Here is a 55,941-nt window from a genome sequence, read left to right on the forward strand (position 1 = left end):
CGTCCTGCTGATCGTCGCCAGTCCGTCGGGGGCCGGGAAGACGTCTCTGTGCCGCCGTCTGATGGCCGATCACAAGGGGCTGGAACTGTCGGTCTCCATGACCACGCGGGGCATTCGTCCGGGCGAGGTCGACGGTCGCGACTACAACTTCGTCAGCCAGGAGGAATTCCAGCGTCTGATCGACGCGGACGCCTTCCTGGAATGGGCCGACGTGCACGGCAACCGTTACGGCTCGCCCGCCGCGCCGGTGAACCGCGCCCTGGCCGAGGGTCGCGACGTCCTGTTCGATATCGACTGGCAGGGCGCCCGCGACGTGGCCGAGAAATGCCCCGGCGACGCCGTGCGCGTCTTCGTCCTGCCGCCGAGCCTGGAAGAACTGCGCCGCCGCCTGGTGACGCGCTCGCAGGACGCTGACGACGTGATCGAACGCCGCGTCGCCAACGCCAAGGGCGAGATCGAACACTGCGACGAGTTCGACTACGTCCTGGTCAACGAGGATTTCGACAGCAGCTATGCGGAGCTGGCGCACATCTATCACGCTGAGCGCAGCTGCCGGACGCGCAACCTTTGGGTCGAGGGCTACAAGGACGCCTTGCTGAAGGAAGTGGTCTGACCTGATCGCTTCACCCTCTCCCAATGGGAGAGGGCTTGAGCCTCGGAGAGCCGAAGGCGATCCGCCAAGGCGAAAGGGTGAGGGTTTCCCGGCGTTCGTCGGCGTAAGCCGAAGGTTCGTCCGCCAAAGCCGCCCGCCCAAACCATATGGGCGCTTAAGCTCCCACCTAAAATCGAGCGCCACGGCTACCGCCGACTGACAAGTCCGACCCTCACCCTTTCGCGCAACCAATCGCCGTCGGCTCTTGGGCGCTCAAGCCCTCTCCCATTGGGAGAGGGGCAGGAAACGGCGATTAGCGGAAGACCACGCGCACGCCCGGCTTGACGCGGGACGCCAGCTGTTCGGCGTCCCAGTTGGTCAGGCGCACGCAGCCGCTGGAGAAGGTCTTGCCGACCTTGGACGGGTCAGGCGTGCCGTGGATGCCGTAGGTGTCGCGCGACAGGTCGATCCAGACTGACCCCACCGGATTGTTCGGCCCAGCCGGCACGATGACCTTGCGGTCGCCCCTGTCATAGCTGACCCGGTCTGGATCGTAGGTATAGTTGGGCTCGGGCGCGACGCCGACGACGGTCAGATCGCCCGACGGCGCGGGGCGGGCTGAACTGCCGATGGTGGCGGGATAGAAGGCCAGCAGCCGGTCATTGGCGTCATAGGCGCGAACCGAGCGTTCGGTCTTGTCCACCACGATGCGGGCGACGTCGGCGGTCAGGTCGGTCTGGACCACGGCGGCCACGATGATGGTCTGGCCCGCCTTGCCGAAATCGACGCCGGGATTGAGGGCGCGCAGCAGGCCCTCGGTCATGTGGAACTTCTCAGCGAAGGCTTCCAGGGGCGTGGCGTAGCCGACCGTGGTCAGCTTGGACATGGCCTGAAGGTCCGACGGGACCTGACCGATAAAGGGGCCGGCGAGGTCGGCGGCGGTGATCGTGTAGTCGGCCATGACCTTCCCGGTGTCGCCCGCCGTCAGGCGACGGAAGACCTCGGCGTCGAGAACGCCGTCCTCGGGCAGGTTTGCGGCCTTCTCGAAGGCGGCGATGGCCTGACGCGTGTTGTCGCCGCCCAGGCCGTCGATAACGCCGGGCGAGAAGTTGGCGCGGTCCAGCAGAATCTGGGCGCGAGCGATGGCTGGATCGGGCGCGGAGGGCGCCGCTTGGCCGTTTGCGACCGGAGGCGGGGCGGCGGCGAACACCGCCGTCTCAATCGCGTCGCGAGTCAATGCCGGAGCCTGTGCCGAGGCAGACGGCTGTTTGGGCTTTGGCGTCTCGGCGGGTGATCCGCAGGCGGTCAGAAAGACCAGGGCGAAGGGCAGGGCGGCGGAAGCAACGAGACGCGATTTCGACATGAAGGCTCCGAATGTTTCGGGACCTGTCGAACGCCCCTAGGCGCTGAGACGTTCCTCGGCCGCCGCCGTTCGTGCCGCGAAGAAGGGCTTGATGCGGGCCAGGGCGTCTTCGACCTGGGGCGTCGAGACGGCGAAGCTGAAGCGGATGAAGCGGTGACCGTTGACCGGGTCGAAGTCGACGCCGGGGGCGGTGGCCACGCCGGTTTCGCGCAACAGGGCCTCGCAGAAGCCGATGCTGTCGTCGGTCAGGTGGCCGATGTCGGCGTAGATGTAGAAGGCGCCGTCCGGCGGGGCGATGGAGCGCAGACCCATGGCCGGAAGGGCGTCCAGCATCAGGGCGCGGTTGGCGCGATAGACGTCGATATTGGCCTCCAGCTCCGTCTCGCAGTCCATGGCGATCAGGCCGGCGTGCTGGCTGAGGGTGGCTGGGGTCAGGAACATGTTGCCGACGCGGGCGCGGGCTTGGGGCACCTCGGCCTCGGGCAGCAGCAGCCAACCCAGACGCCAGCCGGCCATGCTCCAGTATTTGGAGAAGCTGTTGACGATCAGGGCGTTGGGCTCGAACTGCAGCATGGACGGCGTCGGGCCGGTGTAAGACAGGCCGTGGTAGATCTCGTCCGAGATGACCGAGATGTTCCGCTCGCGGCAGACCTCGGCGATGGCCTTCAGTTCGGCCTCGGGGATGATGGTGCCGGTCGGGTTGGCGGGGCTGGCGATAATGACGCCTGCCGGGGCCGGATCGAGGGCGCGCAGGGCCTCGGCGGTCAGTTGGAAGCGCACCTCGGGGCCGCAGTCGATCTCCACCGGCTCCATGTGCAGGGCCTTCAGGGTGTTGCGGTAGGCGACATAGCCGGGGCGGGCGATGGCCACGCGGTCGCCGGGCTGGAACCGCATCATCAGCGCCAGCACCAGGGCGGGCGAGGCGCCGGCGGTCATGACGATCCGCTCGGGATCGACGGCCACGCCGTAGCGGTCATCGTAAAGCTTGGCGATGCGAGCGCGCAGGGCTGGGCTTTCCCAGTAGCCGCCGGGTTCCGAGTCCAGAATGCGGTGCGCCTCGGCGATGGCGGCGTCGGGCGCGCCGGTCGAGGGCTGACCGAACTCCATGTGGATGATGGAGCGGCCCTGGGCCTTCAGTTCATGGGCCAGGCGGCTGACGCTGATGGCGCGGAAGGGGTCGATTTCAACGGTCATGGCAGGCTTTACTTCAGGGCGTCGGCCAGGCGGAGGAAGCCGGCGATGTCGATGACTTCGGCGCGGGCGTCGGGTTCGATGCCGGCGGCTTCGCACAGATCGCCGCCGCCGAGCTGTTTCAGGCTGGAGCGCAGCATCTTGCGGCGCTGGCCGAAGGCGGCGGCGGTGACGCGTTCCAGCTTCTTCAGCCGTTCGGGCGAGGGGCGGTCGGCCAGAGGGACCACATGGACGACCGCCGAGGCCACCTTGGGCGGCGGGGTGAAGGCGGCGGCGGGCAGGTGCATGACGATGCGGGCCTCGGCCACAGCCTGGGTGATGACGGCCAGCCGGCCATAGGCGTCGTCGCCGGGGGCGGCCACGATGCGCTCGGCCACTTCCTTCTGGAACATCAGGGTCAGGGCGCAGGGCTGCCACGGGCCGGTCAGCCACTTGATCAGCAGGGGCGTGCCGACGTTGTAGGGCAGGTTCGACACCAGATGGGTCGGACCCTCGACCAGTTGGTCCTCGCGCACGTTCAGGGCGTCGCCCTCGACGATGGTCAGGCGGCCGGAGCCGTCGTCCAGTTCGCTGAGCAGTGGGATGAAGCGGGGGTCCTTCTCGACCAGCACCACCTTGCCCGCGTCGCTTTCCAGGATGGCGCGGGTCAGGCCGCCGGGGCCGGGGCCGACCTCGATCACGGCGCGGCCGTCGAACGGACCGGCGTAGCGGACGATCTTGCGCGTTACATTGAGGTCCAGCAGGAAGTGCTGGCCGAAGCTCTTCTTGGCCAGCAGGCCGTGGGCGTCGAGCGTTTCGCGAAGGGAGGGAAGGTCCGTCATACGGAGGCCTTAGCGCGTGGCGCGCGCCGCCGCCATCTCTGAAGCCAGGCGCACGGCGGCGATGAAGCTGTCGGCGCGCGCGATCCCCTTGCCGGCGATGTCGAAGCCGGTGCCGTGGTCGGGCGAGGTGCGGACGATGGGCAGGCCGAGGGTGGCGTTGACCCCGCCCCAGAAATCCAGGGTCTTGACCGGGATCAGGGCCTGATCGTGATAGAGGCAGACGGTCGCGTCATAGCGGGCGCGAGCCTCATCGTGGAACAGGGTGTCGGCGGGCAAGGGATCAGTGATGTTCAGCCCCTCGGCGCGCAGGGCGGCGGCGGCAGGGCGCAGGACCTCGATTTCCTGCAGGCCGATCGAGCCGCCTTCGCCCGCGTGGGGGTTGAGGGCGGCCATGGCCAGGCGCGGGGCGGCAATGCCGAAATCGCGCTTCATCGATTCGTGGACGACGCGGGCGACGCGCATGACGCGTTCGGCGGTCACAAGCTCAGGCAGTTGGTCGATGGCGACGTGGATGGTCACCAGACAGGCGCGCAGGTCCTTGGCCGTCAGCATCATGACCGGGCCGCGCGTGCCGGAAAATGGCATGTCGGCGGTCAGTTCGGCGATGAACTCGGTGTGGCCGGGGAAGCGGAAGCCCGAGGCGTACATGGGCGCCTTGGCGATGGGGGCCGTGACGACGCCGGAGCCTTCGCCCGAGATGACCAGGTCGACGGCGCGCTCGATCCAGTCGGCTACAGCGGGGGCGTTGCGCGGGTCGGGCTGGCCCGGCGTCACCGGCGCGGGGGCCGGTTGGTGCAGGACGGGGATGGCGCGGCCGAAGACGGCGGCGGCCTCGGACGGGCTGAATATCTGCTGCACTGGCGCGCCCTGGGCCGCCAGCACGTCGGCGTCGCCGATGACGGCGAAGGGCGTGACGGGGGCGAGCGGGCCGGGCGGCGTGGCCAGAATCGGCCACGCCTTGGTGATAATCTCCGGCCCCACGCCGGCGGGGTCGCCCATCGTGACGACGAGCGGACGCCCGCTCATCACTGCTTGATTTCGATCAGGGCGTCGGCCCGCAGGTCGCGCAGATAGCGACGGCCCAGCATGGCGAAGTTCTGATTTTGCAGACGGGCTTCGACCTGTTGCGCTGAGGGGGCCTCGGGTCCGCCCAGGCGACGACCGCAGACGGCCAGGATGTGGACGCCCAGCGGGGTGCGGACGACGCTGCTGACCGTGCCGACTTCGGCCGAACGGGCGACCTGCTGGAACTGCGGCAGCAGGTTGGCGACGTCGCTTTCGCCCAGGTCGGCGCCCAGCATGCCCTGTTCGGCGCGGGCGCGCTCGATGATGTTGTCGCAGGTCGTGCCGCTGCGGAGCGCTTCGAGACGTTGAGACGCCGCCGCGACTTCGGCTTCGCTCGCCGTCTCCGGCAGTTCGATCATGACCTGCTTCATCTGGACCAGGCTGGTGGCCGCGCCTGAACGCTTGTCGCGCATATAGAGGATGTAGACGCCGCCATCGACGGGGATGGGGTTGGACAGCTGGCCGACCTCGAGCGAGGCCATCGCCTGCTCCAGGGCCGGTTGGACCGTGCCCTGAACCACCCAGCCGGCGTCGCCGCCGCGGGCGGCCGAAGGCGCGGCCGAGAACTGGCGGGCGACGGCCATGAAGGGCGCGCCCTGAACCATCTGTTGCACCAGCTGGCGGGCGCCGTTGACGGCTTCCTGCATGCCGCCGACGCGGTTGGCCTCGATGTAGATTTCGCCGACCAGATACTGGGGCTTGGTCGCGGACTCGGTCAGTTGGCGCATGGCCTGCTCGACCTGGGTGCGCGTGACCTTGGCGCGGTCGCGGAAACGCCCGCCGACCAGGTCGCGCCAGCCGATTTCGGTGCGCAGCTGCTCGCGGAAGGGCTGGGGACGGATGCCGCCCTGTTCCAGGAAGGCCATATAGCTTTCCGGGGTGGCGCCGGCTTCGCGGGCCATGCCGGCGATTTCCTGATCGACTTCGGCGTCGGAAATCTTCAGCTGTTCGAACTTGGCGATCTCGGCGGCCTGAAGGTGCTGCTCGATCAGGTCGTTCAACGCCTGCTGCTGGATGGCGCCGATGTTTTCTTCGGTGGGTTGAACCTGGGTCATGGCCATCAGCACCAGCATCCGCTGACGCAGGTCGTAGCCGGTGATGATCCGGTCATTGACGGTGGCGATGATGCCGTCGGACAGGCGGAACTGGGGGGCGGGAGCGGCGCGCTGAGGCGCTTCTTCCGCCGCAGGATTCAGCGTTCCGGCAGCGGGCGCAGGCTGCGCCGGAGCCGTCTGGGCCGCAGACTGTCCGATAGTCGTGCCGGCCATAAGGGCGGCCATGGCCACGCCCGTCGTATAACGCATCAAACGCATCGTCAGTCCTGATTCCCTAAAGCGGTCTCGACCCGGTCCCAGCAGCGTCATTAAACGTTCCGGGCCATGTAGGGCGCACGCCCCTGCACGCCATGCTTACCGCATATCATTTCGATCATAACCTGAACCTCCGAAAGTGGCGAGGTTAAGTCGGACATAGACGCCCTCGGATGGCCCGGTCGGGCGCACGCGGGTGTTATCACGCCGCCAGCCGAGTTCGAATCGGAAACAATCGTCGTCGAACAGCAGGCCGACTTCGGACCGCGTGACGATGTCGCGCTCCAGGTCAGCGATGCCGTTGACCGCCACGCCCCAGTTGCCGCGAATGAACTGCTGGCCGGAAAGCTGAACGAATTCATAGTTGCGGTTGAGCGGGCCGCTGACCGGATTGGAGCGGTCGATGATGTAGCTCAGGCTGGCGGCGTTGCGGCGACTCCAGCGTCCGTCAATGGTCGTTTCCGCACGGCGGATCTCGCCGTTCCCATCGACCGTGGCGTGGAACCAGCCGCGCATACGATCGGAAGGCGCGAAGGTCGCCTGAACCACCCAATCCGTCGTGCGCGAGGCGACGCCGGACGGGTCATAGAGCCGAGCGGGATCATCCGGGATCGGCGTCAGGAATTCGCGCTGGTCGTCGGCGCGCATGCTGCGTCCGACAAAGAGGCTGGCCGATCGCTTGTCGTCCCAGCGCAGGGTGGCGCGGGCGCCGGCGGTGAAGCGCAGCCCGCCTTCCATCAGGTCGTAGCCGGGGAAACGATCCATGCGGAACAGGGAGGTTTCGTCCAGTTCCAGCGTCTGGCTGTCTTCGTTGGGAATGCGCGGGTCCAGATCGGCGTCGGTCGAGGCCGACAACTGGGCCATGGGCTCCAGCACCAGGTCTGACGAGGCGCTGAGGCGACGGTACAGCGGATAGCTGACATCCACCCCGGCGCTGGCGCGGCCACGCGACAGGACGTCGGAGGTCTTGCCCAGCATCGGCGGCAGGTCGTCCACAGAATAGACATCCAGCCGGCCGTCGACGAACGGCTCCCAGCGCAGACCCATGGGCGTGATGATCGTCCGCCGCCAGTCGACCTGGCCTGTGAGGCGGCGGCTGTCGACGCCCGGCAGCGCGTCGGTCGGTGCGGGCGGGATCAACTCGGGGCGCAGGGTGGGGAAGCCGACATAGGCGTCGCGGGTCAAGGCCACGGCCGAGCCGCGCAGACGCAGGCGTCCGCCGAACACAGGGCCTTCCGGCTCCCACCGGGCGTCCACGATGGGCGCGACCAGGGGCAGGGTGCTCTCGCGCTCGAAGATCTTGAAGCCGTTCGGGTCGCGGAAGTCCGTCGCCGAATAGCGCGGGTCCAGCCGCAGGCTCTGGATCGAGAAGGCGGCGACCGAGAGATAGGACCGTTCGGTCTGACGCTCGGCGTAGACCTGGCTGATCAGGCGACGTCGGTCGCCGTAGTAGAGGCCGTTGTCCTGATAGGTCGAACTGACGTCATAGCGGTCGAACAGGGTCTTGTCGGACACGCGCTCGGCGGTGAAGCCGTAGCGCCACGGGCCGTCGGGATCGAACTTGCCGTGGGCCAGCAGATAGCTGCGGCTGGTGCGGTCGCCGAAGCGGACGTTGCTTTCCGTATCGCCGTCCCCGTCCAGGTCGAAGTCGCCGAAGTTGCGGCCATAGGTGTAACCGCCGCGCGCGACGATGGTCCCGTTCGCGAAGCGTCGACGCCATTGCAGGTTCAGCAAGGGCGCGACCTTGGTGTTGATCTGCGGGCTGAACAGCCAGTCCTCGGACGGCGAGACCACCAGTAGGTAGGGGATTTCGACCGAGCCGCCTCGGCCCTCGTCCCAATCCACACGCGGGATCAGGAAGCCGGAGGCGCGATCGACGCTGGGGTCGGGGTGGGCGAAGGCCGGTAGATAGAAGACGGGCACGCCGCCGACGCGGAAGACCGCGTTGCGATACAGGATGGCGCGCAGGTTTTCGTCCTGAACCGCCTTGTCCGCCTGGATCGAAATGGTCGGCTGCTTGGGACCGTCGACGTCGCAGATCGGGCAGGGGGTGAAGATGACCCGGTTCAGCTCGCTGACGTTTTCCGAGCGGCGCACGGCGGTGGCGGCCATCAGGCTGGCGCCATTGGTCAGGCGCAGGGCCAGATCGGTGGCGACGCCAGCCTTGAAGGCCGCATCCAGTTCGACGCGGCTGGCGTGCAGGACCGAGCCGTCGGGGGCGACAACCTCGGCCTGGCCCGAGGCGGTGGCGACGCCGCTTTTCAGGTCATAGGTGACTTCTTCGGCGCGAATGCTGTGGTCGCGGGTCCGGGCGAAGACGCGATCATCCGGCGTGCCGCTGGCGGTCACGACATCGCCTTCGCGCGCGGCGGCGTCGGCGTTCACGTAAAGCCCGCCTGGCGTCAGGCCGTCGGCGCCGGGCGTATTCGGAGCGGGTTGGGGGCTGGCGGCGGGGGCCTCAACCGGAGAGGCGGCGGCGACCTGGGCCATCGTCGGCAAGGCCGGCAGGCACGCGATCAGCGCCGCGCCGGCCAGGAGCCGGACGCGCAGGGCTCCCTCACGGGGAATGCGGCGATCACTCATGCGGAATCCACTCAATTGCCGGGCGACCGGAAGCCGTCCGATTAGCCGTCTTCGGTATAGAACAGCAAGGTAAAGGCGGCGAGCGCCGTCAACACAGGCGGCAGCCAGGCCGCCAGGAAGGGCGGCACGACCTCGGCCGAGCCCATGGCCGAGGAGAACTGGTTCACGAAGAAGAAGGCGAAGCCCAGCACCACGGCCGCAACCGTCATCTTGGCGAGATCGCCCAGACGCATGAGGCGCAACGAGAAGGCCGCCGCCAGAATCGACATGGCGGCGAACATCAGCGGCGTGGCCAGCAGCTGTTGCAGACGCAGACGGTAGGCCGTCGAGGCGAAGCCGGCGTCCTCGATTCGCTGGATCTGGTTCGGCAGAGACCAGAAGGGCGTCGACTGCGGGCGGGCGAAGCGTTGGAAGGCTTCTTCGTCGGCCAGGTTCGAGGGCAGGTCCAGCGTGGCGTAGCGCACCGCGCGTTGGCCCGTCTGGGCGCCTGTGGCGTCAGTCAGGCGCCAGCGTCCGGCGGTCAGCGAGGCCGTGGTCGCGTCGATCCGCTCGGTGAAGGTGCGGCGACCGTCCGGGGTGGTGGTGTAGATGAAGAAGCTGGCGTCCAGCAGGCGACCGCTGGCGGGGTCTTGCTGGGCGCCGCGAATGATCATCTGCCGATTGGCGTCGCCTTCGCGCAGCCAGACGGCCTGCTGCGCGTCCGTGCCGGGGGTGGAGCCGGAAATCCGCCCGCGCTCAAGCTGCCACAAGCCGTCGCCCGCGGCGGCCATCGGGCCGAAGACGGTGACGGTCAGCACGCCCAGCACCAGGGCGGCGGCCGCTGCGGGCAGGACGAAGCGCCAGGCCGATATGCCCGCCGCCCGCATGGCGATCAGCTCGCTGCGCCGGTTCAGCCCGACAAAGGCCGCCAGCGTCCCGAACAGTAAGACGAAGGGCAGAAGCTGAACGATCACGCTGGGCGATTTCAGCAGCACCAGGCCGAAGATGCGGGCGCCGGACAGCTCGCCGGACGAGTTCAGCCCGCGCGACACCTCGACGAAGTCGATCAGCATCACCAGGGCGGAGATGATGGCCAGGGCGACGGCCAGGGCGCGGAACTGCTGGACCAGAACATAGCGTTCGATGCGGCCGAGACGGAGCCTCATGCGAACCTCGCCTTGAAATGTTCATAGGGCGCCCAGGCGCGCCGCCGATGCGGCTTCAGCGCGCGGAACAGCAGGCGCAGGGCCACGAAGCAGGTGGCCAGCGGCACCAGGTATTGCAGCAGATTCAGCGCACCGTTCCAGGCGCTGGCCGCGACCAGGCCGTAGCCCACGACGCGCACCACCAGGAAGACGCCCGCAGCCTTGGCGATGCGGCCGCTATATCCTGTGCGGCTGAAAGATCCGCCGAGGATGGCGGTCAGGGCCAGGGCCATGGCCGCCAGGGCGTAAAGCGGCGAGGCCAGCCGCGAATGGGCCTCGGCCAATAGTTCGCCGCGCGTCCCGGCGCTTTCCAGCAGGGCGGGCGTGGGGTTGAACAGTTCGGTCAGCCATAGGTCGGACGGCTTGAAGCGGATGCGCTCGGTCGTCTTGGTATAGGGCGACAGGTCGAAGACCTGCTGGTCGAAGGACAGCTGGTTCAGCACGTCGCGCGACGAATAGCGCTGCATCGAGCCATTCTGCATGGTCAGGACCGGCACCCCGTCGATGCGGCCGAAGCGGGCGGTTTCGGCGTCCCAGGTCGTCACCGTCTTGCCGTTGTCGAGATAGACGAACAGGTTCTTGAGCAGACCGTTCTGTTCAATCTGCTGCACATAGACGGTCAGACCGCCTGGCCCCTGGACGAAGCGGCCTTCCTCGACCAGCAGGGCGGCGAGGTCGGTGCGGATGGCGAAGGCCTGACGGCGCGCCTCGCGTTGCGCCCAGGGCTGGACGAAGACATTGGTGATCAGGGCGACCACGGCGACGATGACGGCGATCTGAACCGCAGGTCGGATCAGCGACCAGCGGCTGACGCCCGCAGCATAGGCGGCGGTCAGTTCCTGCTCGCGCTGCAGCCGCGTCAAGGCGATCAGGGCGCCGACGAACAGGCCGATGGGCAGGATGACGGCGATCAGTTGCGGCAGGGTCAGCAGGGTCAGCTTGGCCATGACCCAGATGCTCTGGCCGCGCTCGACGATGACCTCGAGCTGATCGAGGCTCTGGCTCAGCAGGCCGATTCCGGCCAACGCCGCGCAGGCCGCCACGACAGGCAGGCCGATCTGGCGGAAAAGGTAGCCTTGAATCAGCGTCATGATCGGGAAAAAGCGTTTCGGGGGGCGAGCGAGTTGCAGCCGCGAGCGATGCGGGCCATGTAATACACATCCGGACGCAGCGGCGAAACTGCTGGTGCGTCCATGTCCGATTCAAGCACGACCGGGGCACAAAACCTCGGCCTGGAGTAGATTTCATGAAAATCGAGTTCGTCGCTTCCCCCAGCGCCGCCGAAATCCTTGCCGTCCTAGTCCATGACGGCCGTGCGCTGGCCGGGACGGGCTCGGCCCTCGACGCCGCCGCGTCGGGCGCTCTGACCAAGGCGATGACGAACAGCCGCTTCACCGGCGGCGCCAACAGCAGCCTGATGGTTGCGGCCCCGGCGGGCGTGGACGCCAACTCGGTGCTGCTGGTCGGCGCAGGCGCGGCGGACAAGTTTGACGATCTGGCGGTCGAGACCGCCGCCGCCGCCGCCTATCACGCCGCTAAGCTGTCGGGCGCCGAAGTCCTGACCATCGACGCCGCCCACCTGTCGGCCGAGCAGGCCGCGCGCGCCGGTTTCGCCGTGCGCCTGGCCGCCTATCGCTTCGCCAAATATCTGACCAAGCAGAAGGCCGACAAGATTCCGTCGGTGACGACCGTCCGCGTCGCGACGTCTGACGTGGCCGCCGCTGAGGCCGCCTTCGGCCCGCTCTCGGCGGTTGCCGACGCTGTTCTGTTCTCGCGCGATCTGGTCGCCGAGCCCGCCAACGTTCTCTATCCGGCCGAGTTCGCGCGCCGCGTGAAGGAACTGGAGCGCCTGGGTCTGGAAGTCGAGATCCTGGGCGAAGCCGAGATGGAAAAGCTGGGCATGAACACCCTGCTGGCCGTCGGCGTTGGGTCGGAGCGTGAAAGCCAGCTGGCCGTCATCAAGTGGAACGGCGGCAAGGAAGGCGAGGCCCCCATCGCCTTCGTCGGCAAGGGCGTCTGCTTCGACACTGGCGGCATTTCGCTGAAGCCGGCTGACGGCATGGAAGAAATGAAGTGGGACATGGGCGGCGCCGCCGCCGTGGCCGGTCTGATGCACGCCCTGGCGGGGCGCAAGGCCAAGGTCAACGTGGTCGGCGTTCTCGGCCTGGTCGAGAACATGCCTGACGGCAAGGCTCAGCGTCCGGGCGACGTGGTCGTGTCGATGTCGGGCCAGACGGTCGAGGTGCTGAACACCGACGCCGAGGGCCGCCTCGTTCTGGCGGACGCGCTCTGGTACACACAGGAGCGTTTCAAGCCGAAATTCATGATCGACCTGGCCACCCTGACGGGCGCCATCATCATCTCGCTGGGTCTGGAATACGCCGGCGTCTTCTCGAACGACGACGACGTGGCCAACGGCATCCTGGACGCCGGTCCCAAGGTCGGAGAGAACGTCTGGCGCCTGCCGATCCCGGCGGCCTATGAGCGTCATATCGACAGCCCGATCGCCGATGTGAAGAACATGGGCAACGGCCGCGCCGGGGGTTCGATCACCGCCGCACTGTTCCTGCAACGCTTCACCAACGGCACGCCGTGGGCGCACATCGACATCGCCTCGACCGCCTGGGTCAAGGACAGCCGCAACCCGACCGTGCCGGACGGCGCCGTGGGCTATGGCGTGCGTCTGCTGGACCGCATGGTCGCCGACAAATACGAAGCCTGATCCGACGCATTCAGAGGGTAGGACCGGGTGTCTGACGCCAAGCCGGAAATCTGGTTCTACCACCTGGAGCGCTCGACGCTGGATCAGGTGCTGCCGGGCCTGCTGGAGAAGACCCTCCAGCGGGGCTGGCGCGCCGTGGTGCGCGGGGCGGCGTCTCACCGCCTCGACGAGATCGACGAACAGCTGTGGACCTACCGCCCCGACAGCTTCCTGCCCCATGGCCTGGCGTCGGAGGCTCACGCGGCCCGGCAACCGATCCTTCTGTCCGAATCGGGCGAGAACCTGAATGCTGCTCAGGCGCTGTTCATCGTCGATGAGTCAGAGCTGGGGGCTACGGAAGGGTACGAGCGGTGCTTCATCATTTTCGACGGTCGGAACGAACAGGCCTTGCAGCAGGCGCGCGAGCGCTGGCGCACGCTGAAGGCGGCCAAGGCCAATCTGGCCTATTGGAAACAGACGGACGAAGGGCGCTGGGAAAAGGCGGCCTGATCGTTCTGGGGCTGCTGGCCATCGCCGGCTGCTCGTCCTCGTCGCCGTCCACGCGCCCCTCGGCCCCGGCCATTGTTGAACAGGCGCGCCAGAGCCAGCCGGTCGGCACGCGCATGCCTCAGAACGACGCCGACGTCTGCAAGGCGGGCGAGCTTCAGTGGCTGGTCGGGAAACCTAGAAGCGAGATCCCCGTTCCGGTGGATGTGGTGAACCGTCGCGTGGTGTGCAGCACCTGTCCTGTCACTGAAGACTATTCGCCTTATCGATTGAATATTTTCTATAATCAGCAAACCGGCATCGTCGAGCGCGTGAGCTGCGGCTAGGCCGAAACGGAGAGACGCCATGAAGACGATTCTGATGCTGACGGCATTTGCCGGCGCCGTGGCGCTCTCGGCCTGTGCGCCGAGCATGACCGCCCCCGGAGGCGAGCCGACGCCCGTCATGTGCAAGGCCGGCGACTATCAGGAGTATGTCGGGCGCAATCGCTCGACCATCCCCGAGGCCCCGGCGGGCCGCATCTTCCGCGTTCTGTGCAGCAGCTGCGCCGCGACCATGGATTATCGCGATAACCGCGTGACTTTCACCTACGACGACACGACCAATGTCGTGACGCGCGTTTCGTGCGGATGAGGGCGTTTCTGATCCTGGGGGCGGCGTTCGTCGCCCTTGGAGCCTGCGCCCCGGTGAAGACGACCGAGCCGGTTGATCTGGCCCAGCGCTGCGATCCAGCGGCGGGCCAGTCGCTGATCGGCAGTCATGTGGGGGCGGTGGATTTCGCTTCCAACGCCAATGTTCGGATCATTTGCACGACCTGCCCGGCGACGACGGACTATCAGGCCGAGCGAACCAATATCCGCTTCAACGAGAAGACCGGGATCATCGAAAAGGTCGACTGCGGCTAAGGCTGTCTGCGACGTTCCGAAAATGCCAGAGCGGGGCGGGTCTAGCGGCCCGTCCCGCTTTCGCGTTCAAGGCCGTAGAGGGAGTCGGCGATGTCCTCGACCTTCTGGCGCACCACGGTCTCGGCGTCACGCAGACCCCGATTGTAGAACAGTCTGCCTATGTCGCGTTCGATGAACTCGACCAGCATTTCAGTGGGCAGTTGGCCCGCCTCGATGTCCATTTCCTCGCGCAGATAGGTCCGCAGGCGGCTGGCGGCCTCCTGCATTTCGTCGCGGGTCAGGGTCGAGGGCCGGGCCTTCTTGCTCATCAGGACACGGCGGCCAGGGCTTCCTCGGCCTCGACCCAGGCGGCCTCGGCGGCGTCCAGATCGGTCTGGGTCTTGGCGCGGGCGCGCGTCAGGCCTTCCAGCGCCTTCGGGTTCGACACGGCGGCGTTGGCCAGGTCGTCGTCGATGCGGGCGATCTCGGCGGTCAGGGCGGCCATCCGCTCTTCGGCCTTCTTCACTGCATGACGCAGGGTCGAGGGCGAAGGGCCTGATTTCTTGTCGTTTTTCTTCTTGCCGCCTTGAGCGGGGGCCGCGGCTGCGGCCTCCTGCTTGATCTGGCTGGGCTTGACGGCGGCGGCCTTGGCGCGGTCGAGGACGAACTTCTGATAGTCGTCCATGTCGCCGTCATAGGGCTTCACCGTGCCGTCGGCGGCCAGCCACAGGCGGTCGGCGACCATCTCCATCAGAGAGCGGTCGTGGGTGATCAGGATGACGGCGCCGTTATACTCGTTCAGCGCGTCCAGCAGGGCGCGGCGGCTGTCGATGTCCAGGTGGTTGGTCGGTTCGTCGAGGATCAGGACGTGGGGCGCGTCCATCGCCACCATGTTCAGCAGCAGACGGGCGCGCTCGCCGCCCGACAGGCTCTCGACCGTGGTCTCCTGCTTTTCGTAGCCCAGGCCGAACTGGGCCAGCTTGGAGCGGCGGCTGCTTTCATTGGCGTCCGGCATGGCCCGGCGGATGATTTCCAGCGGGGTGTCGGTCGGGTCCATGGCCTCGATCTGATGCTGATGGAACCAGCCCACCCGCATCTTCTTGTCGCGGTGCAGTTCGCCCTCGGAGACGTTCAGGGCGCCGGCGATCATCTTGGCGAAGGTCGACTTGCCGGCGCCGTTGACGCCCAGCAGGCCGATGCGGTCGTCCAGGTCCATGCGCAGGTTCAGATTGCGCAGGATCGGCTTGCCGGTCTCATAGCCGACGTTGGCGCGTTCCAGACGGATCAGCGGCGGCGCCAGGGGGCGCGGCGGCGAGGGCAGGGTGAAGGGGGCGACGCGTTCCTCGATGGTGGTCGAGACCGGCTCCATCTTGGCCAGGCGCTTCATCCGCGACTGGGCCTGGGCGGCCTTGGAGGCCTTGGCCTTGAAGCGGTCCACGAAGGCTTGCAGGTGGGCGCGCTCGGCGTCCTGCTTGGCCTTGGCCGACAGTTGCAGACGGGCCTTCTCGGCGCGCGCCTTTTCGAACATGTCGTAACCGCCGGTGTAGAGCTCCAGCTTGCGGTTCGCCAAGTGCAGGGTGTGTGTGCAGCTGTTGTTCAGCAGTTCCCGGTCGTGGCTGATGATCAGGGCCGTGTGCGGGTATTTCTGCAGGCGGCTTTCCAGCCACAGGGCACCTTCCAGGTCGAGGTAGTTGGTCGGTTCGTCGAGCAGCAGCATGTCGGGCTCGGAGAACAGGGCGGCGGCCAGGGCCACGCGCATCCGCCAGCCGCCCGAGAACTCGGACATGGGACGCTGCTGGTCCTCCTGGCTGAAGCCCAGACCGGCCAGGATTTCACTGGCGCGAGCGGGGGCCGAGTCGGCGTCGATGTCGATCAGGCGCGCCCAGATCTCGCCCATTTCCTCGGGCGGGGCGGTTTCCAGCCGGGTCAGCAGGGTGTGGCGCTCGACGTCGGCTTCCAGAATCGTGTCCAGCACGCTGTCGGGCGTGGCGGGGTGTTCCTGATCCACCGAGCCGACGCGGGCGGTCTTGGGCAGGCTGACCTCGTCGCCGTTGGCGGCCAGTTCGCCCAGAATCAGCTTGAACAGGGTCGACTTGCCGATGCCGTTGCGACCCACCAGGCCGACTTTTGCGCCAGGCGGAAGGCTGACAGAGGCGTCGTCGAGGAACTGGCGGCCCCAGGCGTTGAACGTCAGGTTGGTGATCTGGAGCATGGAAAACGACTGACGTTGAGGTGGCGGTTGGAAAGCGGGGAGGGCGCCGCTATAAGCCCGCGACCCTCAAACTACCAAACCGCAAAGAGTCTTCCCATGACCGAACGCACTTTCTCGATCATCAAACCCGACGCCACGCGCCGCAACCTGACCGGCGCGATCAACGCCGTCATCGAAGGTGCAGGCCTGCGCATCGTCGCTCAGCGCCGCATCAAGCTGACCGAAGAACAAGCCAAGAAATTCTACGAAGTGCACGCCGAGCGTCCCTTCTACGGCGAACTGGTTTCGCAGATGATCGCTGAGCCGGTCGTCGTGCAGGTGCTGGAAGGCGACAACGCCGTCGCCAAGTACCGCGAAGTCATGGGCGCCACCAACCCGAACGACGCCGCCGAAGGCACGATCCGCAAGCTGTTCGCCTTGTCGATCGGCGAGAACTCGGTCCACGGTTCGGACTCGCTGGAAAACGCAGGCATTGAAATCGCGCAGTTCTTCACGGACGCCGATATCGTTGGCTAAATTGTTTAGCGGGCCGCCCCTGGCGGCCTAGCTCTGCAATAAAGCGGCCCGCCTCCGGAACCGGAGGCGGGCCGTTTCGTTTTCACGGTCCTGTTACCTGTTCAGCCATCAAGGAAGACCGCCATGAAGACGATCCTCAAACTGGCTCCGGTTATCGGCCTCGTGGGCCTGCTGGCCGCTTGCGGTACGACTACGGAACAACGCGCCGCCACGGGCGCCATCGGCGGCGCGGTCGCCGGTCAGGCCATCGGCGGCAATACTGGCGCGACGGTCGCCGGCGCCGCCATTGGCGCGATTGGCGGTGCTGTGACCACGCCGAAGAAGCCGAACTGACCTTATCCGGGCGTCCCCGGATACAAGAACGGCGTCAGCTGCGAAGCTGACGCCGTTTTCGTGTCCCAAAGGACCGAGCCGCTTACCAGATGCGGGCGCGGCTTTCCGGGGCGATGTACTGCGCCTGGTCGGGCGTGACGCCGAAGGCGGCGTACCAGGCGTCGATGTTGCGCGGCGGGGTCGAGGCGCGGGCGGCGCCCGGCGAGTGCGGGTCGGTCGTCAGTTGCTCCTTCAGCGCCGCCTCACGCGACTTCTCGCGCCAGACCTGAGCCCAGCCGAGGAAGACGCGCTGTTCGCCGGTCAGGCCGTCGATGACGGGCGCCGGCTGGCCGTTCAGGCTGCGGTGATAGGCGTCGAGCGCCATCAGCAGACCGCCCAGGTCGGCGATGTTCTCGCCCATGGTCAGGTCGCCGTTGATGGGCGTGCCGGGAATGGGTTCCTGAGCGTCGTAGATGGCCCCCAGGACCTTGGCGCGTTCCTCGAAGCGGGCGGCGTCTTCCGGCGTCCACCAGTCGCGCAGGACGCCGTTGGCGTCCGACTTGCGGCCCTGGTCGTCGAAGCCGTGAGTGATCTCGTGGCCGATTACGGCGCCGATGCCGCCGTAGTTGACCGCCGGGTCGGCCTTCGGGTCGAAGAAGGGCGGTTGCAGGATGGCGGCCGGGAAGACGATCTCGTTGCGCGGCGGGTTGTAGTAGGCGTTCACCGTCTGAGGCGTCATGCCCCATTCCAGCGGATCGACCGGCTGGCCGATCTTGCTGCGCTTCCAGGCCCAGTCGAAGGCCGAGGAGCGTTCGACGTTGCCATAGAGGTCGCCGGCCGACAGCTCCAGGCCGTCATAGCTGCGCCACTTCTCGGGATAGCCGATCTTGACGCCGAACTTGGACATCTTAAGCAGGGCCTGCTCGCGCGTCGGCTCGCTCATCCAGTCCAGCTTCTTCAGGCGCTCGGTCATGGCGGCGCTGAGGTTGGCGACCAGGGCTTCCATCTGGGTCTTGGATGAGGCGGGGAAGTGCAGGCGCACGTATTCCTGGCCCAGAACCTCGCCCAGCTGGCCATCGACGAGGGCGACGCCGCGGTTCCAACGCGGACGGTTTTCGGGCTGACCGCGCAGGGTCTTGCCGCGGAACTCGAAGCGGGATTCGACAAAGGCGTCGGATAGATAGGGGCCGGCCTGATCGACGATCTGGAAGGCTTCCCACGCCTTCAGCGTGTCCAGCGAGGTCTCGGCAAAGACCTGGGCTATGCCGGGGAAGGCCGTGTTTTCCATCAGGACGATGGTTTTCACGTCGCCGATCTGGGCGCCTTGCAGGAAGGCGGTCCAGTCAAAGCCGGGGGCCAGCCGTGCCAGGTCGGCGGTCGGGGCCGGGTTGTAGATCTTGTCGATCTGGCGGCGCTCGACCGTGGTCCAGTGCTTTTCGGCCACCTTGGTCTCGAAGGCCAGGATGTCGGCGGCGGCCTGGGCCGGGTTGGACCAGCCGGCGGCCGTCAGGGCGCGCGTGATATAGGCGACAAAGGCTTCACGCTGAGGCGCGAAGTCGGCCTTCAGGTAGTAGTCGCGGTCAGGCAGGCCGAGGCCGCCCTGGCCCATATAGGCCGAGTTAAGGTTGGGGTTCTGCAGGTCCTCGAACACATCGACGCCGAACAGGGAGCCGCCGAAACCGGCGTGGCTCTCGCCCATCAGGCGGGCCATGCCGCTGTGGTCGGCGACGGCGCGGACGGCGGCCAGGTCAGCGGCGAGCGGCTGGGCGCCCAGCTGGTTGACGCGGGCCTCGTCCATGAAGCTGGCGTAGAGGGCGCCGACCTTTTGCGCATTGGCGTTGGTCGGGTTGGCGGCGCTGGTCTCGATGATGGACTTCAGCTGGCTCTGGGCGTTTTCGTACAGGACGTCGAACGGGCCGAAGCGGGCCTTGTCCGAAGGGATCTCGGTATCCCGCAGATAGGTTCCGTTGGCGTATGCGTTGAAGTCGTCGCCCGGCTTCACGGTCAGGTCGCGACCGTTCAGGTCAAAGCCCCAGGGATGGATCTGCGGCGCGTCAGCGGCGGCGGCCGGCGCGGCGTGGCCGGCGTGGGCTTTCTGGGCGGAAGCGGCTTGGGCGGAGAGCGCGAAGGCGAGCGCCAGGCCGGCGGCGCCCATCAGGCGGGTCTTGGACATCGGGTCTTCCCATGTGGAAACAGGCGAGCGGTCGCCGACCATGTCAGGTTTGGCCGGGCCGATCTTGACGGGGAAACTGCTCCCGCCTGCGACCGGCTGTCGCATTAAAAATCGTTAAGGTTGGGCTTGGCCCTGACGGGCGACGAATGCGGCCAGCGTCTGCGGATACAGGGCGTGCTCCGCCGCCTTGACCCGTTCAGCCAGGGTTTCGGCGTCATCGCCGGGCAGGATAGCCACGCGGGCCTGACCAAGGGCCGGGCCCTCATCGACGCCTTCAGTGACGACGTGGACGGTGCAGCCCGCCTCAGCGTCGCCCGCCTCGATGGCGCGGGCGTGGGTGTTCAGGCCGGGATAGAGGGGCAGCAGCGAGGGGTGGATGTTGACCATGCGCCCCGCCCATTTCTGCACCAGCCAGGGCGTCAGCAGGCGCATGTAGCCGGCCAGGGCGATGACCTCGACGTTTCGTTCGACCAGCAGGGCGTCGATGACGCGCTCATGCGCCTCGCGGTCCTTGCCGAACGGCTTGTGCTTGACGGTCAGGGCCTCGACGCCTGCGGCGCGGGCCTTTTCCAGTCCCGCCACGTCGGCGACGTTGGAAATGACCACCACGACCTCATAGGGGGCGTCCGCCGCCTGACCCGCCGCGATCAGCGAGGCCATGTTGGTGCCTGAGCCGGAGATCAGCACGGCCACGCGGGTCTTGGGTTTGGCGGTTTCAGTCGGCATGGAGCGGCTCTGGCGAGACAAGAGCGAACGGCCCCGGCGTACGACCGGGGCCAGATCGTATCACGCGGCTTCCAGTTGTCCGCAGATGAAGGCTTCTTCGCCCGCGTTCAGCAGGGCGGCCAGGACCGGCTCGGCGTTTTCGGGCGAGACGATCAGGATGAAGCCGACGCCGCAGTTGAAGGTGCGGCGCAGTTCGTGGTCGGAAATGCCGCCGACCTGACCCAGCCATTCAAAGACCGGGGGCAGGGCCCAGGCATTCCAGTCGAAGGCGGCTTGCAGGCCCTCGGCGATGCAGCGCGGCGGGTTTTCGATCAGGCCGCCGCCCGTGATGTGGGCCGCGCCCTTGACCAGACCGGCCTTCATCAGCGGCAGGACCGGCTTCACATAGATGCGGGTCGGCTCCATCAGGGCCTGGGCCAGGGTGCGGTCCTTGGCGAAGGGGGCGTCGTCGCCCCAGGCCAGACCGGACTTCTCGACCACCTTGCGGATCAGCGAATAGCCGTTCGAGTGCGGACCGGACGAAGCCAGGCCGATGATGATGTCGCCGGCCTTCTGCTGGTCCAGATAGGGCAGGACCTGGCCGCGCTCGACCGCGCCGACCGAGAAGCCGGCCAGGTCGTAGTCGCCGCCCGAATACATGCCCGGCATTTCGGCCGTCTCGCCGCCGACCAGGGCGCTGCCCGACTGGCGGCAGCCCTCGGCGATCCCGGCGACGACGCGGCGCGCGGCGTCCACGTCCAGCTTGCCCGTGGCGTAGTAGTCCAGGAACATCAGCGGCTCGGCGCCTTGCGCCAGCAGGTCGTTGACGCACATGGCGACCAGATCGACGCCCACGCCGTCATGACGGCCGGTCTCGATGGCGATTTTCAGCTTGGTGCCGACGCCGTCCGTGGTGGTGACGATCAGCGGGTCTTCAAAACCGGCGGCCTTCAGGTCGAACAGGGCGCCGAATCCGCCCAGCGAAGCTTCGGCGCCGGGGCGGCGAGTCGACTTGGCTAGGGGTTTGATCGCGTCGACCAACATTTCTCCGGCGTCGATATCCACGCCTGCATCGGCGTAGGTGAGGCCGTTTTTCAGGGCTTCGGGGGTGTCGCTCATCGGTCACGGCTCGATATCGGGGGCGAAAATCTGTCGCGGCGCTCTTGCCACAACGGCGTCGCGCGGGGCTATAGCATCGGAATGACGCCAATCACCACCAATGACGCGCTAATCGAGTTCTGTGAACGGCTGGCCAAGGCCCCGTTCGTCACGGTCGACACCGAGTTCATGCGCGAAACGACCTACTGGCCCAAGCTTTGCCTGATCCAGGCCGCTTCGCCGACGGACGCCGCGATCATCGACCCCTTGGCCGAGGATCTGGACCTGGAGCCCTTCCTCGCCCTGCTGCGCGACGAATCGATCCTCAAGGTCTTCCACGCCGCCCGCCAGGACGTGGAGATCTTCAACCGCCTGGGCGCGATGCCCAAGCCGATGTTCGACACCCAGGTCGCCGCCATGGCCGCCGGCTTCGGCGATCAAGTCAGCTATGAACAGCTGGTCCGTCAGATGCTGCGCCAGGAACTGGACAAGGGCAGCCGCTTCACCGACTGGGCGCGCCGCCCGCTGTCGGAGGCGCAGCTGGTCTATGCCCTTGGCGATGTGACCCATCTGGCCGCCCTCTATCCCAAGCTGCGCGACCGGCTGCAAAAAGAAGGTCGTCTGGATTGGGTCATGTCCGAAATGGGCGCCCTGACCGATCCGGCCCTCTATGACACCACGCCCGAGAATGCGTGGAAGCGACTGAAGCCCAAGAAGTTCAGCGCCAAGTATCTGTCCGCCTTTGTCGCCACGGCTGTCTGGCGCGAGCGCGCGGCGCAGGAACGCGACCAGCCACGCGGCCGCATCCTGAAGGATGAGGGCATCGATGAGATCGCGACCCAGGCCCCGACCGATCCCGAGGCCTTCAACCGTCTGCGTTCGGTGCCGAAGGGCTTTGGCGGTTCGCGTCTGGGCATCGAACTGGCAGCCGAACTGAAACGTGTTCTGGCCGACCCGGAAGCTCATGCGCCCAAGCTGGAACGTCCGGCCCACAGCCAGCCGGCGCCGCCCTCGGTGGTCGAACTGCTGAAGGTGCTGCTTAAGGCCAAGAGCGACAACGCCGGCGTGGCCACCAAGCTGATCGCCAACGTCGCCGATCTGGAGAAGATCGCCAACGACGACAACGCGGACGTGGAGGCCATGAAGGGCTGGCGTCGCCAGCTGTTCGGCGAAGACGCGCTGAAGCTCAAGAAGGGCGAGATCGCCCTGGTGCTGAACGGCTCGCGGGTCGAAGTCGTCGAAATCGAAGGCTGAGTTTCGGAACCAGCGAAGAAGAGGCCGGCGGAAACGCCGGCCTCTTTCGTTTGGACGTCAGTGCGGCGTCGCTTCTTGCATTTTCAGGCCCAGTCCCATGGCCTCGGCCAGGGCCTTGGCGCGGCGGCGGGTCTGCTCGCCAAGCAGCATGTCGGCGTAGCCGTCGGCCGCCGTGATGCGCAGCGCGCCTTTCTCGACCGTGGCGGCGGCGTTGGCCAGTAGCTGCGGCGAGCGGCCCGACAGATCGCAGGCCAGACGCATGGCCAGGCCCAGGGCGCGGGCGCGCTTCTGGCCCGTTTCCGACAGCAGGCGATCGATAGCGCCCGGCGAGGGCGTCTTGGCCTCGCCGCCATAGCGGGCGTTCATGGCCACGGCCAGGAAGGCGCGTTCGGCGTGGGTCTGACCCGGAATGGGCGAGCGCAGCACCTGATTAAAGACCAGATCGACCCGATGGTCAGGGTGCAGGCGCGCGCCGAGGTCGGCCAGGCGGCAGACCGACGAGGTCAGAACCGCGTCGCGTTCCTCGCCAAAGGCCTCGGGCATGGCCGAGACGACGGGTTGCAACCAGCCATCCAGAGCGCGCGGCAAGGCCGGGTCCACGCCTTGCCGGCCGCCCCAGGCGGAGCAACCGGCCAACAGGGGATCGACCGCCGCCATCTCGGGCGACAGACCGGCGTAGAGCAGACCCTCGCGCACGCCCCAGGCCGAGAAGGTCACGGACTTCAGCCCGAGCGCGTCGATCAACCCGTCCAGCACCAGAGCGGCGTAGGGCAGGGTCTCGGCGCGACGCTTGGACACCCCCGGCAGTTTTTCTAGCGACGCCTTGGACTGACGCGCCACCAGACGGGTCAGATCGCGCACGTCGGCGGCGGTCATGGCGTATTCGTGGACGATCCGCAGCGGATGCTCGGTCATGGCCATGTGCATCTGGGCCAGGCTGCGCCAGGCCCCGCCGACGGCGTGCAGGTCGGTCGTGACATAGGCGTCGGCGACCGGGGCCAGGCGCCTGGCGATGCGGGCGCGCAGACGCTCGACATCGAACCCCTTGGGGTCGGCCAGAGAGAACGGCCCCAGCGGCAGGGTCACGCCCTTGTCCAGTGGACGGTTGCGGCCGCCGTTGCCGATACGGGTCAGTTCCAGACTGGCGCCGCCCATGTCGGCGGCCACGCCGCTTGAACCGGGCGCGCCGGCCAGGACGCCGAGCGCGGAATAGCGGGCTTCTTCCTCGCCGCTGAGGACGCGGACCTGCAGACCTGTCTCGGCGGCCACGCGGGCGCAGAACTCGGGTCCGTCCTCGGCCTCGCGCACGGCGGCGGTGGCGGCGATGATGGTCTGATCCGGCTGGACCCCCTCAATCACGGCGGCGAAGCGGCGCAGCGCCGTCATGGCCGAGGCCACGCCGGGGACGGACAGGCGTCGGGTGGCGGCCAGATCACGGCCCAGGCCGGCCAGGACCTTTTCGTTGAACATGGTCCAGACCGCCCGCCCTTCCAGCCGGTAGAGCACCAGACGGACCGAGTTGGAGCCGATGTCGATGACCGCGATCTGACGCGACGGGTATTCGGCCTCGACGCCCATCAGCGCTGCTTCCGGGGCTTGAGACCCGAATAGGACAGGGCGCCGGGCAGGGTCTTCACCTTGCGGCCGCGTCCCGAAAGGCTGGGATTGGTCATGAAATACTTGTGGGCCGAGAAGGGACGTTCAGGACCGGAGGGCGTGACGCGACGATAGGTTCCGTCAGCCTCCAGCACCCAGCTCTGGGCGTCGTCCTTCAGGTTGGCGACCATGATCTGATCCAGCACCTGATCGTGGACGGTCGCGTTCAGGATCGGCGTCATCAGTTCGACCCGGCGATCCAGGTTGCGCGGCATCCAGTCGGCGGACGAGATGTAGAGGCGGGCCTTGTTGCTGGGCAGGTCGTGGCCGTTGGCGAAGGCGATGATGCGGCTGTGCTCCAGGAAGCGGCCGACGATGGACTTGACCCGGATATTCTCGGACAGGCCCGGCACGCCGGGGCGCAGGCAGCAGATGCCCCGGATGACCAGTTCGATCCGCACGCCCTGTTGGCTGGCCCGGTAAAGGGCGTCGATAATCTCGGGATCGACCAGGGCGTTCATCTTGGCCCAGATGGCGGCGGGCTTGCCCTTGGCGGCGGCGGACATCTCCTTGCCGATCATCTCGATCAGGCTGGTCTTCATGTTCAGCGGCGAGACGACCAGGGCCTCCAACTCGTCGGGTGCGGCATAGCCGGTGATGTAGTTGAACACCCGCGTGGCGTCGCGGCCCAGCACGGGCTCGCAGGTGAACAGGCTGAGGTCGGTGTAAATCTTGGCCGTCGTCGGGTGATAGTTGCCGGTGCCGAAGTGACAGTAGGTGCGCAAGGCCTCGCCCTCGCGTCGCACCACCACGCTCAGCTTGGCGTGGGTCTTCCACTCCACGAAGCCGAAGACGACGTGGACGCCGGCCCGTTCCATCTGCCGCGCCCAGCGCAGGTTGGCCTCTTCGTCGAAGCGCGCCTTCAGCTCGATCAGGGCGGTGACGTTCTTGCCGTTCTCGGCCGCCTCGATCAGGGCGGCGACGATGGGGCTGTCCTTGGAGGTGCGGTACAGGGTCTGCTTGATGGCGATGACGTTGGGATCGCGCGCGGCCTGTCGCAGGAACTGGACCACCACGTCGAAGCTTTCGAACGGGTGGTGGATCAGCATGTCCTTTTCGCGCACCGCCGCGAAGATGTCGCCGCCGTTGTCGCGGACCCGCTCGGGATAGCGCGGTTCATAGCCCTTGAACTTCAGGTCGGGGTGGCCGCCGGGAATCAGTTCGGCCAGTTGCGCCAGCCCCAGCATCCCCTCAACCAGAACCACGTCCTGAGGCTGGGCGTGCAGTTCGGCGATGATGAAGTTGCGCAGGTCCTCGGGCATGGAGGCCTGGATCTTGATCCTGACGACCGAGCCCATGCGGCGCTGCTTCAACGCCTCCTCGAACTCCATGACCAGGTCTTCGGCCTCTTCCTCGATCTCGATGTCCGAGTCGCGGATCAGGCGGAACAGGCCCTTTTCCAGGATTTCGCAGCCGGGGAAGAGGTGGTCGATAAACAGCAGAAGCAGGTTTTCCAGCGAGACGAAACGCTTGCGGCCCGGCGCCGAGCGTCCGTCCGTCGCCAGAGGCCAGAAGCGCTTCACCTGCGTTGGCACAGGCACCATGGCGTAGAGGATGCGGTGGTCGCTGTTGCGGCGCAGCTTCAGCGCCAGCGAGAAGCCGAGGTTGGGCAGGAACGGAAAGGGGTGGGCCGGGTCGATCGCCATCGGGGTCAGGACGGCGAACAGTTGATTGAGGAACTCGGGTTCCAGTCGTTCGCGCTCGGTGCGGGTGATCTTGGAGCTTTCCACGACCTCGATCCCGGCGGCGGCCATCTCCTTGCGCAGGACACGCCAGCGGCGTTGCTGCTCGGCCATAAGGCCTCCGGCGGCGGCGTTGACCTGTTCCAGCTGTTCGGCGGGCGTCAGGCCGTCGGGCGAGACGACGCGGACGCGCTCGCGCACCTGCCCCTTCAGGCCCGCCACGCGGGTCATGAAGAACTCATCCAGGTTGTTGGCTGAGATCGACAGGAAGCGAACCCGCTCCAGCAGCGGGTGGCCCTCATTGGCGGCTTCTTCCAGTACGCGTCCGTTGAAGGCCAGCCAGGACAGCTCGCGATTGATGAAGCGTTCGGGCGAGTTCATCAGCGCCTCCGACAGCTCCAGCTGCGGGGCGCGCGACGAGGGGACTTCCTCGCCGGTGGTGTCGACGGCGATGGGCGCGATTTCAGTCATTTCACTGTTGTCGCGCGGGCCTGTGACGGCTGCAACCGTGATCTGGCCGGATCAGTCAGACAGTTCGTCGCTGTCGCCCAGAACCTGACGGGCCAGAACGCGCGTGACCGGGCGGTGGTAGGCGTCCAACCTGTCCACGATGTTCTCGACGGCGGCGGCTGAACGGTCGATGCGCCGGGCCAGATAGTCGATCACTTCGTCGCTCGGCGTGATGTTGCGCGTGGCGAAGGCGCGCTTCAGCATGGCCCCCAGGACGGCGTCGTCGGGCGCCTCGACGCCCACGGTGCGAATGGCGTTCAGACGCGAGCGCAAGTCGGGAAGGCTGCACGCCCAGGCTGCCGGCGGATCGCGCGACACCAGCAACAGGGCGCCGCCGCCCGACTGGGTCAGGTTGATCAGGTGGAACAGGCTCTCGTCGTCGGCGTCCTGGGCGCGGTCCAGCAGCACGAACTGGCCCTCAAGCTCCAGCGGATCGACCAGGGCGGCCTCGGCGCCGTGCAAGGCGACTGCGCCGGTGCGCTCGACCCAGGCGGCGGCCAGATGGCTCTTGCCGCTGCCGGGCGGGCCGAAGATCGACAGGATCGAACCGGCCATCTCGGGCCAGGTCGCCAGCACCGAGGCGGCTCTCGAATTGGATTCGGACACGACGAAATCCGTCGCGCGTTGCGACGCCTCCTGCCGCAGGGGCAGGCGCAGTTGCTGAATGTCCGAACCGAGGGCCGTCATGCCGTGAACCATAGCAGAGGCCGCCGGAAGCGCTGTGGGCAGGTTCCCTGGGGCGGTGGACAACCGCGCAGCGCTGTGGATTTAGCCGCCAGCCTTGACTTTCCGGGGCGATGATGGGCCTTTCGCCCCTCCTAATTCACGCTGTTCTGCAGCCGTTTTCAGACGATATCCGATCATGCACGCCTATCGCACCCATACCTGCGGCGCCCTCCGTTCGACGGATGCGGGCGCGAATGTTCGTCTGTCGGGCTGGGTTCACCGCAAGCGCGACCACGGCGGTCTGCTGTTCATCGACCTGCGCGACCACTACGGCCTGACCCAGCTGGTGCTGCACCCGGAGACGCCGGGCTTTGAAGCCGTCGAGCGTCTGCGCGCCGAAAGCGTCATCAAGATCGACGGCGAAGTGGTCAGCCGCTCGGCCGAAACCACCAACGCCAACCTGCCGACCGGCGAGATCGAAGTCCGCGTCCTGGCCGTTGAAGTGCTGTCGGAAGCCGCCGAACTGCCGCTGCCGGTCTTTGGCGAGCCGGAGTATCCTGAGGAAATCCGCCTCAAGAACCGCTTCCTCGACCTGCGCCGCGAAACCCTGCACAAGAACATCGTCCTGCGCTCCAAGGTGATCCACTCGATCCGTCAGCGCATGGTCGAGCAGGGCTTCCTTGAATACCAGACGCCGATCCTGACGGCCTCGTCGCCGGAAGGCGCGCGCGACTTCCTGGTCCCGTCGCGCATGCATCCGGGCAAGTTCTACGCCCTGCCGCAGGCGCCGCAGCAGTTCAAGCAGCTGCTGATGGTCTCGGGCTTCGATCGCTACTTCCAGATCGCGCCCTGCTTCCGCGACGAAGACCTGCGCGCCGACCGTTCGCTGGAATTCTACCAGCTCGACGTCGAGATGAGCTTCGTCACGCAAGAAGACGTCTTCGCCGCCATCGAGCCGCTGATGAACGGCGTCTTCAACGAGTTCGGCGAGGGCAAGCCGGTGTCGCCGATCGACGGCGTCCACACCTTCACCAACGACTTCGGCGAGACGTTCGAGCACAAGGGCTTCGAGCGTCTGACCTATGCCCAGTCGATGAAGTGGTACGGTTCGGACAAGCCGGACCTGCGCAACCCGATCAAGATGCAGGACGTGTCGGACCACTTCCGCGACGGCGGTTTCGGTCTGTTCGCCAAGATCCTGGGCGCGGACGCCAAGAACGCCGTCTGGGCCATCCCGGCCCCGACCGGCGGTTCGCGCGCCTTCTGCGACCGCATGAACTCCTGGGCGCAGGGCGAGGGCCAGCCGGGTCTGGGCTACATCTTCTGGTCCGATGATCAGCAGGCCTGGGGCGGCCCCATCGCCAAGAACCTGGGTCAGGAGCCGACCGAGGCCCTGATGACCGCGCTGGGTCTGGGCAAGGGCGACGCCGCCTTCTTCACCGCCGGCGACCCCGCTGTCTTCGCCAAGTTCGCCGGTCTGGCCCGCACCCGCGTCGGCACAGAGCTGAAGCTGATCGACGAGGCGCAGTTCAAGTTCTGCTGGATCGTCGACTTCCCCATGTTCGAATGGTCGGAAGAAGAGAAGAAGGTCGATTTCAGCCACAACCCCTTCTCGATGCCGCAGGGCGGGATGGAGGCGCTGGAGACCCAGGACCCGCTCACCATCCGCGCCTATCAGTACGACATCGTCTGCAACGGCTATGAGCTGTGCTCGGGCGCGATCCGTAACCACAAGGCCGAGATCATGCTCAAGGCCTTCGAGATCGCCGGTTACGACGCCTCGGTGGTCGAGGAGCAGTTCGGCGGCATGCTGAACGCCTTCCGCTTCGGCGCCCCGCCGCACGGCGGTCTGGCCCCTGGCATCGACCGCATCGTCATGCTGCTGGCCAACCAGACGGCCATCCGCGAGGTCATCGCCTTCCCGCTGAACCAGCAGGGCCAGGACCTGCTGATGAGCGCGCCCGCCGAGGCCGCTGACAGGCAGCTCAAGGAACTGTCGATCCGTACGGCCCTGCCGCTCAAATAGGCGGCCTTGCGGCGTTGAAATGGAAAGGGCGGCTCTCGCGAGCCGCCCTTTTTCTTTGGGTATGTGATCTGGCCTAGTGGCCCGAGGCGACGACCAGATTGCGCTGACGCGGCGGAATGGGCGGCGAGGGCGGGGCCGGGGGCGTGCGGATGACGCGGATGCGGGCGCCGCCGCACGAACGCACGGTCAGGCCGTTAGGCAGGCGGGTCGCGCCGTCGCCACAGGCGTCATGCACCTGATCCTGGGTCAGGCCGCGCGCGCCGGACAGGTCGGCGCCGCGAATGTCGGTCCGGTTCATCGAGGCGCCCGAGAAGTTGGCGCGGTCGAAGCTGGCGCCGGTCAGGCGGGCGCTGTCCAGCGAGGCGTTGTTGAACTTGGCGCTGTCGAACACGCCATTGGTCAGGTTGGAGGCGTTGATCTCGGCGTTGGAGAAGTCGGCGCCCGTCGCGCGGACATTGGCCAGGGTGGCGCCGAACATCTCGCTGCTGTTGAACCTGGTGCGGGTCAGGACCGCTCGATTGAAATTGGCGCCGTTCAGCTCGGCCGAGGACAGGTTGGCGTCCTGGAAATTCGTGTTGATCAGGTTGGCGCCCGTGGCCTCGGCGCCGGTCAGATTGGCGCTGATGAAGGTGCTGCCGGTGAAGTTGGCGCCCATCATTTCGACGCCGCGCATGTCGGCGCGGCTGAAGTCGCTGCCGGCGAAGTTCGACCCGAGCAGTTCGGCCCCGCGCAGGGTGGCGCCGACCAGGGTGGCGTTGGTGAAGCTGGCGCCGGTGAAGGTGGCGCCCGACAGGTCGCGGCCGGACAGTTCGCAGCGATTACAGCTGCCGCCCAGCGACACCATGCGGGCCACGTCGCGATCCTGCATCTGCGACAGGTTCACCACCCCTGCGAAGGCGGGGGCGGCGACCAGCACGCCGGCCAGTCCGCCGGTGAGGGCGGCGGCGGCGGGGGCCAGGCGGCGGAGGAGGGCGAGCGGGCGTTTCATCACCCTGTCTAGATGCGCCTGTCGCCTGAAAAACCCTACTTAAATCGTGGTAACGATGGCGACCTTCAGCAGGCCGGAATGCGCAGGCCCGACGGCAGGACGGTGGCGTCGTCGCCGCAGGCCTGATTGAGCTGGCTCTGGGTCAGGCCGACCGCGCGCGCCAGTCGGGCGCCCGACAGATTGGTCCCGCTGAGCTTGGCGCCGGACATGACCGAACCGTCCAGATAGGCGCCGACAAAGCTGGCGTTGGTCAGGTCGGCGCCGGCGAAGTTCGAGCTGGAGAAGACGCCGCCATAGGCCTCGACGTCGCGCATATCGGCGCGCGAGAAGCGGGTGCGGTTCATGACGGTCAGGCTGAGGTCGGCCTGGCGCAGGCGGGCGCCCGCCAGGTTGAGGCCGCGCACCTCCATCCCCGAGAAATCGCCCTGGAACAGGTTGCAGCCGGGGCAGCTGGCGCCGCTGCGCACGCGGCTGATCTGGGAGGCGTTCTGGGCGACTGCCGGCAGGGCCGTGGCGGCGATCAGCGAGGCGGCGAGTGCGATTGCGAGACGGTTCATGCGAAAGCTCCGGGATTTGCCCCCTTCACAGCAAGAAGCGGGCCGCAACCGCGCCGGCTTCAGCCCTGCATCTGCGGGGCCGCGCCGCAGGTGTCGCAAATCCAGCCGCCGCCACGATTTTGCAGGCTGAGATCGCCACAGGCCGGACAGGCGACGGCTTCGGTCGGGGCGGCGTCGCGCGGCGTCTCGGACTTGCGCCCAAATGGGACGACAACGAGGTTGTCGGGGGCGGCCCCGCGCGCGAAGCCCTTGGAGATGAAACGGGCGGCGGGAACCGGCTCGGCGTCGTTCGTCGTCGCGCCCAGACCGTCTGGATTGCCCTCGGGCTCGGCGTTGGCCAGTTCCTGACGCTCCAGATAGGAGACGCCCAGTTCGCGGAAGATGTAGTCGAGGATCGAGGTCGCGGAGCGGATCGAATCATTGCCGGTGACCCGCCCGGCGGGTTCGAACCGGGTGAAGACGAAGGCGTCGACGAATTCGTCCAGCGGCACGCCGTATTGCAGGCCGATCGAGATGGCGATGGCGAAGTTGTTCATCAGGCTGCGGAAGGCGGCGCCTTCCTTGTGCATGTCGATGAAGATCTCGCCCAGTTCGCCGTCTTCGTATTCGCCGGTGTGGATATAGACCTTGTGGCCGCCGACGGCCGCCTTCTGGATATAGCCCTTACGGCGGTCGGGCAGTTTGCGACGGGTGCGGTCGCGCTCGATGACCTTCTCGACGACGCGTTCGACGGGCGAGGCCTCAGGTTCCGCGCGGCGCTGAACGGGGGCCTCGACCTCGGCCAGGTCCAGACGGAAGTCGGCGGGCGGCGCGGCGCGATGCAGGACGACGGCGCGGCGGCCCTCGCGCGCGGCCTCGCCCAGGGCGCGCGCGACCTGAAGCGATCCGGCGCGCCAGTCGATTAGGTCGGGCGTGACGTCGGGGACGTCGCTGAACGGCTCGATCGCGCGGCGCAGCTCGGCTTCGAAGGCGGCGGGATCGGCGGCCAGCAGGCCGCGCAGGGCCTCGGGCGCGGCTTCCCAGCTGGACAGGTCGGCGTAGCCGAAGGCGGCGGCGCGGGCGGCCTCGATGGCGGCGGGGTCAAAGCCCAGTCGCGGCAACAGATCAGCCCCGTCCTCGAACGACAGGCCCAGAACGTCATCGATGAAGCCCGCGTCCAGTACGGGCGGGGCGAAGACGGCTGCGAGTTGGTCCGTTTGTCCCAATGCGAGCTCGACGGCCTCCAGCTCCACGTCGGTGAAGCCCAGGTCGCGCAGGGCGGAGTGGTTGACGCCGGGCGCGCCGATCAGGGTGCGACGGCCGAACAGGCGGCGCTCGGCGTCCTCGGCGTCGCCGCCGGCGCGGGCGATGGCGCGGGCCAGAGACGGGCGCAGGCGCCGCTGGGTTTCGCCGTCCTCGGTCTGGAACAGGTCGGTCGCGCCGAAGGGGGAGGCGCCGAGGCGCAGTTCAAGCTCCGCGTCGCGGACGAACAGGTTGATGGCGGCGTGGCGACGGCCGCTGCGTTTCAGGGCCTTGGTCTCCTGACCACGCGAGACGGCGGCGTCCACGACTTCGTCGGCGACGGCGTCCCACTCAAAGCAGGGGCTGAGCAGGGCGGCGAGTTCGACAGAGGCGCCGCCGGCCGCAGCCGAAACCCGCGCGCCGACCATGGCGGCGAGAGGAAGGGGGTTTGCGGCGTCGGTCGCGACGGTCCAGTCGGCCAGACCGGAAAGGCCGATGGCGATGGGCCTGGCCGCCTCGCGTCGCGTCGCGGCAGCGCCGATGGCGGTCTCGATCTCCAGCGCCATGACCCAGAGCCGGGTCAAGTCGTCCAGAGCCTCGTCGAAGGCTTCGCCGGTGAAGGCGGCCAGACTCGGCAAGTGGAAGGCGGCGCGGACCTCGAACGCGGCGTCGGTCAGGGTCTCGGCGTCGCGGGGGGTGAAGGTCAGAGCCAGATCGCCTTCCAGCACGGCCTCGGCCACAGCCAGAGCCTCAGGGCCGCCCGAGGCGATGGAGTCGCGCGGGGCCAGGACGGGCGTCAGGACGCGGACGGCGGGCGGGGCCAGGGCGACGGTCTGGGTTTCGCCCTCGACGGCGCGAATGATGTCCGCGTCGCTCGCGCCGCAGCGGCGGGCGATCAGGGCGGCGCGGGCCAGGGCCGGATTGGCGGCGGGATCGGCGCAGGCCTCGCGCGGGCCCTCGCAGCGGTCGACCGCGTCGGCGACGGCGCGCAGGGCGTCGGACAGGGCCTCGGCGGCGCGTCCGGCCAGACGCTCGCCGCGTCGGGCTGCGGTCAGATCGGCCAGACGCCGGGCGGCGCCGGGTTCGCTGAAGGATAGGCAGGTCGGGACGGCGGGTGCGGTCCGCTCTGTCTCGGGCGCGGCCAGGCCGAGCAGCAGAGACGCCCAGAGTTCGTCGGCGAAAATCTCGGCCTCGTCGGCATTGTCGAACAGGCCCAGGTCGCGGCCCCAGGCCCCGAGCCGATGGGCCCAGCGGTCGGCGGCGCCGCCCAGCCAAGCCGCGTGATCTTCGTCCAGAGGCGCGGCGTCTTCCGGCAGGTCGGTCGGCAGGCTTTCGGCCCAGTCCAGCCAGGCCTCCACGCGCGCATCGGACCAGTCAGCGGGCGCCAGCGTCGCCGTCATGGCGCCGGGGCGTTCGATCTGGCGGAGGTCCATCGCCACGGTCGCGGCGAGGGGGGCAAAACGGGGCTTGATGCGCATCAGACGTCTCCGCGCGTGTCCTGATCGCGACATTAACGACGCCTCTGAAGGCGTTTCAATAAATCTTGGGCCTGTGGGGCATGTTACCCCCAAGATGTTGATGTTGAGTGGCGGCGCTCTGTTGGGCCGGCGGGCTGGACGCGGGCGGCTGCGGTTTCTATGATCGCGCTGCGTCGTCGGACCTCCCCGAGCGGCGGGATACAAGTGAGTACGACGACGTGCTGAGCAAGATCTTCACCTGGTGGAACGGCGCCACGATCGGCACCCTGTTCACCATCGGCAAGCGCGGCCAACTGGTCGGCACGGACGAGTTCGGCAACCGCTATTATCAGTCGCGCGACAACGTCAGCTATGACGGACGCAAGCGCCGCTGGGTCGTCTATGACGGTTACGCCGAAGCCACCAAGGTTCCGCCGGAATGGCAGGGCTGGCTGCGCTACACCTATGACGAGACCCCGGTCGAGAAGCCGCTGCCGCGCCGCGCCTGGGAAAAGGATCACCTGCCGAACATGACCGGCACGCCGATGGCCTGGCGTCCGCAGGGCTCGCTGGCCAATGAAGGCAAGCGCCCCGCCGCTACCGGCGATTATCAGGCCTGGAGCCCGGAATGAACCGACGCGTCCTGCTGATCGGCGTGGCCGTGGCGGGACTGGCGGTCGCGGGCGCCGGCATGACCAGCGTCCTGATGGACCTGCCGCAGGACGCTGTTCCGGTTCAAGACCCGGTCGGCGACGCCCTGCGCGAGGCCAACCGGGCGCCTGTTCAGACCCCTGCGTCCCCTTCATCCCAGGCCCCGGCGACGCCGGCGTCGGGATCGCCTTCGACCGTTCCGACGGCGGCGCCCGGCGCGCCTGTCGTCATCGTGACGCCCGAGGCCGAGATCGCCGCCGTTCAGGAGGAGGCGCCGCCCGAGGCCGCGGCCGAAGCGCCCAAGGTCGAGGCCGCGCCTGTGGCTGCGCCCGGTCGCCGTCAGCGTCGCCCGGTCGCCGTCATCCACGCCATCGACAAGGTCACGGCCGAATCCATGCTGTTCGAGGTCGAGGTCGGCGGTCGCCCCGTCCGCTTCAACAAGACCCTGATCTTCAGCGTCCGCGCCTGCGAGGTCTCGGCGCCGGACGAGTTGACCGAAGACGCCATCGCCTATCTGGAAGTCGGGGTTCAGCCACGCGGCGTCGCCGTGCCGACCGAGGCGCGCCAGATCTTCAAGGGCTGGATGTTCGCCTCATCGCCGGCCATCAGCGGCCTGCAACACCCGATCTACGACGCCTGGGTGGTCGGCTGTAAGGCATAGGTCACGGCCTCCGCGCCTGTCAGGGGCGCGGTCAGGGTCGACTTGTCCGGCGTCAGGCGCAGAGCAGGCTTCAACAGGCGCAGATAGGCCGCCTGCGGCGTCTCCACGGCGCCGAATTGGCTGAGATGCTCGGTCAGGAACTGGGCGTCCAGCAGGCTCCATCCGCCCAGACGTAGGCGCGCCACCAGATGCACCAGGGCGACCTTTGATGCGTCGCGCGCCCGGCTGAACATGCTCTCGCCGAAGAAGGCGCCGCCTAGCGTGACGCCGTAGAGGCCCCCGACCAGAACCTCATCCAGCCAGCACTCGATACTGTGGGCGTGGCCGCGCGCGTGCAGTTCCAGATAGAGGCGGCGGATCGGATCATTGATCCAGGTGTCCTCGCGTCCCGGCATGGAGGCGGCGCAGGCGTCCAGCACGGCGGCGAAGGCCGTGTCCACGCGCACCTGAAACGGCTCGCCGCGAACGGTGCGGCGCAGGCGCGTGGGGATGTGGAAGCGATCCAGCGGCACGACGCCCCGCTGGTCCGGCTCGACCAGAAACACGCGCGGATCATCGCGCGCCTCGGCCATGGGGAAGACGCCGCGAGCGTAGCAGGCCAGCAACGCCTCGGGTCCGAAGACGCTGGAGGGGCTGCTGGCGCTGAACTCGGGGTCGTCCAAGAGGGGTTAGGCCTTGGCCTTCTGGGCGGCGGCCCATTTTTCCAGCCAGTGGATGTCGTAGTCGCCGGACAGGATGTCGGGCTCCTGCAACAGCTTCTGGAACAGGGGGATGGTGGTGTCGACGCCGCCGATGACCATCTCGCCCAGGCTGCGCTTCAGACGAGCCAGGGCTTCCTCGCGGTCGCGGCCGTGGACGATCAGCTTGCCGATCAGGCTGTCGTAGTAGGGCGGGATCGAATAGCCGGCGTAGATGGCGCTATCCAGACGCACGCCCAGGCCGCCCGGCGCGTGGAAGTCGGTGATCGTGCCCGGCGACGGGGTGAAGGTCTCGGCGTTCTCGGCGTTGATCCGCACCTCGATGGCGTGGCCGTCGAAATGGATGTCCTCTTGCGTGAAGGACAGCGGAAGACCGGCGGCGATGCGGATCTGTTCGCGGACCAGATCGACGCCCGTGATCATTTCCGTGACCGGGTGCTCGACCTGCAGGCGGGTGTTCATCTCGATAAAGAAGAACTCGCCGTCTTCCCAAAGGAACTCGATGGTGCCGACGCCCAGGTAGCCGATGGCGGCGATGGCCTTGTTGACCGTCTCGCCGATCTGCTTGCGACCCTCGGCCGACAGGGCGGGCGAGGGGGCTTCTTCCAGCACCTTCTGGTGGCGGCGTTGCAGCGAGCAGTCGCGTTCGCCCAGATGGACGACGTTGCCGTGGCTGTCGGCGATGACCTGGATCTCGATGTGGCGCGGCTTCTGGAGGTAGCGCTCCATATAGACGGCGCCGTTGCCGAAGGCGGCCTTGGCCTCGGTCTGGGCCGTCTGCACGGCCTCGACCAGATCATCGGCGGTCAGGGCGACCTTCATGCCGCGTCCCCCGCCGCCGGCGGCGGCCTTGACGATCAGCGGGAAGCCGATGGTCTTGGACGCTTCGATGGCGGCTTCGACGGTTTCGACCTCGCCGTCAGAACCGGGGACGCAGGGGATGCCCGCTTCCATGACGGTCTTTTTGGCGGTGATCTTGTCGCCCATGACCCGGATATGCTCGGGCTTGGGACCGATGAAGGTCAGGCCGTGGGCCTCGATGATCTCGGCGAAGCGCGCGTTTTCCGACAGGAAGCCATAGCCCGGGTGGATCGCCTGGGCGCCGGTGATTTCCGCCGCCGCGATGATCTGCGGGATGTTCAGATAGGACTTGGCCGCCGGCGCGGGGCCGATGCAGACGCTTTCGTCGGCCAGGCGCACCCACATGGCGCCGCGGTCGGCCTCGGAGTGCACGGCGACGGTGGAGATGCCCATCTCCTTGCACGCCCGGTGGATGCGCAGGGCGATTTCGCCGCGGTTGGCGATCAGGACCTTGGTGAACATGACGGGTCTCAGGCTTCCAGCAGAACCAGAGCTTCGCCGTATTCGACGGGCTGGGCGTCGCCGACGAGGATTTCCGACACGACGCCGTCACGCGGCGCCTGAATCGGGTTCATGGTCTTCATGGCTTCGACGATCAGCAGGGTCTGACCCTTCTTGACCTTGTCGCCGGGCTTGATGAAGGCCGGAGCCTCCGGCGAGGGCTGGAGATAGGCGGTGCCGACCATCGGCGACTTCACCTCTTCGCCCTTGCGCGAGACGATGGTGGCGGGGTCCGACGGCATGGAAGCCGGTGCGGCGGCGGGCGCGGCGTGAGCGACCGGGGCCGGGGCGGCGGCGTAGTGGATGGGGGCGGCGGCGACGGTGACTTCGCGCTTCACCTTGATCTTCAGATCGCCGCGCTCGACTTCGATTTCGGTCAGGTCGGTGTCGTTCAGGATGTCGGCCAGGCTGCGGATCAGGCCGGCGTCGATGGCGTCGTTCTTGTGCTTGTCGTCGGACATGGTGCGTCTCTCTTCAGATCTTGGGCGAACGAGCCCCGGCCTCGGCGCGTTCCTTGGAACGGTCTTGCGCCAGCCGAAGGGCGGCCTTGACGGCCAGTTCGTAGCTGTGGGGGCCGAAGCCCGAAATGACGCCGGTCGCAACCAGCGAAACATAGGAATGACGCCGGAAATCCTCGCGCGCGGCGGGGTTCGACAGGTGGCATTCGACGACGGGGACGCTGAGCGTCTTCAACGCATCCAGCAAAGCCACCGAGGTGTGGGTGAAGGCGGCAGGATTGATCACCAGGGCGCAGGCTTCGTTGCGCGCCTCATGGATCCAGTCGACCAGTTGGCCTTCGTGATTCGATTGGCGGAACACGACGCGCGTGTCGCCGGCTGCGGCCTCGCACAGCGCCTGGACGTCAGCCAGGGTCTCGTGGCCATAGATGTCCGGCTCCCGAACCCCGAGAAGGTTCAGGTTGGGGCCGTTCAGGACGTAGAGGACAGGGGCTTCGGGCATTCGCTCGGAAAACTGGCGCTCACGACCGCGCGGATTCGGTCGGGCGTTGTAGCTCAGGTCGAGCCAGACGCAAAGCGGGTCGATAAGGATCTTGACCTTAGGGCATCTGGATTTCGATCTGGCGGGTGAAAGACGGTCGCTAGGCGGGCAGTTCGACCAGCACGACAGCCTGGGCCGCCAGGCCCTCGCCGCGCCCGGTGAAGCCCAGGCCTTCGGTCGTGGTCGCCTTGACGCTGACAGCGTCCAGCGGAAGCTTCAGCAGGTCCGCGAGGCGTTCGCGCATGGCCTGGCGATGCGGCTTCACCTTGGGCTGCTCGCAGATCAGGGTGACGTCGACATTGACGATCCGTCCGCCGCGGGCGGTCACGCGCTCAACGGCATAGACCAGGAAACGGTCGGACGAGGCGCCTTTCCACTGGGGATCGCTGGGCGGGAAGTGATCGCCGATGTCGCCATCGGCGATAGCCCCCAGGATGGCGTCGGTCAGGGCGTGCAGGCCCGCGTCGGCGTCAGAATGACCGATCAGGGTTTGGTCGTGCGGGATCTCGACGCCGCAAAGCCAGACTGATGTACCCGGTCCCCAGCGATGGACGTCATAGCCCTGGCCTATGCGGGTGGTCTTGGGCAGCAGGGCCTCGGCCATGGCGAAATCCTCGGGATAGGTGAGTTTCATGAGGCGGGCGTCGCCTTCGACAAGGCGCACACGCCCGCCGGCGCGTTCCACGACGGCGGCTTCGTCGGTGGGGGCCTCGGGTCCGGTCCAGGCGGCGTAGGCGTCGCGGATGGTCTTCAGGCGGAAGGCTTGCGGCGTCTGGGCGCGCCACAGGCCGTCGCGGTCGATCCCGCCGACCATCAGGCCGTCCACGCCGCGGCGCAGGCTGTCGGCCACCGGGAGAGCGGGCAGGGCGCCGTCGGCGTCATTCAGCGCCGCCAGCAGACGGTCGATGACGGCGGCGTTGAGGAAGGGGCGCGCCGCGTCGTGGATCAGGACCGGCGCATCGTCAGCGACCTCCAGCGCGGCGAGGCCGGCGCGCACCGAATCTGCGCGCGCGGCGCCCCCCGCGACCGTGCGCCAGCCTGAAAGACCGGCAAGGGCCTCAGCCGCGCGCGCCTCGGCGCCGGGCGCGACCACGACGACGACCGAATCGGCGCCCGCCGTCAGCAGGGCGTCCACCGACCAGCGCACCATCGGTCGGTCGCCGACGACCCGCCACTGCTTGTCTCCACCGGCCCGAGAGCCTGAACCGGCGGCCACTACGATTGCTGCAAATCCCATGGCGGCCTTCTAAGCGCCCCAGTTCCGCTTGACGAGAGGCTCAACAGTCGGCGGTAAGGGCGGCATGAACGCAGGATTGCAAATCGGAGACGTGCGGATCGCCGGGCGGGTGCTGATGGCCCCGATGACCGGGATCACGGACCTGCCGTTTCGGCTGCTCGCCTCGAAGCTGGGCGCGGCCTATGTCGCGACGGAAATGGTGGCCTCAGCTGAACTGGCGCGGGGGCGTCCCGACGTGGTGCGCCGGGCGGCGGTCGGCGGCGGTCTGCCGCTGACGGTGATCCAGTTGGTCGGGCGCGATCCCGAGATCATGGCCCAGGGCGCGCGCATGGCCGAGGCGGCGGGCGCGGACATCATCGACCTGAATTTCGGTTGCCCGGCCAAGGAAGTCACAGGCTCGGCCTGCGGTTCGGCCCTGATGCGGACGCCCGATCTGGCCTGTCGTCTGATGGAGGCGGCGGTCAAGGCCGTCAGCCGCCCGGTGACGGTCAAGATGCGGCTGGGCTGGGACGACGACTGCCGTAACGCCGCCGAGCTGTCGCGCCGGGCCGAGGACCTGGGCGTCCAGGCGGTCACGGTCCACGGCCGCACCCGCAAACAGTTCTACACCGGCCAGGCCGACTGGGGCGCGGTGGGCGAGGTCAAGGCGGCGGTGTCGGCCATCCCGGTCATCGTCAACGGCGACATCATCACCGCGGAGCAGGCGCGGGAAGCCCTGGCCCAATCGGGCGCGGACGCCTTGATGCTGGGACGCGGCGTCTACGGCCGTCCTTGGCTGGCGGCGCATCTGGAGCGGGCCTTGGCCGACGGGACGCGGTTGCAGGAGCCGGGCCGGGAAGAGCGGCTGGATATCGTCGTCGAGCACCTGCGGGCCTCGGTCGATTTCTACGGATTGCCGCTGGGGCTGAAGATGTTCCGCAAGCATCTGGGGTGGTACGTCGAACAGGCGCCCTGGCCCGAAGACCCGCTGGAACGGCGCGCCGCCAAGGCGCGGCTCTGTCGGCTGGAGACGCCCAACGAGGTCGAGCAGGCGCTTTCGGCGCTTTGGTCGCCTGCGGTGGATCAATTCAGCAACTCTGGTGTTGAAAACCCGCCACAGCTGGTCAAAGCTGCGAGGTAATGACGGACCTCCCTGCCGAGCAGACTGAAGGCCACGGCCCCGAGCGTTCGCTCTGGGGGCGTTTGGCCAGCGGTCGCGCCCGGGCCTTGTTCGTGACGGCCTACGCCATCGCCTTCCTGATTACAGCCGCCGCTATCTGGCTGGTGGCCATCGCGCCGGGCGCCACGGCGGGCGGCGACGCGCGCACGGCGGCGAGCCAGGTCGTGCTCTTCATTCTGCTGGCCAATCTGGTGCTGATCGGCGGCTTGGCGACGGTGATCGGCGGGCGCGTGCTGCGCCTGGCGCGGAACCGCAATGATCCGGGCGCGCGGCTGCATCTTCGTTTCGTCACCCTGTTCTCGCTGGTGGCGGTCGTGCCGGCGGTGCTGATCGCCCTGGTGTTCGGGGTACTGGTCAACCGGGGCGTGGATCAGTGGTTCAGCACCAATGTCCGTTCGGCGGTCGAGAACGGCGCCGAGATCGGCCGCGCCTATGTCGCCGATGTCGGGGCGGGGCTGGAAGTCGATCTGGAGACCATGTCGACCGAACTGGGCGGCGTTCGGAGCCTGTTCGACAACCGGATTCAGTTCTCGCGGGCTCTAGCGCAGATCGGCGATTTCTTTGGCTATCCCGCCCTCTATATCCTGAACGGCGACGGCGAGGTTCTGGCCAGCGGCGAACAGCCCGGCGCCCCGCCCTATGTCGCCCCGCCGCGAGAGGCTTTCGAGACGGTGGCCGGGGGCGAGGTGGCGCCGACGACCGTGACCGAGAACCCGGACATGGTTCGGGCCCTGTATCCGCTGCCCGACTATGGCGACGCCTATCTCTATGTCGTGCGCCCCCTGGCGCCGGGCCTGATCCAGCGGATGCGTAACGGCGAGGAATCCATCGCCGCCTATCGCGCGGCTGAGGAAAGCCGGGCGCGGATTCAGGCGGCCTTTGCACTGAGCTATCTGGAGACGGCGCTGCTGGTGCTGGTCGGCGCCGTCTGGCTGGCCATGTCGGCGGCCAGTTCGATTTCGGCCCCCATCGGGCGGCTGGTGAAGGCGGCGGATCAGGTGGCCGGCGGCGACCTGAGCGCGCGCGTCGACAATGCGGGCGCGCCGGCCGAGCTGGTCGTCCTGTCCGAGGCCTTCAACCGGATGACGGGCGACATCATGACCCAGCAGGCGGCGCTGAAGGCCGCCAGCGACGACGCCCTGGGGCGCAGCCGCTTCATCGAGACCGTGCTGTCGGGCGTGAGCGCCGGGGTTATCGGTCTGGACCGCGTGGGCCGGATTTCGGCCATCAACGACAGCGCTAGCCAGCTTCTGGCGATCGAAGAGGCGGACGTGCAGGGGCGGCTGCTGGCCGAGGTTGCGCCGGAACTGGCCGAGCTGTCGGAACGCGCCGAAGCCCATATCGAGGAAGACATCGACGTCAGTCGGGATGGCGACACCCGTCGTCTCCGGGTTCGCATCGAGGGCGGGCAGGGCGGCGAGATGGTGCTGACCTTCGACGATATCACCCGCCTGGTCACGGCACAGCGCAACGCCGCCTGGCGCGACGTGGCGCGCCGCATCGCCCATGAGATCAAGAACCCCCTGACGCCGATCCAGCTGTCGGCGGAACGCCTGCGTCGCAAATACCGCGCTCAGATCGGCGACGATGTCGAGGTCTTCGACCGCTGCACCGAGACCATCATCCGTCAGGTCGGCGATATCGGCCGCATGGTGGACGAGTTTTCCTCCTTCGCCCGGATGCCGGCGCCGCGGTTCACCCGCGAGAACCCGGCCGAGATGCTGCGCGAAGCCGTCTTTGCTCAGCGCGTCGCGGCGGCGGACATCGGCGTCGAACTGATCGAGCCCCTGCCGGATGTGGTCCTGCAGTGCGACGGGCGCATGGTCGGGCAGGCTCTCGCCAATATCCTGAAGAACGCCGGCGAAGCCGTGTCCGCCAAGCGGGCGCGCGAGCCTGTCCCGGCGGGCGCAACCGGCATCATCGCCCGGCTGACGGTCGAGGGCGGCATCGCCACCTTCGTCATCGAGGACGACGGGATCGGTCTGCCGATCAAGGATCGCGACCGGCTGACGGAACCCTATGTCACCACACGCGAGAAGGGGACGGGCCTCGGCCTGGCCATCGTCAAGCGTATCTGTGAAGACCACGGCGGTGAGCTGAAGCTGGCCGACGCCGAAACCTTGTCGGGCGCACGCGTGTGCCTGACCTTCCCCCTGACCCAAGACAGCAAGGCTGCTCACCGTGCCTCCGGCGCGGCGCGAGCGGCGGAGTAAGAGAGGCGTCATGCGCAATACAGGTGCCGACATTCTGGTCGTGGACGACGAGGCGGATATCCGCGAACTGGTCTCTGGCCTGCTCGAGGACGAGGGCCACTCGGTCCGCACGGCCGCCAACTCGGACGAGGCCCTGGCCGCAATCCGGGCGCGCAAGCCGTCGCTGGCCGTGCTCGACATCTGGATGCAGGGCGGCGGGCTGGACGGGCTGGAGCTGCTGGACGTGGTCAAGGAACTGGACCAGGACCTGCCGGTCGTCATGATCTCGGGCCACGGCAATATCGAAACCGCCGTCAGCGCCCTGAAGCGCGGCGCCTATGATTTCATCGAGAAGCCTTTCAAGTCGGACCGACTGGTGGTCGTCGTCGAGCGCGCGCTGGAATCCGCGTCGCTGAAGCGCGAAAACCGTCGCCTGCGGGCGCAGACCATGGCCCCGACCGGCCTGATCGGGAAGTCGGCGGCGGCGCAACTGCTGCGGGGCACCATCGCCAAGGTCGCCCCGGCCAACAGCCGCGTTCTGATCTCGGGTCCGCCGGGCTCGGGCAAGGAGCTGGTGGCGCGCCAGATCCACGACGCCAGCCCGCGCGCCAGGTCCGAGTTCGTCGCCATCTCGGCCGCGGGCATGACGCCGGAGCGTCTGGACGTTGAACTGTTCGGCGAGGAAGGCGGCGACGGCCGTCCGCGCAAGATCGGCGTCTTTGAACGCGCTCACAACGGCACTCTCTACCTGGACGACGTCGGCGACATGCCGCGCGAGAGCCAGAGCCGCATCCTGCGCGTACTGGTCGAGCAGCGATTCCGCCGGGTCGGGGGCGAACAGGATGTTCAGGTCGATGTCCGGGTCGTCACCTCGACCGCCCGCGACCTGAAGGTCGAGATCGCAGAAGGGCGCTTCCGCGAGGATCTGTTCCATCGCCTAAACGTGGTGCCGATCCGCGTGCCGCCTCTTTCCGAGCGTCGCGAGGATATCGCCGAACTGATCGAATACTTCGTCGACAATCTTTCGTCGTCTCAGGGCTTGCCGCACCGCCGCATCGCCGACGACGCCCTGGCCGTGCTGCAGGTCCACCCCTGGCCGGGGAATGTCCGCCAGCTGCGCAACAACGTCGAGCGCCTGCTGATCCTGGCGACTGGCGATGCAGACGAGCCGATCACGGCCGACATGCTGCCGCAGGAGGTGGCCTCGTCGGGCGGCGCCTCGTCCCTCGGCGCCGATCGAATCATCGCCCTGCCGCTGCGTGAGGCGCGCGAAGTGTTCGAGCGGGACTATCTGGCGGCGCAGATCATGCGTTTTGGCGGAAATATCTCGCGCACGGCCGCCTTCATCGGCATGGAAAGATCCGCGCTGCACCGCAAACTGAAGTCGCTGGGCGTTTCGCCCGCTCGCGGCGGAGACGACGAAGAGGGAGAGGGGGGCTGATGTCCAGGATCGCCTATGTCAACGGAACCTATCAGGCCCACAGCGGCGCCACGGTTCACATCGAGGATCGCGGCTTCCAGTTCGCTGACGGCGTCTATGAGGTCTGGTCGGTGTTCGACGGCCGGCTGGCCGATTTCGATGGCCACATGAGCCGCCTGGCGCGCAGCCTGACCGAGCTTCGCATCCCGATCCCGATGACCGCCCAGGCCCTGGAGCGCGTGCTCAAGGAAACCATCCGGCGCAACCGGGTGCGCAACGGCATCGTCTATCTGCAAGTCACGCGCGGGACTTCGCCTCGCGATCACGCCTTCCCGCAGGACACGCCGCCCAGCGTCATCGTCACCTCCAAGACCATCGACCTGGCCAAGGGCGAGGCCCTGGCGGCCAAGGGCGCGGCGGGCGTGACCATGCCCGACATCCGCTGGGGCCGCTGCGACATCAAGACCGTGGGCCTGCTGCCCAACGTCCTGGCCAAGCAGGCCGCGCGCGAAAAGGGCGCCTATGAGTGCCTGATGGTCGATGAGATGGGACTGGTGACGGAAGGTTCGTCCACCAACGCCTGGATTGTCGATGAGAACGGCAAGCTGCGCACGCGCGACACCCAGGCCAACATCCTGCGGGGCATCACCCGCACGGCCATCCTCAAGCTGGCCGAGGCCGAGGGCATCGAGCTGGACGAGCGTCCGTTCAGCGTCGACGAGGCCAAGCGGGCGAAGGAAGTCTTCGTCACCGCCGCCAGCTCCTTCGTCATGCCCATCGTGTCTCTGGACGGCGCGAAGATCGCCGACGGCAAGCCTGGTCCGGTCGCGACCCGACTGCGCGAGGTCTATCTTGAACAGGCGCGCCGCGAGGCCATTTAGGGCGTTGCCGCGACGGCGAAGGGGCGTCTAAGGTTGTGTGCGGGCCGTCGAGTCCGCACCGGCTGCCTTGGCCGGCGAAAAAGAACCAAGAACAGGACAAACCTGCCATGTCGCAAGACAAACGCCAGAACCTTCAGGACACCTTCCTCAACAGCGTCCGCAAGACCAAGACTCCGCTGACCATCTTCCTGGTCAATGGCGTCAAGTTGCAGGGCATCGTGACCTGGTTCGACAACTTCTGTGTGCTGCTGCGTCGCGATGGCCAGTCGCAGCTCGTCTACAAGCACGCCATCTCGACCATCATGCCGTCCGCGCCCGTGCAGCTGTACGAGCCGGACGCCGAAGAAGACTGATTGACCTCCAAACACATCGACCACACCGTTCCGCTGATCCGGGCGGTTGTCATCCATCCCGACCGCCGCTCGGACAGCCCAAGGCTGGCGAGCGAGCGCCTTGAGGAAGCCGCGGGCCTGGCCCGCGCGCTGGACCTCGACGTGTGCGCCGAAGAGATCGTGCGCCTGCGCTCCACCACGCCCGCGACTCTGTTCGGCTCAGGCAAGGTCGAGGAACTGGCCGCCCTGGTTCGCGCCGCCGACGCCGAGGCCGTGGTCATCGATGACGACCTGTCGCCGGTGCAGCAGCGTAATCTGGAAAAGGCGTGGGAGGTGAAGGTCATCGACCGCACCGGCCTGATCCTAGAAATCTTTGGTCGCCGTGCTCGCACCAAGGAAGGCCGGTTGCAGGTTGAACTGGCCCGGCTGGACTATGAACGCTCGCGTCTGGTCCGCACATGGACCCACCTGGAGCGCCAGCGCGGCGGCACCGGCTCGACTGGCGGCCCCGGCGAAACCCAGATCGAACTGGACCGACGCCTGATCGCCGACCGCATCGTGCGCCTGAAGGCTGAACTGGAAGAGGTGCGCCGCACGCGCGGTCTGCATCGCAAGGCCCGCAAGAAGGTCCCGTTCCCGTCGGTGGCCCTGGTCGGCTACACCAACGCCGGCAAGTCGACCCTGTTCAACCGTCTGACGGGGTCCGAGGTCTTCGCCAAGGACCTGCTGTTCGCCACCCTGGACACGACTCAACGCACCATCCGTCTGCCGCAGGGCCGTCCGGCCATCATCGCCGACACCGTGGGCTTCATTTCCGACCTGCCGCACGAACTGGTCGAGAGCTTCCGCGCCACCCTGGAAGAGGTGGGCGAGGCCGACCTGATCCTGCACGTCCGCGACATCGCCTCGCCCGACAGCGACGCCCAAGCCAAGGACGTCGAGGCGGTTCTGGAGCAGATCCCGACGCCGGAGGGCCCCAATGGCGAAAAGAAGCCGCGTCGCATCCTCGAAGTCTGGAACAAGATCGACCTGCTGGACGCCGACGTGCGTGAAGCGGTTACGGGCCAGGCCGAGCGTCTGACGCGCGAGGGCAAGGCTGTCGCGGTTTCGGCCTGGACGGGCGAGGGGATCGAGGCCTTGCGCGAAGCCATCGCCGGCCTGATCGACGACGATCCCGAGACGCGCCTGACGCTACAACCCGATCAGGGCGAAGCTCTGGCCTGGCTGTACGAGAACGGCCGCGTGACCTTCCGGGACACGGACGCCGACGGTCGGACGCATATGGTGGTGCGACTGCATCCCTCGGCGCTGGGACGACTGGAGCGCCTCTACCCGGATATCATCGACTAGTTCCATGCACCTGATCGAGACCATCCTCTTCCTGCTCCTGGCCGTGGTGGTCTCGGGCTGGGTGGCGCGGATGACCCGGATCGCCCTGCCTCTGGTGCAGATCGGTCTTGGGGCCGGCGTGGTCCTGATGACCGGGCAATCGGTCGATCTGAAGCCGGACATCTTCTTCCTGCTTTTCCTGCCGCCCCTGCTGTTCGTGGACGGCTGGCGCATTCCCAACGAGGCCTTGTTCCGCGACCGGGTGGTGATTCTGGAGCTGGCGCTGGGGCTGGTGGTCTTCACCGTTCTGGGGGTGGGCTTCCTGATCCACTGGATGATCCCGGCCATGCCGCTGGCGGTGGCGTTCGCTCTGGCGGCCATCCTGTCGCCGACCGATCCCATCGCAGTGTCGGCGGTGGCGGCCCGGGCGCCGATCCCCAAGCGCCTGATGCACATCCTCGAGGGCGAGTCGCTGCTCAACGATGCGACCGGCCTGACCTGCATGCGTATCGCCGTGGTCGCGGCGACGACCGGGGCGTTTTCCCTGACCAACGCCGTCGGCACCTTCGTCTGGCTGGCCGTGTCGGGGATCGCGGTCGGGGTCGTCGTGACCCTGGCCATCGGCCTGCTCAAGGGCTGGATCAGCCGCCGCTGGGGCGAGGACGTCGGCGGGCAGATCCTGATCAGCCTCCTGATTCCCTTCGCGGCCTATCTGGCCGCCGAAGCTGTGCATGGATCGGGCATTCTGGCGGCGGTGGCCGCAGGTGTGACCATGAGCTTCACCGAGCGTAGCGGCATGGCCCAGGCGGCCACCCGCATTCGCCGGGCCGTGGTATGGGATACGGTGCAGTTCGTCGCCAACGGCCTGATCTTCGTCATCCTCGGCGAGCAGATGCCGTCCATCATGGCCCGCGCGGCCGAGGTCATCCAGACGACCCAGCACAAGGAGGTCTGGTGGCTGGCGGTCTATGTCTTCGCCATTGTGGCGGCGCTGGCGACGCTGCGCTTCGTCTGGGTGTGGACCTCGCTGAAACTGACCCTGTACCGCAGGCGGGGGCGTAGCGCGCCGCCTCGGGTGGGACTGCGCCTCGTCGCCGTCATGTCTCTGGCGGGCGTGCGTGGCGCCATCACCCTGGCCGGCATCCTGACCCTGCCTTTCGTTCTGAGCGACGGCACGCCCATGCCGGCGCGCAACCTGGCCATCTTCCTGGCGGCGGGGGTCATCATTGTCTCCCTGGTCCTGGCTACCATCGCCTTGCCGCGTCTGCTGAAGAACGTCGAATTGCCGCCCGAACCGTCGCATCTTGAGGAAGAAGATCGGTCGCGGGTTGCTGCGGCCACGGCGGCCATGCGGGCCATCGAGGACCGACAGCACTTCATGGCGGAAGGCAAGCCGGACCCTGATCTCTATGCCGAGACCGCCGCTCGCCTGATGGAGGTGTATCGTCGCCGCATCGAGAGCCGCAGCCACAGCGAAGGCGATGATCTGGCCCGCGCCCAGCGCGGCGACGAGATCGAGCGCCAACTGCGGCTGGCCGGGCTGGCCGCCGAACGGGACGAACTGGTCCGTCTGGGGCGACAGAGACTAGTGGATGAAGAAACCGCGCGCCGCCTGATCCGCGAGATCGATCTGCAGGAACTGCGCTACGTGTGATCCCGCCCCGTCCTCCCGGCCGCAGCCGCAGGCGGAGAGCCGGGACCGCTCAAGATTACGGCCGTTTGCGCTTTTAGCGGTCCCGGATAGCGGCTACGCCGCTTCCGGGATGACGGCGCGGTAGGTGAATCAGCCCTTCTCAGCCGCCTTGGCCGCGTCCCACAGGGCGTCCATCTCGGCCAGGTTCGACTGTTCCGGCGTACGGCCGTCCTTGGCCAGTTCGGCTTCGATGAAGCCGAAGCGGCGGATGAATTTGGCGTTGGCGGCGCGCAGGGCGTCTTCGGGTTCGACCTCCAGCTTGCGCGCCAAGTTGGCGACGACGAACAGCAGGTCGCCCAGTTCCTCGCGCGCCTTGTCCTTGTCGCCGGCGGCGATCTCCACGCGCAGTTCCTCGACCTCTTCGGCCAGCTTGTCGAAGACCTCGTCGGTCGAGGGCCAGTCGAAGCCGACGCGGCCCGCGCGCTTGGTCAGCTTGGCGGCGCGGGTCAGGGCGGGCAGGCCGACCGGAACATCGTCCAGCACGCCGTGCTGCGCCTTGGCCTGACGCTCAGCGGCCTTGATGTCCTCCCAGCGGGCCTTCTGGGCCGAGCCGCTGGGCTTGGCGGCTTCCTCGCCGAAGACGTGCGGGTGGCGCCGCACCAGCTTGTCGGCCATGGCATCGGCCACGTCGTCAAAGGCGAAATGGCCGGCCTCTTCGGCCATGCGGGCGTGGAAGACGACCTGAAACAGCAGGTCGCCCAGTTCGACCTTCAACTCTTCCATGTCGGCGCGCTCGATGGCGTCGGCGACCTCGTAGGCCTCCTCGATCGTATAGGGGGCGATGGTCGCGAAGGTCTGCTCGACGTCCCAGGGGCAACCGCCGTTCGGATCGCGCAGGCGAACCATGATCTCTTTCAGGCGGTCGACGGAGTGGGTCATTCAGGCGGTCCCGGCGTCGCGGGCAGCCAAGGCCTCGCGGATTTCATCGTGGCGCTTGGGCGTCAGGGGATAGCCCTTCAGCACCCAAGCGGCCGCCGCCAGTAGCAGGCCCGGCACGGCGATGAATAGGATTTGCAGCGCCAGCAGCGAAAACTCGCTGTTGCCCGCCGGTCCCGGCAGAGCCTTGAACCCCACCCATTGCAGGATCAGGTAGGGGATCAGCGCCACGACGTGGCCGATCTTGGTCGTGGCCGACAGGATGGAGAACATCAGGCCGGTGCGGTCCACGCCCGTCTCCAGGCGAACCTCGTCGCCCGCGTCCGCCATCATGGCTCGCAGCAGGAACAGGCCCGCTGCATAGGGCAGACCGGCGATAAACATGACCACGGCGGTCAGGGCGAAGTTGCCGCCGGGGACCAGGGTGGCGGCGATATAGAGGCCGGCGAAGATCAGGCTGGCGACAGCCAGGGCCCTGTCCTTGCCGATCCTGGTCGCCAGCCAGGCCCAGATCGGCGCGCCCACCAGCCCGGCCACGAAATAGAACAGCATGAAGAGCGACGCCTGGGTGTGATCGTAGCCCTTGATCTGACCGAAGAAGAAGAACAGCAGCGAGCCGGTGATGCCCGGCGCCACGCCCAGCAGCAGGTCGGCGATCAGCAGCTTGCGCACTGTCTTCATGCCGAACAGGGCCAGATAGGCCTTGGGTCCGCCGTGCGGCGGGGCGCCGACGTTCATGGGTTCGGGCACGGCCACCATGGCCAGGCCGATGGTGACGGGCAGGGCGATCAGGATGGCCCAGCCCATGATCCGCACGCCGTCGGCATAGTCGCCGATGCCCGACTTCACCACCACGGTCGGCAGGATCAGGATCAGGATGACGCCGATGATGTTGAACACCTGCCACCAGCCATAGACCCGACTGCGCTGATCGTACTGCGGCGCCAGAACCGCCGCCCAGCCCAGTTGGCCGAGAGTGCCGATGGAGAAGCCGAGGTAGAGCACCAGCAGCCAGGCGAACAGATAGGCGGGTCCGGCGCCAGGCTGGACCAGGACGAACATCATCAGCGCCGACAGCATCAGAATGGGCGTCGAGACGATCATCCAGGGACGATAGCGGCCGAACCGCGTCTTGGTCTTGTCCATGCCCCAGCCGATGAAGGGGTCGAAGACGATGTCGATCAGCCGCACGGCCATGAAGACGGCGGCCACCACGCCCAGCTCCAGCCCGACGTGCGTGGCGTAGAACTCCGGCAGGGTGACGGGCAGGGCCACGCCGAAAGCCGCCAGCGGCAGGCACGGCCCGGAAAAGGCGGCCAGAACAGCATTGGAACGGCGAGGCGCTTCAGCGGCGGCAACAGATGACATCAGGCGTCCGAACATGGTCGGCCTGAGTCGGCCGCAGCTTCACCATGCCGGTTTTCTGCGAACAGGCGAAGACGCCCTTGCGGTTCCCGGCAAGCTGAGGCCTGCTGGCGCCATGTCAGTGCGATTTGCGATCCTTGCCGCGGTCTTTGTTGCGGTCCTCGGCGGCGCCGGAGCGGCGAAGGCCGACGCCCAGATCTGCGACCGGCCCACCAACGCCTGGGACAATGCGGCCCAGGCCAACGGCATTTCGCTCTATACCTTGGAATGGTCGCCGTTCGGATCGGCGGAGTGGGGATGGGAGACCTATACGCCCCTGATTCAGCGGGAGATCGGGTCGCCGTGTGATCCGGCGTCGCCGGCCTTCGCCGAGGCTCTGGCCGGGTTTCAGGCACGCTATGGACTGATGGCGACGGGCCAGTTCGACCAGTCGACCTTCCAGGTGTTTCGCGGTCTGTGGCAGGAACGGCGCCCCTTCGTCATGGCGCGGGTGAGGGGGGAGTGCCCCGAGCCGCCGCCCATCAGCCTGCTGGCCTATCTGTCGCCGCAGGAGGAGCACGCCGAGCGGATGACGCGTCTGCTGCGCCGCGACGTGCTGGACGCCTATCGCCGCATGGCCGCCGCCGCCCGCGCCGAGGTGCCCGCCATCGCCGCCGATCCCGAACTGATGCAGATCTTCTCGGGGTTCCGCGACCCAGAGGCCGACGCCGCACGATGCGCCGCACAAGGGAACTGCGACGGCCTGCGCCGCGCCGTCTGTTCGCCGCACCGGACCGGAACCGCCATTGATATCCACGTCGGCCATGTCGAGGGCATGGGGGTGGATTCGACCGATCCTTTGAGCCGCCGCCACATGGCGGAAGGCCCGGCCTACCGCTGGCTGGTGGCCAATGCTTCCCGTTTCGGTTTCACCCCCTATGTGTTCGAACCTTGGCATTGGGAGTGGACTGGCGATGATACGGCCGCTGGCGGACGGTGAGGCGGCGCTGGCGCGCGAGGTGTTCGGCGCGGCGCTGAGGCTGGACGACATACGCTTCCTGGCCTCGCCTTGGCCGTTCGACCGGGCCTTTGTGCCGGGGCGCTGGTTCGGACGCGACTGGATCGTCTGGCCGAAAAAGACGCTGGAGCCGGACCTGTCCCGTGCGCCGCTGAGGACCCAGGCCGTCTTCGTTCATGAACTGGTCCATGTCTGGCAGGCGCAGAACGGTCTGAACCTGCTGATGAGCAAGCTTCGGGCGGGCGACGGCCCCGCCGCCTACGCCTATCCGCTGGACGACCTGTGCGACTGGAGCGGTCTGAACATCGAACAGCAGGCCATGGTAGTCGAGCACCGCTTCATCCTGTCGCGCGGCGGGCGCGCGCCCGCGACGCAGGCCTTCTACGACCGGGTCTGCCCCTTGGCGCATCGCATGGAAATTTGACAGCGGGGGCTTGCGGCGCCGCAACCTCTCGCTAAATCAGACACTGATGCAGTTGCTTTTGTGTCAGTCAGATTTAGCGGAGCGTTTGATGCCCAAGATTCTCGTCCTCTATCACTCGACCTATGGCCACATCGAGCAGATGGCAGAAGCTGTCGCCGAGGGCGCGCGCAGCGTCGAAGGCGCTGTTGTGGACATCAAGCGCGTGCCGGAAACCGTGCCTGCCGAGCTGGCCAAGGCGTCGGGCTACAAGATGGATCAGGTCGCGCCGATCGCCGAAGTGAACGAGCTGGCCGACTATGACGCCATCATCCTGGGCGCCGGCACCCGCTTTGGCACCGCCGCGTCGCAGATGCGCGCCTTCCTCGACCAGACCGGCGGTCTGTGGGGCCAGGGCAAGCTGATCGGCAAGGTCGGCAGCGCCTTCAGCGCCTCGGCGACCCAGCACGGCGGTCAGGAAACCACCTTCGCGGGCCTGCACAACTACTTCATGCACCAGGGCATGGTGGTGGTCGGCCTGCCGTATTCCTTCGCCGGTCAGATGAACATGGACGAGATCACCGGCGGCACGCCTTATGGCGCCACCACCCTGACCAAGGGCGACGGCTCGCGCATGCCCAGCCCGAACGAACTGGACGGCGCCCGCTTCCAGGGCCGGCATGTGGCGGAAATCGCCAAGAAGATGCACGGTTAAGATCATGCGCCAGCCCGCCGTCTTCTTTGGCCACGGTTCTCCGATGAATGCTCTAGGCGGTCCCTATGCCGACGCCTGGCGTGCGCTGGGAGAGCAGATCGGCAAGCCCAGGGGCGTGGTCATGATCTCGGCCCATTGGGAGACGCGCGGGCTGGGCGTGACGGCGCAGGAGCAGCCGGAAACCATCCATGATTTCGGGGGCTTCCCGCCTGAACTTCACGCCATGCAGTATCCCGCGCCCGGATCGCCCTCGCTGGCGGCCCGGGTGGCGGAACTGACGGGCGCGCAAGTGACGACCCAGTGGGGGCTGGACCACGGCACATGGTCGGTTCTGGCCCATGTCTGGCCCGATGCCGATGTGCCCATCGTCCAGCTGTCGCTGGATCGGACGCTGGATGCGCGCGGTCACTATGAGCTGGCGAAGGCGCTGCGGCCCTTGCGGGACGAAGGCGTCCTCATCGCCGGGTCGGGCGACTTCGTGCACAATCTGCGAACGTGGAAGCGTGCGGGCGGCGAGCCCTATGATTGGGCCGTCGATTTTAATGAGGCGGTGAAGCGCGCCTTCCTCGCCGGGGACCACGACGCTCTGATCGACTGGGTGAATCTGGCCGAGGAGGCCCAGCTCAGCGTGCCGACCGACGAGCACTATCTGCCGCTGCTCTACGTCGCGGCCCAGCAGGCGCCGGGCGAGGCGATCAGCTTCTTCAACGACGCCATCGAAGGCGGTTCGATCTCGATGACCGGCGCCCGGATCGGCTGATCCAGGCGCCGATCTGATCGGTCAGCGGCGACGACCGCCGCGCATCATGCTGTCCAGGGCGATGGGGCCTGGACCCGCGAAGAAGAGATACAGGAAGACGAAGCAGTAGAGCGCCGCCAGCTCGCCCCCATTGTTGATTGGATAGGGGCTCTGCGGCGCGTGCACCATCCAGTAGGCCACGGCGGTGAAGCCGGACAGGATGAAGGCGGTCGGGCGGCTGAATAGACCCAGCACGATCAGGACGCCGCCGACCAGTTCGATCGGGCCGGACCAACCGGCCAGCGTGGACAGGCTGGAGACGTCAAAGCCGCCGCCCTGGCCGCCGGGTGGGAAGCCCAGGATCTTCTGCGCGCCATGCTGCAGGATCAGCAGACCGGCCACGATCCGCAGAATGCTCTGGAAACGCGGGGCCCAGCTCGAAAGAGACGCTGCACTCGCCATTCGTTTTTTCTCCCGATCACGCCTGTCCGTCAGGTCCAGGGACTGGACCGACGCAGCGCGCAAAGGCGGAGGTTAGGCGAAGCTGTGCGCTCTGCAAGCCGTCCTGATCAGACGGCTTTTAGGGCGTCCTCGACCAGCTTCTGGATGGCGACATAGTCGGTCTTGCCGGTGCCTAGGACCGGAATGACGGCGATCTTGATGATCTTCTTGGGCACCGCCAGTTCGGGTGCGCCATTGTCGCGCGCCCACTCCGACAGCTCGGCCGAAGCCGCACCTTCGTGATCTGTGACCAGGATCAGGCGTTCGCCCCTCTTGCTGTCCGGCACCGAGACCGCCGCGTGGCGGTTGTCGGGCCAGACGGCGCCGGCCATATCCTCGACCGCCAGCAAGGACACCATCTCGCCGCCGAGCTTGGCGAAGCGTTTCACCCGTCCCAGGATGGTGATGTAGCCCTCGTCGTCGATGTCGACGATGTCGCCGGTGTCATGCCAGCCGCCCGCCAGCGGCTCGATGCCCTTGGGATCGTTCGGCGAGATATAGCCGGCCATGACGTTAGGCCCGCGCAGGAACAGCTGGCCGCCGCCCTCGATGCCCGGAACCGTGTCCAGGCGATATTCCATGCCGGGCATGATCTGGCCGACCGTGCCGGGGCGGTTGCGGTCGGGGTGGTTCACGGCGACGACGGGCGCCGCCTCGGTCGCGCCATAGCCTTCCAGCAGTTCCACGCCGCCGAACTTGGTGTTGAACATCTGACGCGTCTCGTCGCGGACCTTTTCGGCCCCGGCGACGACGAATTGCAGGGTGGCGAAATCGTCCGGCTCGGCCACACGCGCGTACTGGTTCAGGAAGGTGTCGGTCGCGAACAGGATCGAGGCCTTCACCTGGGGCAGCAGGTCGGTGATCTGCTTGGCGTGCAGGGGCGAGGGGTATTCGAACGCCTTCATCCCTTGCAGCAGCGGCAGCAGAACCCCGCCCGTCAGGCCCAGGGAGTGGAAGGTCGGCAGCGGGTTGAACATCACCCACTCGGGCTTCAGTTCGATATGGGCCGCGACCTGGCGGGCGTTGGCGACCAGATTGCGCTGGCTCAGCACCACGCCCTTCGGCGCGCCGAAGCTGCCGGAGGTGAACAGGACCACGCCCGGCGAATCGGGATCGCTCTTCACGCGGAAGCGGCGCGGGGCCATGCCGGCGCTGAGGCCGTACAGCTTGTCGGCCAGGCCGATGGTCTTGCGCACGTCGTCCAGCCAGATGATCTCGGCGACTTCGCCCAGGGCCGTCATCAGGTCGTCCAGCTTGGCCTGGGTGACGAAGCGCTTGGCCGACAGGATCTTGGTGACGCCCGCCGTCTTCAGCGCCGCCTTCAGATTGGCCTCGCCCGAGGTGAAGTTCAGCATGACCGGCACCCGCCCAAAGGCGTGCAGGCCAAAGAAGGTCACGACCACGCCCGCGCTGGACGGCAGCAGAATGCCGACGCGCTCGCCCGGCTGGGTCATGGCGGCGATCTTGCGGCCCAGCACGAAGGCTGCGCGGATCAGGCCGGTATAGGTCAGGGGATGACGGTCCTGGTCTTCCAGGATCTCCTTGTCGCCATAGCGGGCGCGCGCATCGATCAGCGCGTCGAACAGGGATTCGTCATAGACCTTGGGGTCCAGGGCAGCCCGCAAGCACGTCCTCCTTCGGAGAGCTCTGAGACGGCTCTCTCGGTTACAAGAGGCCGGAACCTAGTGACGTAAGGTCGCCTTGAAAAGATGCGTAACGTCGCGTGAACGTCGCATCTGTATCACTGAAACCGTCTGTGGCTTGCCATCGGCGGTCGGAAAGCCGACATACCGCCCTTCTGCACAGGAGCCCGACCGCCGGCTATGGTCACGCTGATCGACACCCTGACGAAGAAGCCTTCAGAGCTGCGTCACCCGGAAAAACAGAACCGCCCGGAATCGGCGGTGCTGAAGAAGCCTGACTGGCTGCGCGTCAAGGCACCTGGTTCAGGCCAGTATAATGCGACCCGGGAGATTGTTCGCTCCAAGGGTTTGGTGACGGTCTGCGAAGAGGCGGCCTGCCCGAACATCGGCGAGTGCTGGAGCCAGAAGCACGCCACCCTGATGATCATGGGCGACACCTGCACGCGCGCCTGCGCCTTCTGCAACGTCAAGACCGGCCTGCCGCAGGCCCTGGACCCGGAAGAGCCGGCCAAGGTCGGCCTGGCCGTCCAGCAGATGGGCCTGAACCACGTGGTCATCACCTCGGTGGACCGCGACGACGTGGCCGACGGCGGCGCCGCCCACTTCGCCGAGGTGGTGCGCCAGATCCGCATTCAGGCGCCCAACACCACCATCGAGATCCTGACGCCCGACTTCCTGCGTAAGGACGGCGCGGCCGAGGTGATGATCGACGCCACGCCCGACGTCTTCAATCACAACCTCGAGACCGTTCCGCGCCTCTATCTGAAGATCCGCCCCGGCGCCCGCTACTTCCACTCGCTGCGCCTGCTGCAGATGGTCAAGGAGCGCGACCCGAACCAGTTCACCAAGTCCGGCAT

At 67.4% G+C, this 55,941-nt stretch carries 52 protein-coding genes (2 of these 52 cut by a window edge); 24 read left to right on the forward strand and 28 right to left on the reverse strand.

The window, feature by feature from the left end; all coding sequences use genetic code 11:
* Positions 1–613: the 3' portion of a guanylate kinase gene (gene gmk, locus HX774_RS13405; RefSeq protein WP_114816669.1), read on the forward strand. It extends 29 nt beyond the left edge of the window; 613 of the gene's 642 nt are visible here — the last part of the coding sequence; its start codon lies off the left edge, out of view; the stop codon is at positions 611–613.
* Between the two features lie 292 nt (positions 614–905).
* On the opposite strand, the gene HX774_RS13410 is transcribed toward gmk, so the two are convergent.
* The 8 genes from HX774_RS13410 to HX774_RS13445 all read right to left on the reverse strand — a co-directional run bounded on the left by HX774_RS13410 (position 906) and on the right by HX774_RS13445 (position 11,200).
* Positions 906–1,955, reverse strand: coding sequence for a L,D-transpeptidase (locus HX774_RS13410; RefSeq protein WP_178827481.1), 1,050 nt, complete (start codon positions 1,953–1,955; stop codon positions 906–908).
* 36 nt (positions 1,956–1,991) lie between these two features.
* Positions 1,992–3,149, reverse strand: coding sequence for a pyridoxal phosphate-dependent aminotransferase (locus HX774_RS13415; RefSeq protein ID WP_178827483.1), 1,158 nt, complete (start codon positions 3,147–3,149; stop codon positions 1,992–1,994).
* Positions 3,150–3,157: 8 nt separating this feature from the next.
* Positions 3,158–3,967: a 16S rRNA (adenine(1518)-N(6)/adenine(1519)-N(6))-dimethyltransferase RsmA gene (gene rsmA / locus HX774_RS13420; protein ID WP_178827485.1), complete on the reverse strand. Its 810-nt coding sequence runs from the start codon at positions 3,965–3,967 to the stop codon at positions 3,158–3,160.
* Between the two features lie 9 nt (positions 3,968–3,976).
* Positions 3,977–4,993: a 4-hydroxythreonine-4-phosphate dehydrogenase PdxA gene (gene pdxA, locus HX774_RS13425; RefSeq protein WP_178827487.1), complete on the reverse strand. Its 1,017-nt coding sequence runs from the start codon at positions 4,991–4,993 to the stop codon at positions 3,977–3,979.
* Positions 4,993–6,345, reverse strand: a complete 1,353-nt coding sequence (locus HX774_RS13430; RefSeq protein ID WP_178827489.1) for a peptidylprolyl isomerase — start codon at positions 6,343–6,345, stop codon at positions 4,993–4,995. Before HX774_RS13430 ends, pdxA begins: the two co-directional genes overlap by 1 nt.
* A 96-nt stretch (positions 6,346–6,441) precedes the next feature.
* Positions 6,442–8,925, reverse strand: coding sequence for an LPS-assembly protein LptD (locus tag HX774_RS13435; protein ID WP_178827492.1), 2,484 nt, complete (start codon positions 8,923–8,925; stop codon positions 6,442–6,444).
* A gap of 41 nt (positions 8,926–8,966) precedes the next feature.
* Entirely contained in the window at positions 8,967–10,070 is a 1,104-nt protein-coding gene (gene lptG, locus HX774_RS13440) for an LPS export ABC transporter permease LptG (RefSeq protein ID WP_178827494.1), read from the reverse strand.
* A complete protein-coding gene (locus HX774_RS13445) occupies positions 10,067–11,200 on the reverse strand; it encodes an LptF/LptG family permease (protein ID WP_178827496.1) in 1,134 nt (377 codons plus the stop codon). The genes lptG and HX774_RS13445 overlap by 4 nt, the downstream gene beginning before the upstream one ends.
* Positions 11,201–11,355: 155 nt before the next feature.
* Between HX774_RS13445 and HX774_RS13450 the strand changes: the two genes are divergently transcribed.
* The 5 genes from HX774_RS13450 to HX774_RS13470 are packed head-to-tail and all read left to right on the forward strand — an operon-like array spanning position 11,356 to position 14,222.
* On the forward strand, positions 11,356–12,831 hold the full coding sequence (locus HX774_RS13450; protein ID WP_178827497.1) for a leucyl aminopeptidase: 1,476 nt from the start codon (positions 11,356–11,358) through the stop codon (positions 12,829–12,831).
* 27 nt (positions 12,832–12,858) lie between these two features.
* On the forward strand, positions 12,859–13,320 hold the full coding sequence (locus HX774_RS13455; RefSeq protein ID WP_178827499.1) for a DNA polymerase III subunit chi: 462 nt from the start codon (positions 12,859–12,861) through the stop codon (positions 13,318–13,320).
* The gene (locus tag HX774_RS20115; protein WP_245945107.1) at positions 13,278–13,643 is read left to right on the forward strand and encodes a hypothetical protein; all 366 of its coding nucleotides are present in this window, start codon (positions 13,278–13,280) and stop codon (positions 13,641–13,643) included. Before HX774_RS13455 ends, HX774_RS20115 begins: the two co-directional genes overlap by 43 nt.
* Before the next feature lie 19 nt (positions 13,644–13,662).
* The gene (locus HX774_RS13465) at positions 13,663–13,950 is read left to right on the forward strand and encodes a hemolysin (RefSeq protein WP_178827501.1); all 288 of its coding nucleotides are present in this window, start codon (positions 13,663–13,665) and stop codon (positions 13,948–13,950) included.
* Entirely contained in the window at positions 13,947–14,222 is a 276-nt protein-coding gene (locus HX774_RS13470; RefSeq protein WP_178827503.1) for a hypothetical protein, read from the forward strand. The genes HX774_RS13465 and HX774_RS13470 overlap by 4 nt, the downstream gene beginning before the upstream one ends.
* Positions 14,223–14,263: 41 nt before the next feature.
* Here the strand turns inward: HX774_RS13470 and HX774_RS13475 are convergent, their stop codons facing one another.
* Positions 14,264–14,530 (reverse strand): DUF2164 domain-containing protein, encoded by a 267-nt coding sequence (locus HX774_RS13475; RefSeq protein WP_178827504.1) that lies wholly within the window; start codon positions 14,528–14,530, stop codon positions 14,264–14,266.
* Positions 14,530–16,413, reverse strand: coding sequence for an ABC-F family ATP-binding cassette domain-containing protein (locus HX774_RS13480; RefSeq protein WP_178827506.1), 1,884 nt, complete (start codon positions 16,411–16,413; stop codon positions 14,530–14,532). Before HX774_RS13480 ends, HX774_RS13475 begins: the two co-directional genes overlap by 1 nt.
* 96 nt (positions 16,414–16,509) lie before the next feature.
* On the opposite strand from HX774_RS13480, the gene ndk reads away from it, so the two are divergent.
* The gene (gene ndk / locus HX774_RS13485; RefSeq protein ID WP_114816655.1) at positions 16,510–16,929 is read left to right on the forward strand and encodes a nucleoside-diphosphate kinase; all 420 of its coding nucleotides are present in this window, start codon (positions 16,510–16,512) and stop codon (positions 16,927–16,929) included.
* A gap of 123 nt (positions 16,930–17,052) precedes the next feature.
* On the forward strand, positions 17,053–17,262 hold the full coding sequence (locus HX774_RS13490) for a hypothetical protein (protein ID WP_178827508.1): 210 nt from the start codon (positions 17,053–17,055) through the stop codon (positions 17,260–17,262).
* Between the two features lie 82 nt (positions 17,263–17,344).
* Here the strand turns inward: HX774_RS13490 and HX774_RS13495 are convergent, their stop codons facing one another.
* The 3 genes from HX774_RS13495 to purM all read right to left on the reverse strand — a co-directional run bounded on the left by HX774_RS13495 (position 17,345) and on the right by purM (position 21,238).
* A complete protein-coding gene (locus tag HX774_RS13495) occupies positions 17,345–19,414 on the reverse strand; it encodes a M13 family metallopeptidase (RefSeq protein ID WP_178827510.1) in 2,070 nt (689 codons plus the stop codon).
* A gap of 114 nt (positions 19,415–19,528) precedes the next feature.
* A complete protein-coding gene (purN, locus tag HX774_RS13500; RefSeq protein ID WP_178827512.1) occupies positions 19,529–20,140 on the reverse strand; it encodes a phosphoribosylglycinamide formyltransferase in 612 nt (203 codons plus the stop codon).
* Between the two features lie 60 nt (positions 20,141–20,200).
* Positions 20,201–21,238, reverse strand: coding sequence for a phosphoribosylformylglycinamidine cyclo-ligase (gene purM, locus HX774_RS13505; RefSeq protein ID WP_178827514.1), 1,038 nt, complete (start codon positions 21,236–21,238; stop codon positions 20,201–20,203).
* A gap of 81 nt (positions 21,239–21,319) precedes the next feature.
* Here purM and rnd point away from each other — a divergent pair, with 81 nt between their 5' ends.
* Entirely contained in the window at positions 21,320–22,471 is a 1,152-nt protein-coding gene (gene rnd, locus HX774_RS13510; RefSeq protein WP_178827516.1) for a ribonuclease D, read from the forward strand.
* 57 nt (positions 22,472–22,528) lie between these two features.
* Here the strand turns inward: rnd and HX774_RS13515 are convergent, their stop codons facing one another.
* The 3 genes from HX774_RS13515 to HX774_RS13525 are packed head-to-tail and all read right to left on the reverse strand — an operon-like array spanning position 22,529 to position 27,006.
* On the reverse strand, positions 22,529–24,049 hold the full coding sequence (locus HX774_RS13515; protein WP_178827518.1) for a Ppx/GppA phosphatase family protein: 1,521 nt from the start codon (positions 24,047–24,049) through the stop codon (positions 22,529–22,531).
* Complete coding sequence (locus tag HX774_RS13520; protein ID WP_178827520.1) at positions 24,049–26,280, reverse strand: RNA degradosome polyphosphate kinase; 2,232 nt, start codon at positions 26,278–26,280, stop codon at positions 24,049–24,051. Before HX774_RS13520 ends, HX774_RS13515 begins: the two co-directional genes overlap by 1 nt.
* Positions 26,281–26,331: 51 nt before the next feature.
* On the reverse strand, positions 26,332–27,006 hold the full coding sequence (locus HX774_RS13525; RefSeq protein WP_178827522.1) for a DnaA ATPase domain-containing protein: 675 nt from the start codon (positions 27,004–27,006) through the stop codon (positions 26,332–26,334).
* 175 nt (positions 27,007–27,181) lie between these two features.
* Here HX774_RS13525 and aspS point away from each other — a divergent pair, with 175 nt between their 5' ends.
* On the forward strand, positions 27,182–29,011 hold the full coding sequence (aspS, locus tag HX774_RS13530; RefSeq protein ID WP_178827524.1) for an aspartate--tRNA ligase: 1,830 nt from the start codon (positions 27,182–27,184) through the stop codon (positions 29,009–29,011).
* Positions 29,012–29,084: 73 nt separating this feature from the next.
* On the opposite strand, the gene HX774_RS13535 is transcribed toward aspS, so the two are convergent.
* From HX774_RS13535 to HX774_RS13545, 3 genes are all read right to left on the reverse strand, one after another.
* On the reverse strand, positions 29,085–29,999 hold the full coding sequence (locus HX774_RS13535) for a pentapeptide repeat-containing protein (RefSeq protein WP_178827526.1): 915 nt from the start codon (positions 29,997–29,999) through the stop codon (positions 29,085–29,087).
* 65 nt (positions 30,000–30,064) lie between these two features.
* Positions 30,065–30,556: a pentapeptide repeat-containing protein gene (locus HX774_RS13540; RefSeq protein WP_178827527.1), complete on the reverse strand. Its 492-nt coding sequence runs from the start codon at positions 30,554–30,556 to the stop codon at positions 30,065–30,067.
* 59 nt (positions 30,557–30,615) lie between these two features.
* Positions 30,616–33,255 carry a TSCPD domain-containing protein gene (locus tag HX774_RS13545; RefSeq protein WP_178827529.1) on the reverse strand — a complete coding sequence of 880 codons (2,640 nt, stop codon included), beginning with the start codon at positions 33,253–33,255 and terminating at the stop codon, positions 30,616–30,618.
* A 218-nt stretch (positions 33,256–33,473) separates the two neighbouring features.
* Between HX774_RS13545 and HX774_RS13550 the strand changes: the two genes are divergently transcribed.
* The gene (locus HX774_RS13550) at positions 33,474–33,866 is read left to right on the forward strand and encodes an NADH:ubiquinone oxidoreductase subunit NDUFA12 (RefSeq protein ID WP_178827570.1); all 393 of its coding nucleotides are present in this window, start codon (positions 33,474–33,476) and stop codon (positions 33,864–33,866) included.
* A complete protein-coding gene (locus HX774_RS13555; RefSeq protein WP_178827531.1) occupies positions 33,863–34,546 on the forward strand; it encodes a DUF2155 domain-containing protein in 684 nt (227 codons plus the stop codon). Before HX774_RS13550 ends, HX774_RS13555 begins: the two co-directional genes overlap by 4 nt.
* Here the strand turns inward: HX774_RS13555 and aat are convergent.
* The 5 genes from aat to HX774_RS13580 form a co-directional block, all read right to left on the reverse strand.
* Positions 34,513–35,208, reverse strand: a complete 696-nt coding sequence (gene aat, locus HX774_RS13560; protein ID WP_178827533.1) for a leucyl/phenylalanyl-tRNA--protein transferase — start codon at positions 35,206–35,208, stop codon at positions 34,513–34,515. The two genes, HX774_RS13555 and aat, sit on opposite strands and share 34 nt — an antisense overlap.
* A 6-nt stretch (positions 35,209–35,214) precedes the next feature.
* Positions 35,215–36,567, reverse strand: coding sequence for an acetyl-CoA carboxylase biotin carboxylase subunit (gene accC, locus HX774_RS13565; protein ID WP_114816640.1), 1,353 nt, complete (start codon positions 36,565–36,567; stop codon positions 35,215–35,217).
* 8 nt (positions 36,568–36,575) lie between these two features.
* Positions 36,576–37,067, reverse strand: a complete 492-nt coding sequence (accB, locus tag HX774_RS13570; protein ID WP_178827535.1) for an acetyl-CoA carboxylase biotin carboxyl carrier protein — start codon at positions 37,065–37,067, stop codon at positions 36,576–36,578.
* Between the two features lie 13 nt (positions 37,068–37,080).
* Entirely contained in the window at positions 37,081–37,566 is a 486-nt protein-coding gene (aroQ, locus tag HX774_RS13575; RefSeq protein ID WP_178827537.1) for a type II 3-dehydroquinate dehydratase, read from the reverse strand.
* A 139-nt stretch (positions 37,567–37,705) separates the two neighbouring features.
* Complete coding sequence (locus HX774_RS13580) at positions 37,706–38,842, reverse strand: bifunctional 2-C-methyl-D-erythritol 4-phosphate cytidylyltransferase/2-C-methyl-D-erythritol 2,4-cyclodiphosphate synthase (RefSeq protein WP_178827539.1); 1,137 nt, start codon at positions 38,840–38,842, stop codon at positions 37,706–37,708.
* 64 nt (positions 38,843–38,906) lie between these two features.
* On the opposite strand from HX774_RS13580, the gene dusB reads away from it, so the two are divergent.
* The 7 genes from dusB (at position 38,907) to HX774_RS13615 (ending at position 47,809) form a co-directional block, all read left to right on the forward strand.
* Positions 38,907–39,962 carry a tRNA dihydrouridine synthase DusB gene (dusB, locus tag HX774_RS13585; RefSeq protein WP_178827541.1) on the forward strand — a complete coding sequence of 352 codons (1,056 nt, stop codon included), beginning with the start codon at positions 38,907–38,909 and terminating at the stop codon, positions 39,960–39,962.
* A complete protein-coding gene (locus HX774_RS13590) occupies positions 39,962–42,214 on the forward strand; it encodes a PAS domain-containing sensor histidine kinase (RefSeq protein WP_178827544.1) in 2,253 nt (750 codons plus the stop codon). The genes dusB and HX774_RS13590 overlap by 1 nt, the downstream gene beginning before the upstream one ends.
* Positions 42,215–42,224: 10 nt before the next feature.
* On the forward strand, positions 42,225–43,634 hold the full coding sequence (locus HX774_RS13595) for a sigma-54 dependent transcriptional regulator (protein ID WP_178827545.1): 1,410 nt from the start codon (positions 42,225–42,227) through the stop codon (positions 43,632–43,634).
* Positions 43,634–44,494, forward strand: a complete 861-nt coding sequence (locus HX774_RS13600) for a D-amino-acid transaminase (RefSeq protein WP_178827547.1) — start codon at positions 43,634–43,636, stop codon at positions 44,492–44,494. Before HX774_RS13595 ends, HX774_RS13600 begins: the two co-directional genes overlap by 1 nt.
* Positions 44,495–44,601: 107 nt before the next feature.
* A complete protein-coding gene (gene hfq / locus HX774_RS13605; RefSeq protein WP_003164861.1) occupies positions 44,602–44,847 on the forward strand; it encodes an RNA chaperone Hfq in 246 nt (81 codons plus the stop codon).
* Positions 44,848–46,176: a GTPase HflX gene (gene hflX / locus HX774_RS13610; RefSeq protein ID WP_178827549.1), complete on the forward strand. Its 1,329-nt coding sequence runs from the start codon at positions 44,848–44,850 to the stop codon at positions 46,174–46,176.
* A gap of 4 nt (positions 46,177–46,180) precedes the next feature.
* The gene (locus HX774_RS13615) at positions 46,181–47,809 is read left to right on the forward strand and encodes a Na+/H+ antiporter (protein ID WP_178827551.1); all 1,629 of its coding nucleotides are present in this window, start codon (positions 46,181–46,183) and stop codon (positions 47,807–47,809) included.
* A gap of 129 nt (positions 47,810–47,938) precedes the next feature.
* Here HX774_RS13615 and mazG read toward each other — a convergent pair whose 3' ends face one another.
* Both mazG and HX774_RS13625 read right to left on the reverse strand, forming a co-directional pair.
* On the reverse strand, positions 47,939–48,727 hold the full coding sequence (gene mazG, locus HX774_RS13620; RefSeq protein WP_178827553.1) for a nucleoside triphosphate pyrophosphohydrolase: 789 nt from the start codon (positions 48,725–48,727) through the stop codon (positions 47,939–47,941).
* Positions 48,728–50,092: an MFS transporter gene (locus HX774_RS13625; RefSeq protein WP_178827555.1), complete on the reverse strand. Its 1,365-nt coding sequence runs from the start codon at positions 50,090–50,092 to the stop codon at positions 48,728–48,730. It lies immediately after the preceding gene.
* A 112-nt stretch (positions 50,093–50,204) separates the two neighbouring features.
* On the opposite strand from HX774_RS13625, the gene HX774_RS13630 reads away from it, so the two are divergent.
* From HX774_RS13630 to ygiD, 4 genes are all read left to right on the forward strand, one after another.
* Positions 50,205–51,068 carry a D-alanyl-D-alanine carboxypeptidase family protein gene (locus HX774_RS13630; RefSeq protein ID WP_178827557.1) on the forward strand — a complete coding sequence of 288 codons (864 nt, stop codon included), beginning with the start codon at positions 50,205–50,207 and terminating at the stop codon, positions 51,066–51,068.
* Entirely contained in the window at positions 51,043–51,510 is a 468-nt protein-coding gene (locus tag HX774_RS13635; RefSeq protein WP_178827559.1) for a hypothetical protein, read from the forward strand. The genes HX774_RS13630 and HX774_RS13635 overlap by 26 nt, the downstream gene beginning before the upstream one ends.
* 88 nt (positions 51,511–51,598) lie before the next feature.
* Entirely contained in the window at positions 51,599–52,201 is a 603-nt protein-coding gene (gene wrbA, locus HX774_RS13640) for an NAD(P)H:quinone oxidoreductase (RefSeq protein ID WP_178827560.1), read from the forward strand.
* Between the two features lie 4 nt (positions 52,202–52,205).
* Positions 52,206–52,961 (forward strand): 4,5-DOPA dioxygenase extradiol, encoded by a 756-nt coding sequence (gene ygiD / locus HX774_RS13645; RefSeq protein ID WP_178827562.1) that lies wholly within the window; start codon positions 52,206–52,208, stop codon positions 52,959–52,961.
* A gap of 21 nt (positions 52,962–52,982) precedes the next feature.
* Here the strand turns inward: ygiD and HX774_RS13650 are convergent, their stop codons facing one another.
* Complete coding sequence (locus HX774_RS13650; RefSeq protein WP_114816625.1) at positions 52,983–53,402, reverse strand: DoxX family protein; 420 nt, start codon at positions 53,400–53,402, stop codon at positions 52,983–52,985.
* 107 nt (positions 53,403–53,509) lie between these two features.
* A complete protein-coding gene (locus tag HX774_RS13655; protein ID WP_178827564.1) occupies positions 53,510–55,066 on the reverse strand; it encodes an AMP-binding protein in 1,557 nt (518 codons plus the stop codon).
* A gap of 198 nt (positions 55,067–55,264) precedes the next feature.
* Between HX774_RS13655 and lipA the strand changes: the two genes are divergently transcribed.
* Positions 55,265–55,941, forward strand: partial view of a lipoyl synthase gene (gene lipA, locus HX774_RS13660; protein WP_114816623.1) — the 5' portion only. It continues 295 nt past the right edge of the window; only the first 677 of its 972 coding nucleotides appear in the window; its start codon is at positions 55,265–55,267; the stop codon falls past the right edge of the window.

Origin of the sequence: Brevundimonas sp. P7753, assembly GCF_013386595.1 — a bacterium.
GTDB classification, from domain to species: Bacteria; Pseudomonadota; Alphaproteobacteria; order Caulobacterales; family Caulobacteraceae; genus Brevundimonas; species Brevundimonas bullata.

Excerpts from the sequence above, each read along its gene's own strand:
- HX774_RS13410 (WP_178827481.1), bottom strand. The coding sequence starts at position 1,955 with ATGTCGAAATCGCGTCTCGTTGCTTCCGCCGCCCTGCCCTTCGCCCTG.
- HX774_RS13415 (WP_178827483.1), bottom strand. The coding sequence starts at position 3,149 with ATGACCGTTGAAATCGACCCCTTCCGCGCCATCAGCGTCAGCCGCCTG.
- rsmA (WP_178827485.1), bottom strand. The coding sequence starts at position 3,967 with ATGACGGACCTTCCCTCCCTTCGCGAAACGCTCGACGCCCACGGCCTG.
- pdxA (WP_178827487.1), bottom strand. The coding sequence starts at position 4,993 with ATGAGCGGGCGTCCGCTCGTCGTCACGATGGGCGACCCCGCCGGCGTG.
- HX774_RS13430 (WP_178827489.1), bottom strand. The coding sequence starts at position 6,345 with ATGCGTTTGATGCGTTATACGACGGGCGTGGCCATGGCCGCCCTTATG.
- HX774_RS13435 (WP_178827492.1), bottom strand. The coding sequence starts at position 8,925 with ATGAGTGATCGCCGCATTCCCCGTGAGGGAGCCCTGCGCGTCCGGCTC.
- lptG (WP_178827494.1), bottom strand. The coding sequence starts at position 10,070 with ATGAGGCTCCGTCTCGGCCGCATCGAACGCTATGTTCTGGTCCAGCAG.
- HX774_RS13445 (WP_178827496.1), bottom strand. The coding sequence starts at position 11,200 with ATGACGCTGATTCAAGGCTACCTTTTCCGCCAGATCGGCCTGCCTGTC.
- HX774_RS13450 (WP_178827497.1), top strand. The coding sequence starts at position 11,356 with ATGAAAATCGAGTTCGTCGCTTCCCCCAGCGCCGCCGAAATCCTTGCC.
- HX774_RS13465 (WP_178827501.1), top strand. The coding sequence starts at position 13,663 with ATGAAGACGATTCTGATGCTGACGGCATTTGCCGGCGCCGTGGCGCTC.
- HX774_RS13470 (WP_178827503.1), top strand. The coding sequence starts at position 13,947 with ATGAGGGCGTTTCTGATCCTGGGGGCGGCGTTCGTCGCCCTTGGAGCC.
- HX774_RS13475 (WP_178827504.1), bottom strand. The coding sequence starts at position 14,530 with ATGAGCAAGAAGGCCCGGCCCTCGACCCTGACCCGCGACGAAATGCAG.
- HX774_RS13480 (WP_178827506.1), bottom strand. The coding sequence starts at position 16,413 with ATGCTCCAGATCACCAACCTGACGTTCAACGCCTGGGGCCGCCAGTTC.
- ndk (WP_114816655.1), top strand. The coding sequence starts at position 16,510 with ATGACCGAACGCACTTTCTCGATCATCAAACCCGACGCCACGCGCCGC.
- HX774_RS13490 (WP_178827508.1), top strand. The coding sequence starts at position 17,053 with ATGAAGACGATCCTCAAACTGGCTCCGGTTATCGGCCTCGTGGGCCTG.
- HX774_RS13495 (WP_178827510.1), bottom strand. The coding sequence starts at position 19,414 with ATGTCCAAGACCCGCCTGATGGGCGCCGCCGGCCTGGCGCTCGCCTTC.
- purN (WP_178827512.1), bottom strand. The coding sequence starts at position 20,140 with ATGCCGACTGAAACCGCCAAACCCAAGACCCGCGTGGCCGTGCTGATC.
- purM (WP_178827514.1), bottom strand. The coding sequence starts at position 21,238 with ATGAGCGACACCCCCGAAGCCCTGAAAAACGGCCTCACCTACGCCGAT.
- rnd (WP_178827516.1), top strand. The coding sequence starts at position 21,320 with ATGACGCCAATCACCACCAATGACGCGCTAATCGAGTTCTGTGAACGG.
- HX774_RS13515 (WP_178827518.1), bottom strand. The coding sequence starts at position 24,049 with ATGGGCGTCGAGGCCGAATACCCGTCGCGTCAGATCGCGGTCATCGAC.
- HX774_RS13520 (WP_178827520.1), bottom strand. The coding sequence starts at position 26,280 with ATGACTGAAATCGCGCCCATCGCCGTCGACACCACCGGCGAGGAAGTC.
- HX774_RS13525 (WP_178827522.1), bottom strand. The coding sequence starts at position 27,006 with ATGACGGCCCTCGGTTCGGACATTCAGCAACTGCGCCTGCCCCTGCGG.
- aspS (WP_178827524.1), top strand. The coding sequence starts at position 27,182 with ATGCACGCCTATCGCACCCATACCTGCGGCGCCCTCCGTTCGACGGAT.
- HX774_RS13535 (WP_178827526.1), bottom strand. The coding sequence starts at position 29,999 with ATGAAACGCCCGCTCGCCCTCCTCCGCCGCCTGGCCCCCGCCGCCGCC.
- HX774_RS13540 (WP_178827527.1), bottom strand. The coding sequence starts at position 30,556 with ATGAACCGTCTCGCAATCGCACTCGCCGCCTCGCTGATCGCCGCCACG.
- HX774_RS13545 (WP_178827529.1), bottom strand. The coding sequence starts at position 33,255 with ATGCGCATCAAGCCCCGTTTTGCCCCCCTCGCCGCGACCGTGGCGATG.
- HX774_RS13555 (WP_178827531.1), top strand. The coding sequence starts at position 33,863 with ATGAACCGACGCGTCCTGCTGATCGGCGTGGCCGTGGCGGGACTGGCG.
- accC (WP_114816640.1), bottom strand. The coding sequence starts at position 36,567 with ATGTTCACCAAGGTCCTGATCGCCAACCGCGGCGAAATCGCCCTGCGC.
- accB (WP_178827535.1), bottom strand. The coding sequence starts at position 37,067 with ATGTCCGACGACAAGCACAAGAACGACGCCATCGACGCCGGCCTGATC.
- aroQ (WP_178827537.1), bottom strand. The coding sequence starts at position 37,566 with ATGCCCGAAGCCCCTGTCCTCTACGTCCTGAACGGCCCCAACCTGAAC.
- HX774_RS13580 (WP_178827539.1), bottom strand. The coding sequence starts at position 38,842 with ATGGGATTTGCAGCAATCGTAGTGGCCGCCGGTTCAGGCTCTCGGGCC.
- dusB (WP_178827541.1), top strand. The coding sequence starts at position 38,907 with ATGAACGCAGGATTGCAAATCGGAGACGTGCGGATCGCCGGGCGGGTG.
- HX774_RS13590 (WP_178827544.1), top strand. The coding sequence starts at position 39,962 with ATGACGGACCTCCCTGCCGAGCAGACTGAAGGCCACGGCCCCGAGCGT.
- HX774_RS13595 (WP_178827545.1), top strand. The coding sequence starts at position 42,225 with ATGCGCAATACAGGTGCCGACATTCTGGTCGTGGACGACGAGGCGGAT.
- HX774_RS13600 (WP_178827547.1), top strand. The coding sequence starts at position 43,634 with ATGTCCAGGATCGCCTATGTCAACGGAACCTATCAGGCCCACAGCGGC.
- hfq (WP_003164861.1), top strand. The coding sequence starts at position 44,602 with ATGTCGCAAGACAAACGCCAGAACCTTCAGGACACCTTCCTCAACAGC.
- HX774_RS13615 (WP_178827551.1), top strand. The coding sequence starts at position 46,181 with ATGCACCTGATCGAGACCATCCTCTTCCTGCTCCTGGCCGTGGTGGTC.
- mazG (WP_178827553.1), bottom strand. The coding sequence starts at position 48,727 with ATGACCCACTCCGTCGACCGCCTGAAAGAGATCATGGTTCGCCTGCGC.
- HX774_RS13625 (WP_178827555.1), bottom strand. The coding sequence starts at position 50,092 with ATGTCATCTGTTGCCGCCGCTGAAGCGCCTCGCCGTTCCAATGCTGTT.
- HX774_RS13630 (WP_178827557.1), top strand. The coding sequence starts at position 50,205 with ATGTCAGTGCGATTTGCGATCCTTGCCGCGGTCTTTGTTGCGGTCCTC.
- HX774_RS13635 (WP_178827559.1), top strand. The coding sequence starts at position 51,043 with ATGATACGGCCGCTGGCGGACGGTGAGGCGGCGCTGGCGCGCGAGGTG.
- wrbA (WP_178827560.1), top strand. The coding sequence starts at position 51,599 with ATGCCCAAGATTCTCGTCCTCTATCACTCGACCTATGGCCACATCGAG.
- ygiD (WP_178827562.1), top strand. The coding sequence starts at position 52,206 with ATGCGCCAGCCCGCCGTCTTCTTTGGCCACGGTTCTCCGATGAATGCT.
- HX774_RS13650 (WP_114816625.1), bottom strand. The coding sequence starts at position 53,402 with ATGGCGAGTGCAGCGTCTCTTTCGAGCTGGGCCCCGCGTTTCCAGAGC.